The organism is Mesorhizobium sp. WSM2240 (assembly GCF_040438645.1).
GTDB lineage: Bacteria > Pseudomonadota > Alphaproteobacteria > Rhizobiales > Rhizobiaceae > Allomesorhizobium.
In genome coordinates, this window is the sequence record NZ_CP159253.1 from 3,780,934 (window position 1) to 3,838,604 (window position 57,671).

General features: G+C 60.7%; 53 protein-coding genes and 2 pseudogenes (2 of these 55 only partly in view). 23 read left to right on the forward strand and 32 right to left on the reverse strand.

Annotation, left to right across the window (positions count from 1 at the left end; all coding sequences use genetic code 11):
* From ABVK50_RS18685 to ABVK50_RS18700, 4 genes are all read right to left on the reverse strand, one after another.
* Positions 1-100, reverse strand: partial view of an alpha/beta fold hydrolase gene (locus ABVK50_RS18685; RefSeq protein WP_353645154.1) — the 5' portion only. It extends 1,628 nt beyond the left edge of the window; 100 of the gene's 1,728 nt are visible here — the first part of the coding sequence; it begins with the start codon at positions 98-100; its stop codon lies beyond the left edge, outside the window.
* The gene (locus tag ABVK50_RS18690) at positions 87-806 is read right to left on the reverse strand and encodes a hypothetical protein (protein ID WP_353645153.1); all 720 of its coding nucleotides are present in this window, start codon (positions 804-806) and stop codon (positions 87-89) included. Before ABVK50_RS18690 ends, ABVK50_RS18685 begins: the two co-directional genes overlap by 14 nt.
* A 206-nt stretch (positions 807-1,012) precedes the next feature.
* Positions 1,013-2,686 (reverse strand): LuxR C-terminal-related transcriptional regulator, encoded by a 1,674-nt coding sequence (locus ABVK50_RS18695; protein ID WP_353645152.1) that lies wholly within the window; start codon positions 2,684-2,686, stop codon positions 1,013-1,015.
* 182 nt (positions 2,687-2,868) lie between these two features.
* Positions 2,869-3,648, reverse strand: coding sequence for a helix-turn-helix domain-containing protein (locus ABVK50_RS18700; RefSeq protein ID WP_353645151.1), 780 nt, complete (start codon positions 3,646-3,648; stop codon positions 2,869-2,871).
* Between the two features lie 211 nt (positions 3,649-3,859).
* On the opposite strand from ABVK50_RS18700, the gene ABVK50_RS18705 reads away from it, so the two are divergent.
* Both ABVK50_RS18705 and ABVK50_RS18710 read left to right on the forward strand, forming a co-directional pair.
* Positions 3,860-4,693, forward strand: a complete 834-nt coding sequence (locus tag ABVK50_RS18705) for a class I SAM-dependent methyltransferase (RefSeq protein ID WP_353645150.1) — start codon at positions 3,860-3,862, stop codon at positions 4,691-4,693.
* Between the two features lie 856 nt (positions 4,694-5,549).
* Positions 5,550-6,107, forward strand: a pseudogene (locus ABVK50_RS18710) (serine hydrolase domain-containing protein).
* On the opposite strand, the gene ABVK50_RS18715 reads toward ABVK50_RS18710, so the two are convergent.
* The gene (locus tag ABVK50_RS18715; RefSeq protein WP_353645149.1) at positions 6,093-6,653 is read right to left on the reverse strand and encodes a tripartite tricarboxylate transporter substrate binding protein; all 561 of its coding nucleotides are present in this window, start codon (positions 6,651-6,653) and stop codon (positions 6,093-6,095) included. The pseudogene ABVK50_RS18710 and the gene ABVK50_RS18715 overlap by 15 nt on opposite strands.
* A complete protein-coding gene (locus tag ABVK50_RS18720) occupies positions 6,614-7,024 on the reverse strand; it encodes a hypothetical protein (RefSeq protein WP_353645148.1) in 411 nt (136 codons plus the stop codon). The genes ABVK50_RS18715 and ABVK50_RS18720 overlap by 40 nt, the downstream gene beginning before the upstream one ends.
* A 222-nt stretch (positions 7,025-7,246) precedes the next feature.
* On the opposite strand from ABVK50_RS18720, the gene ABVK50_RS18725 reads away from it, so the two are divergent.
* Positions 7,247-8,164 (forward strand): LysR family transcriptional regulator, encoded by a 918-nt coding sequence (locus ABVK50_RS18725; RefSeq protein WP_353645147.1) that lies wholly within the window; start codon positions 7,247-7,249, stop codon positions 8,162-8,164.
* A 494-nt stretch (positions 8,165-8,658) separates the two neighbouring features.
* On the opposite strand, the gene ABVK50_RS18730 is transcribed toward ABVK50_RS18725, so the two are convergent.
* From ABVK50_RS18730 to ABVK50_RS18765, 8 genes are all read right to left on the reverse strand, one after another.
* Positions 8,659-9,033 (reverse strand): MlrC C-terminal domain-containing protein, encoded by a 375-nt coding sequence (locus tag ABVK50_RS18730; RefSeq protein WP_353645146.1) that lies wholly within the window; start codon positions 9,031-9,033, stop codon positions 8,659-8,661.
* A gap of 11 nt (positions 9,034-9,044) precedes the next feature.
* The gene (locus ABVK50_RS18735; RefSeq protein WP_353645145.1) at positions 9,045-10,175 is read right to left on the reverse strand and encodes a M81 family metallopeptidase; all 1,131 of its coding nucleotides are present in this window, start codon (positions 10,173-10,175) and stop codon (positions 9,045-9,047) included.
* A 30-nt stretch (positions 10,176-10,205) separates the two neighbouring features.
* Complete coding sequence (locus tag ABVK50_RS18740) at positions 10,206-11,153, reverse strand: ATP-binding cassette domain-containing protein (RefSeq protein WP_353645144.1); 948 nt, start codon at positions 11,151-11,153, stop codon at positions 10,206-10,208.
* On the reverse strand, positions 11,150-12,067 hold the full coding sequence (locus tag ABVK50_RS18745) for an ABC transporter ATP-binding protein (protein WP_353645143.1): 918 nt from the start codon (positions 12,065-12,067) through the stop codon (positions 11,150-11,152). Before ABVK50_RS18745 ends, ABVK50_RS18740 begins: the two co-directional genes overlap by 4 nt.
* Positions 12,064-12,885, reverse strand: coding sequence for an ABC transporter permease (locus tag ABVK50_RS18750; RefSeq protein WP_353645142.1), 822 nt, complete (start codon positions 12,883-12,885; stop codon positions 12,064-12,066). The genes ABVK50_RS18745 and ABVK50_RS18750 overlap by 4 nt, the downstream gene beginning before the upstream one ends.
* 3 nt (positions 12,886-12,888) lie before the next feature.
* Positions 12,889-13,824: an ABC transporter permease gene (locus ABVK50_RS18755; RefSeq protein WP_353645141.1), complete on the reverse strand. Its 936-nt coding sequence runs from the start codon at positions 13,822-13,824 to the stop codon at positions 12,889-12,891.
* Between the two features lie 80 nt (positions 13,825-13,904).
* Positions 13,905-15,497, reverse strand: coding sequence for an ABC transporter substrate-binding protein (locus ABVK50_RS18760; RefSeq protein WP_353645140.1), 1,593 nt, complete (start codon positions 15,495-15,497; stop codon positions 13,905-13,907).
* A gap of 69 nt (positions 15,498-15,566) precedes the next feature.
* A complete protein-coding gene (locus tag ABVK50_RS18765; protein ID WP_353645139.1) occupies positions 15,567-17,192 on the reverse strand; it encodes an amidohydrolase in 1,626 nt (541 codons plus the stop codon).
* Positions 17,193-17,492: 300 nt separating this feature from the next.
* Here ABVK50_RS18765 and ABVK50_RS18770 point away from each other — a divergent pair, with 300 nt between their 5' ends.
* Positions 17,493-18,437: a LysR family transcriptional regulator gene (locus tag ABVK50_RS18770; RefSeq protein ID WP_353645138.1), complete on the forward strand. Its 945-nt coding sequence runs from the start codon at positions 17,493-17,495 to the stop codon at positions 18,435-18,437.
* Here the strand turns inward: ABVK50_RS18770 and ABVK50_RS18775 are convergent.
* The 3 genes from ABVK50_RS18775 to ABVK50_RS18785 form a co-directional block, all read right to left on the reverse strand.
* Positions 18,424-19,224, reverse strand: a complete 801-nt coding sequence (locus ABVK50_RS18775; protein ID WP_353645137.1) for a M55 family metallopeptidase — start codon at positions 19,222-19,224, stop codon at positions 18,424-18,426. The two genes, ABVK50_RS18770 and ABVK50_RS18775, sit on opposite strands and share 14 nt — an antisense overlap.
* The gene (locus ABVK50_RS18780; RefSeq protein ID WP_353645136.1) at positions 19,221-20,249 is read right to left on the reverse strand and encodes a P1 family peptidase; all 1,029 of its coding nucleotides are present in this window, start codon (positions 20,247-20,249) and stop codon (positions 19,221-19,223) included. The genes ABVK50_RS18775 and ABVK50_RS18780 overlap by 4 nt, the downstream gene beginning before the upstream one ends.
* 99 nt (positions 20,250-20,348) lie before the next feature.
* Complete coding sequence (locus ABVK50_RS18785) at positions 20,349-21,482, reverse strand: saccharopine dehydrogenase family protein (RefSeq protein WP_353645135.1); 1,134 nt, start codon at positions 21,480-21,482, stop codon at positions 20,349-20,351.
* 131 nt (positions 21,483-21,613) lie between these two features.
* Between ABVK50_RS18785 and ABVK50_RS18790 the strand changes: the two are divergent.
* A pseudogene (locus ABVK50_RS18790) lies at positions 21,614-22,042 on the forward strand (Lrp/AsnC family transcriptional regulator); the annotation flags it as partial.
* A 230-nt stretch (positions 22,043-22,272) separates the two neighbouring features.
* A complete protein-coding gene (locus tag ABVK50_RS18795; RefSeq protein WP_353645134.1) occupies positions 22,273-22,983 on the forward strand; it encodes a type 1 glutamine amidotransferase in 711 nt (236 codons plus the stop codon).
* Positions 22,984-23,371: 388 nt separating this feature from the next.
* On the opposite strand, the gene ABVK50_RS18800 is transcribed toward ABVK50_RS18795, so the two are convergent.
* From ABVK50_RS18800 to ABVK50_RS18810, 3 genes are all read right to left on the reverse strand, one after another.
* Positions 23,372-24,973 carry an FAD-dependent monooxygenase gene (locus ABVK50_RS18800; protein ID WP_353645133.1) on the reverse strand — a complete coding sequence of 534 codons (1,602 nt, stop codon included), beginning with the start codon at positions 24,971-24,973 and terminating at the stop codon, positions 23,372-23,374.
* Between the two features lie 694 nt (positions 24,974-25,667).
* Positions 25,668-26,666 (reverse strand): YihY/virulence factor BrkB family protein, encoded by a 999-nt coding sequence (locus ABVK50_RS18805; RefSeq protein WP_353645132.1) that lies wholly within the window; start codon positions 26,664-26,666, stop codon positions 25,668-25,670.
* 26 nt (positions 26,667-26,692) lie between these two features.
* A complete protein-coding gene (locus ABVK50_RS18810) occupies positions 26,693-27,169 on the reverse strand; it encodes a DUF992 domain-containing protein (RefSeq protein ID WP_353645131.1) in 477 nt (158 codons plus the stop codon).
* 699 nt (positions 27,170-27,868) lie between these two features.
* Between ABVK50_RS18810 and ABVK50_RS18815 the strand changes: the two genes are divergently transcribed.
* A complete protein-coding gene (locus ABVK50_RS18815; protein ID WP_353645130.1) occupies positions 27,869-29,140 on the forward strand; it encodes a cation:proton antiporter in 1,272 nt (423 codons plus the stop codon).
* 132 nt (positions 29,141-29,272) lie between these two features.
* On the opposite strand, the gene ABVK50_RS18820 is transcribed toward ABVK50_RS18815, so the two are convergent.
* The 7 genes from ABVK50_RS18820 to ABVK50_RS18850 form a co-directional block, all read right to left on the reverse strand.
* Entirely contained in the window at positions 29,273-30,667 is a 1,395-nt protein-coding gene (locus tag ABVK50_RS18820) for a M20 family metallopeptidase (protein ID WP_353645129.1), read from the reverse strand.
* Positions 30,664-32,244, reverse strand: coding sequence for a gamma-glutamyltransferase (locus tag ABVK50_RS18825; protein WP_353645128.1), 1,581 nt, complete (start codon positions 32,242-32,244; stop codon positions 30,664-30,666). Before ABVK50_RS18825 ends, ABVK50_RS18820 begins: the two co-directional genes overlap by 4 nt.
* 95 nt (positions 32,245-32,339) lie before the next feature.
* Entirely contained in the window at positions 32,340-33,341 is a 1,002-nt protein-coding gene (locus ABVK50_RS18830) for an oligopeptide/dipeptide ABC transporter ATP-binding protein (RefSeq protein ID WP_353645127.1), read from the reverse strand.
* The gene (locus ABVK50_RS18835) at positions 33,338-34,324 is read right to left on the reverse strand and encodes an ABC transporter ATP-binding protein (RefSeq protein WP_353645126.1); all 987 of its coding nucleotides are present in this window, start codon (positions 34,322-34,324) and stop codon (positions 33,338-33,340) included. The genes ABVK50_RS18830 and ABVK50_RS18835 overlap by 4 nt, the downstream gene beginning before the upstream one ends.
* A gap of 7 nt (positions 34,325-34,331) precedes the next feature.
* Positions 34,332-35,228 carry an ABC transporter permease gene (locus ABVK50_RS18840; protein WP_353645125.1) on the reverse strand — a complete coding sequence of 299 codons (897 nt, stop codon included), beginning with the start codon at positions 35,226-35,228 and terminating at the stop codon, positions 34,332-34,334.
* A 4-nt stretch (positions 35,229-35,232) separates the two neighbouring features.
* A complete protein-coding gene (locus ABVK50_RS18845; protein WP_353645124.1) occupies positions 35,233-36,150 on the reverse strand; it encodes an ABC transporter permease in 918 nt (305 codons plus the stop codon).
* Between the two features lie 72 nt (positions 36,151-36,222).
* On the reverse strand, positions 36,223-37,737 hold the full coding sequence (locus tag ABVK50_RS18850; RefSeq protein ID WP_353645887.1) for an ABC transporter substrate-binding protein: 1,515 nt from the start codon (positions 37,735-37,737) through the stop codon (positions 36,223-36,225).
* 174 nt (positions 37,738-37,911) lie between these two features.
* Here ABVK50_RS18850 and ABVK50_RS18855 point away from each other — a divergent pair, with 174 nt between their 5' ends.
* A complete protein-coding gene (locus tag ABVK50_RS18855) occupies positions 37,912-38,694 on the forward strand; it encodes an IclR family transcriptional regulator C-terminal domain-containing protein (RefSeq protein WP_353646958.1) in 783 nt (260 codons plus the stop codon).
* A gap of 248 nt (positions 38,695-38,942) precedes the next feature.
* On the opposite strand, the gene ABVK50_RS18860 is transcribed toward ABVK50_RS18855, so the two are convergent.
* Positions 38,943-39,464, reverse strand: coding sequence for an RNA polymerase sigma factor (locus ABVK50_RS18860; RefSeq protein ID WP_353645122.1), 522 nt, complete (start codon positions 39,462-39,464; stop codon positions 38,943-38,945).
* Positions 39,465-40,034: 570 nt separating this feature from the next.
* Between ABVK50_RS18860 and ABVK50_RS18865 the strand changes: the two genes are divergently transcribed.
* On the forward strand, positions 40,035-40,934 hold the full coding sequence (locus ABVK50_RS18865; RefSeq protein WP_353646959.1) for a DUF1194 domain-containing protein: 900 nt from the start codon (positions 40,035-40,037) through the stop codon (positions 40,932-40,934).
* A gap of 320 nt (positions 40,935-41,254) precedes the next feature.
* Here the strand turns inward: ABVK50_RS18865 and ABVK50_RS18870 are convergent, their stop codons facing one another.
* From ABVK50_RS18870 to ABVK50_RS18880, 3 genes are all read right to left on the reverse strand, one after another.
* Entirely contained in the window at positions 41,255-42,013 is a 759-nt protein-coding gene (locus tag ABVK50_RS18870; RefSeq protein ID WP_353645120.1) for a hypothetical protein, read from the reverse strand.
* On the reverse strand, positions 42,013-42,534 hold the full coding sequence (locus ABVK50_RS18875) for an RNA polymerase sigma factor (protein ID WP_353645119.1): 522 nt from the start codon (positions 42,532-42,534) through the stop codon (positions 42,013-42,015). The genes ABVK50_RS18870 and ABVK50_RS18875 overlap by 1 nt, the downstream gene beginning before the upstream one ends.
* Positions 42,535-42,671: 137 nt before the next feature.
* Positions 42,672-43,550, reverse strand: a complete 879-nt coding sequence (locus tag ABVK50_RS18880; RefSeq protein WP_353645118.1) for a hypothetical protein — start codon at positions 43,548-43,550, stop codon at positions 42,672-42,674.
* Between ABVK50_RS18880 and ABVK50_RS18885 the strand changes: the two genes are divergently transcribed.
* From ABVK50_RS18885 to ABVK50_RS18950, 14 genes are all read left to right on the forward strand, one after another.
* On the forward strand, positions 43,503-44,375 hold the full coding sequence (locus ABVK50_RS18885) for a S8 family serine peptidase (RefSeq protein WP_353645117.1): 873 nt from the start codon (positions 43,503-43,505) through the stop codon (positions 44,373-44,375). The two genes, ABVK50_RS18880 and ABVK50_RS18885, sit on opposite strands and share 48 nt — an antisense overlap.
* Positions 44,376-44,866: 491 nt before the next feature.
* On the forward strand, positions 44,867-46,465 hold the full coding sequence (locus ABVK50_RS18890; protein WP_353645116.1) for a PqqD family peptide modification chaperone: 1,599 nt from the start codon (positions 44,867-44,869) through the stop codon (positions 46,463-46,465).
* Positions 46,466-46,664: 199 nt separating this feature from the next.
* Positions 46,665-46,967 (forward strand): hypothetical protein, encoded by a 303-nt coding sequence (locus tag ABVK50_RS18895; protein WP_353645115.1) that lies wholly within the window; start codon positions 46,665-46,667, stop codon positions 46,965-46,967.
* A gap of 987 nt (positions 46,968-47,954) precedes the next feature.
* Positions 47,955-48,284: a low affinity iron permease family protein gene (locus tag ABVK50_RS18900; RefSeq protein ID WP_353645114.1), complete on the forward strand. Its 330-nt coding sequence runs from the start codon at positions 47,955-47,957 to the stop codon at positions 48,282-48,284.
* Positions 48,285-48,334: 50 nt separating this feature from the next.
* Positions 48,335-48,541 carry a hypothetical protein gene (locus ABVK50_RS18905; RefSeq protein ID WP_353645113.1) on the forward strand — a complete coding sequence of 69 codons (207 nt, stop codon included), beginning with the start codon at positions 48,335-48,337 and terminating at the stop codon, positions 48,539-48,541.
* 630 nt (positions 48,542-49,171) lie between these two features.
* Positions 49,172-49,423 (forward strand): DUF982 domain-containing protein, encoded by a 252-nt coding sequence (locus ABVK50_RS18910; RefSeq protein ID WP_353645112.1) that lies wholly within the window; start codon positions 49,172-49,174, stop codon positions 49,421-49,423.
* A 154-nt stretch (positions 49,424-49,577) separates the two neighbouring features.
* Positions 49,578-49,865, forward strand: coding sequence for a DUF982 domain-containing protein (locus ABVK50_RS18915; protein ID WP_353645111.1), 288 nt, complete (start codon positions 49,578-49,580; stop codon positions 49,863-49,865).
* A gap of 79 nt (positions 49,866-49,944) precedes the next feature.
* Positions 49,945-50,310 carry a DUF982 domain-containing protein gene (locus tag ABVK50_RS18920; RefSeq protein WP_353645110.1) on the forward strand — a complete coding sequence of 122 codons (366 nt, stop codon included), beginning with the start codon at positions 49,945-49,947 and terminating at the stop codon, positions 50,308-50,310.
* A gap of 181 nt (positions 50,311-50,491) precedes the next feature.
* Positions 50,492-50,719, forward strand: coding sequence for a DUF982 domain-containing protein (locus ABVK50_RS18925; protein WP_353645109.1), 228 nt, complete (start codon positions 50,492-50,494; stop codon positions 50,717-50,719).
* A gap of 1,046 nt (positions 50,720-51,765) precedes the next feature.
* Positions 51,766-51,933: a hypothetical protein gene (locus ABVK50_RS18930; RefSeq protein ID WP_353645108.1), complete on the forward strand. Its 168-nt coding sequence runs from the start codon at positions 51,766-51,768 to the stop codon at positions 51,931-51,933.
* A gap of 168 nt (positions 51,934-52,101) precedes the next feature.
* A complete protein-coding gene (locus ABVK50_RS18935; protein WP_353645107.1) occupies positions 52,102-52,518 on the forward strand; it encodes a hypothetical protein in 417 nt (138 codons plus the stop codon).
* 66 nt (positions 52,519-52,584) lie between these two features.
* Positions 52,585-53,088, forward strand: a complete 504-nt coding sequence (locus ABVK50_RS18940) for a hypothetical protein (protein WP_353645106.1) — start codon at positions 52,585-52,587, stop codon at positions 53,086-53,088.
* Between the two features lie 533 nt (positions 53,089-53,621).
* Positions 53,622-55,415: an adenylate/guanylate cyclase domain-containing protein gene (locus ABVK50_RS18945; protein ID WP_353647049.1), complete on the forward strand. Its 1,794-nt coding sequence runs from the start codon at positions 53,622-53,624 to the stop codon at positions 55,413-55,415.
* Between the two features lie 544 nt (positions 55,416-55,959).
* A complete protein-coding gene (locus ABVK50_RS18950; RefSeq protein ID WP_353645103.1) occupies positions 55,960-56,244 on the forward strand; it encodes a hypothetical protein in 285 nt (94 codons plus the stop codon).
* Positions 56,245-57,146: 902 nt separating this feature from the next.
* Here the strand turns inward: ABVK50_RS18950 and ABVK50_RS18955 are convergent.
* Positions 57,147-57,671 carry the 3' end of an alpha/beta fold hydrolase gene (locus ABVK50_RS18955; protein ID WP_353645102.1) on the reverse strand. Its footprint extends 864 nt past the window's final position, so only the last 525 of its 1,389 coding nucleotides appear in the window; the start codon falls outside the window, past its right edge; the stop codon is at positions 57,147-57,149.

The window sequence follows — 57,671 nt, forward strand, 5'->3', positions numbered from 1 at the left end:
GTTCCATGATCGGAAGCCCAGCAAGCAGTCGTTTGCGGGCGGCTTCGCCGGAGTTGCCCGGTTCAACCGTGGTTTGGTTGGGTGTTTCAACGTGAGCCATCGTAACCTCCCTGATGTTGATAGGAACGAGGTGTGTCGTGCGAAGCGCGTGCAGTGGACGCGCCAGCCTCAGCGCGTGCGAGCCCGATTCCGAACCAGAGTGTCCACAGGGCCATTACGAAGGACGACACAACCCAAACGAGGCTGCCCAGTCCGATGCCGAACCACATGCTCAGGGGCCAGCTAATAAAGGCGCCAAGGCCGGCGACGACTGCAATCCACGCAGACCAGGTCGGCGTTATGCCATGCTCGGTGCGCGCCTCATTTGCGGCGATCACAGCAACCGACAGAGCAAGAAACATGAAGCCGTTGGACTTCCCTTCGGAAAACGCCCACCATGCTTCAAACCTTGCCACGTCGCCGGCGACAGCAGCATTGGTGACCACGGTTGCCTCGGCAACGGCGGTCGTCATGGTCCACAGCGCGCCGACGGGCAATACAGCCCAAGCGGATAGCGTCCACCAGCTTTCGGTCAAACGCGAGCCCGTCGTCAAAACGATCAGGGCCGTCACCACGAACAGCGACAGCGACAGCGCAGCCGCCCAATGGATGTTTGCCCAACGGGCCGGTCCCTCGGCGATGACCGTCATTTGGTGACTCAGGTCCGGATGGATCGGCCCGTGGCCGACAAGGACGAAACCTAAGAGTACAGCTGCGATCGCAAGCCAGACGCCCGCGACCCGCATCCCGGTATCGGCATGTGACATCGCTTGCTCCTTTCGTTGCGGCCGGATGGTCGCAGCGCGATCGCGGTTCCATCCCGCGATCTACAGGCGAACTGCGCCATGGCATCCGTGGCCGGTCGGTTTCAGATACGGGCTAGGCTAGGATGAAAGTGAGGGCGGCGCTTCGGGCGGATCACCCAATCGGCGCCAATGACAGCATGGGTGATTTTACCCATGCCGGGTACCGCTCAGACCAGCCGGTGCTCGTAGGCCCAGGCGGTCGCGGCGGCGCGCGTGGGGACGTCAAGCTTGTTGAAAATATTGCTGACGTGCCGGTCCACGGTCTTCGCGCTCAGATGCAGTTCGTTGGCGATTTCCTTATTGGTTTTACCGGTTGCGATCAGGCGGAGAACCTGCTCTTCGCGAGCAGAGAGGCCATGGGCCTCGTCCGACCGTATGCCCCGCAGGGTATCGACACGAGCGACATCCGGCGCGGCACCAAGCTGCTGGAACACTGTCCGCGCTGCCTGCAACTCCAGTGTCGCGCCGTCATTGTCGCCGAGGGCGCGGCAAGCCAGGCCCATCATCACGCGGGCGCGGGCTGCTTCATACGGCGCGTCGATTTGCTGCCACCCTTCGATTGACTGGCGCAGCCAAACCGCCGCAGCCTGCGCGTTGCCTTCCGCCAACTCAACCGCCCCCCGCGCGTGGGCAGCAAGGACGCGCAGCAACTCGGTTCCGTAGTCATCCGCGGCGTCTTCCAGTTCGCGGCAAGCGCGCCGCGCTTCCTCGATCTCGTCAGCCGCCAGCATGATCTCGATGTAAGCCGGCAGCAACCGGATACGCCGCACTTGGTCAGTCGTGGTGTCGAGGACGCGGCGGATTGCGGCCACAGCCGCATCAACATGCCTTTTGGCCAACTGCAGCAGCGCAAGGCCCGGCTGCGGTTCGAAGCCATATTGGCTGGCAGTCCGATACGCCTGCTCTGCCGCCTCATAGTCTCCGCGGAGCCGGTGTACTTCCGCCAGTTGGTACCACGCCCCAGCCGTATCTTTCCGATTGTTCGACTGCGTCAAACGCTCCACGGCCTGCCGCGCTTCGTCCATTGCGTCCTGCCACGCGCCGCTGAGCCGCTTGATCTCAGCGCGGTGCATCAGGCAGGTGCCGCTGAAACTGACCAGTTGGGGCTGCTCCGAGCACCACCGTCCCAGAGCGGAAGTCCATTCGCGTGCGCGATCCAGGGCGTGAACTTGCTGGCATGCTTCGATGACGCTGCAGTAGATCAAGCCGGTAAGCAGTGGCGACAGTTCGCCAGCCGTCACCGAAACCATCGCCTCGTCGAGAAGCGCGAAACCTTCCGCGCTTCGCCGCTGGCGCAGCAGAACGCGGCCTTGCAGGTGCCTTGCACAGGCCACGAGGTCAGCATCCGCAAAGCGCTCACCAATCTCGACCGCGCCGCTGGCCGCGGCGTAGGCCGACTCGAGATTGCCGGCGGCAAGATGCTGTTCGACATGAGGCAGCATCAGGTAGCCCTGCTCAGCACAATCGCGTGGATCGCCTTCGAGCAGTCGATGCGCCCTTCCAAACCAGCCGGTCGCCGGAGCCATCTCCCCACAAAATGCAAGGCGCAGGCCTATCCAGAAGGCGCAGCGCGCGGCGCGATGACACTTGCCAGTGTCGAGATAGGCATGATGGGTTCGCTCCAGGGCCCTCAGATATTCCTCGTCGCGACCGGTTAGATAAGCCGACATCGCCAGCCGTTCGAGATCGTCAGCGTCAAGCGCCGCCTCTTCACCGGCGCGCGTGAGGAACCGGTAGGCGTCGTCCCACGCCTTCGCCTCATACGCCTCTCGACCGAGGGCCAGTTGGTCCGCCCCCGCCGGGGAGGCACTGTAGAGCCGCTGTCTATCTGACCTGCCCATCCGCGCTGGCTCCGAGAGAAGAACAGTACTGTTGCCGTCAATGGCTGCTTTGGAGTCGAGGCCAGTATAGCATAGAGGGTGGTGGATCGCCGGAAGGGCGCCTAAAACACTCTGAACGGGAACACCCGGAGCGATAAGCGTGGCCGAGACGGCACCGGCGCGAACGTCGCTGCAGAAGCGGGCTAGCGAGGTGGAGACGAGAGGCTGTCGCCATGACGGGGTGCGGACCTTCTTCCCTTCAGTGCGTTTGATTCGACCGCAAGGCCAACGCCTTTTGACCGGTACCCGGGTTCAGCCGCGCGCTTTTGCGCGAATGGGCTCAGAAGCAACCAAGAGTGAAAAGCCCGGCGCAAATCCTGGCCTCCCGAGCACTCCAAGTGGCCTGCATTCATTGCGGTGGAGAGTTGCAGCTTGCCGACCCAAATCTGTGCCATCGCCTCAAGATCGGTGACCACGTAGAGGTCCACCTCGAAGCCGGGATCCTTCGGGCACAGATCGACATTGGTGCCCTCATTGACCAGCCACCAGAAGCGCTTCGACCGCGGCTGGTCGGTGAATTCGAACTGAACGGTGACTCGCCCCTGCTCGAACACGGATGGGTCGACACGTCTCCGCATCGCCCACATCAGCGCGGTAACGTCAGGTTTTCGCGGATCGATGTGGCCCAGCACCCAGCGTTCGCCCCAGCGGCTCAAACCGTGCACGATGGGCGCAAGCTCCCGGCCGGCTTCGGTCAGGCGGTAGTGGTGGCCAGAAGCCAGAGCCTCCCGCCTGACCAGACCCTCCCGTTCCAGTCGCTGCAAGCGCTGGGACAGGAGAGACGGCGACATCAGCGGCACGCCGCGGCGGATCTCGTTGAACCGGGCCGCGCCGGAGAGCAGTTGCCGGATCACCAGAAATGTCCAGCGCTCGGCAAGAATCTCCGAGGCTTTCGCTAGTGGGCAAAGCTGGCCGTATTCCATGACAGCCTCCACATCGAAGTTGAGCATAACCGAAAACCCCCAGTCCGACAGGTTCAATTTCTGGACTGGAGATATTTCACTCCTCGCGCATGCTTCTCGATGCGAGCCTCGGAAGGAGGAATGCGGCGATGTGACTTCTCCGCCGCACCTTGGCGGGGCAGCAGCGTGACAGATGTGGGACATTCGTCCCGTGGCCCAAGAGGAGAGCAAGATGACAACGACGATCGAACAGGAGGTGGTTCAGCACTGGACCCACGGTTCACTCGAAGAGGCGATCCGCAGCGGGCTGATCGCTTCGGGGCACAGTCTCGACAGGCTGCAGCCGGATGATCTTGCTCCGGTTGATGAGTTCCACATGGGCGGGCGCGAAGCCACGGTGCATCTTGCCGAGAAGATTGACCTCAAGGCCGGCACGACCGTCCTTGACATCGGATCGGGTATCGGCGGGCCCGCCCGCTTCCTTGCCGACCGCTATGGCTGCCGCGTCGTCGGGATCGATGTGACACCCGAATATGTAAAGGTTGCCGAGAGCTTGACAGGTATGGTGGGGCTTGCAGGGCAGGTGGCGTTCAAGGTCGCCAGCGCCACGGCGCTCCCCTTCGATGCCGAAAGCTTCGATGCGGCTTTGTTGATCCATGTGGCTATGAATATCGCGGACAAGGAGAAGCTCTGCGCCGAGGTCGCGCGCGTGCTCAGGATCGGTGGGGTGTTCGGGGTTTACGAGGTGATGCGGACCAGCGACGGCGATCTGTCGTACCCGGTGCCCTGGGCCGAAACGGCAGCACTCTCCTTTCTCGCCACTCCCGCCACTTTCCGGCAAGCTCTCGAACGGGGCGGCTTTGTCGTGGTGGCGGAAGACGACCGGCGGGACTTCGCTCTCGATTTCTTCCGTCGGATACGGACGCGCATGATCGAAAGCGGACCGCCGCCACTTGGAATACACCTCCATATGGGACCAACCGCGTCGGAAAAGATCGCCAACATGATCGAGAACCTGGAACGCGGAGCAATTGCGCCGGTCGAGATGATCTGTAGACGCGTATAGACCGTACCGGGCTTTGTTTCACGCGCGAGCAGCTGCTCGACTTCCGGATCAATGGCTACATCGCGATCAAATTCCGCAGCGATGCAGATCCAGTCAGGCATCGCCGCTCCTCGCGTTGCCGCTTGCCGGATGAGAATGAACATCGGGCGAACGACCGCTTTCCATGGACAGTCAAAACGGCTGCTGTTGGCATAGCCATCAGTTTGACGGTGCGGCCTCCATGGCCAGCGATCAAGGGGTCTATGACCTTCGAGCGAAGGACCCTGATCGCATTGAGGGTTCGCGTCTCATCGGTTTCGATCAGACGTGAATATGCAACGATGTCGGCGGCCATAAGCACAACGAGCCGCCGCTCCACCCTATCAATTGGCATAAAGATAACGCCTTCCTGCACATGGCCGAGGGACTGCAATCTCGCAGTTTCATTTGCGGCCAGCAATCAAAATGACATCAGGGGTAGTGTGCCGCACCAGCCGGTGGCTCAAAATCTTGCGTGGTCAGGCCAGCTATACGCCAAGAGCGCCGTCGGCAGCTCCGCCGCTAGACGACTGCTATACGCCCACGATCGGCCGTAGCGATCAGCTTTGCCGGTTCCTGAAAGCAGACATCGCCAGCGACCATGCTGGAGGTTGCGGTTGCGCCATTTCGCCACACTCATAGCGGGACTCAAAAGCGGCCCTTCCCGCAATGGCTCGAGTCGACCCCTGAAGCAGAGCTTTGATTCCTGACGCGCAGGTCGTAATCCTCGCTACATGCCGAAAAGGATATTCCATTCAGCTTGGATCAGGGACGACGGCGTTAAAGGCTCTGCCGGGTCAGCTTCTGGCCTGTTTCCGTGGTGGAGCTCACCAAGACGGTGCTGGCGATTTGTGCCCTCCGTCTGGTCGAGGAGGGACGGCTCGATCTGGACGCATCTCGGCCAGGCAAGCCTTACACGCTCCGGCATCTCCTACAACATAGAGCGGGGTTACCCGATTATGGTTTGCTGAAGGCCTACCGCGATGCCGTTGCCCGAAACGACGTTCCCTAGTCCCGCCAACATCTCTTTGAAGCCGTGGGTGTGGATCGGCTCGACTTTCCGCCTGGGACAGGCTGGACCTACAGCAACATCGGTTACATGTTTATCCGGAACGCCATTGAAGAGGCCACGGGTCTGAGTTTGGCAGCAGCCCTTCGGGAGTTGGTGGTTGAGCCTTCGCAGGCATCTTCAGCTAGGTTTGCGACGAAGCCTTCGGACTTTGGAGACATGTTTTGGCCTGCTGTTCGGACCTACGATCCGCGATGGGTCTATCACGGTTGCCTGATCGGTACGCCGATGGATGCGGCCAAGGTGCTGCATGCCCTCTTCCGTGACCAAATCCTGTGGCCCGACGCGGCGCGTCGTGCCCCATGGCGGTCACTAGCCAGCAGGTAGTTGAGGATTTCCATGGCGGAGGCTTGCCTGATCAGCGGTTGGCATGTCCTCGTAAGCGATGTCGGTCAGGACAAATCCGGCGCCTTCCATCTGCTTGACGAATTCCGGGTCGGCATTGATCTGGCTGATGATCTCCGAGAGCTTGACCCGGATTTCCTCAGGCGTGGATTTGGGAACCGCAACGCCGCGATAGGCGCCGCCGACAAGATCGATGCCGATTTCCTTGAAAGTGGGAACGTCCGGAAACGCCTTAACGCGCTCTTCCGACGCGACGGCGAGCATGCGCATGCCTTCGCTGTTGTTGACCCCCGAGGTCACATAATTGAAACCCGCCATCGTCTGGCTGCCGAGGATGGCAGTCACGGCAGGCCCCGTTCCGCTGAACGGCACATAGGTCGTTGTCACGCCCGTCATCTCGTCGAAGCGCTGCTGGGCAAGATGGTTCGACGTGTTTGAGCCCGATCCGCTGAAAGTCACCAAACCCGGATTCGCCTTGGCGTGGTCGATCAAGTCCTGCAGCGTCTGGAACTCGCTTGCCGCCGGCACGAAGATCGCGTCAGGCGTATAATGGAGAAATGGACATGCGTCAGGTCGTCGGTCTCATAGCCGACGTCCTTCTCGATCGGCTGCAGGATCGTGTGGGGCAGATTGGTCCCCATGATCGTATAGCCGTCCCCTTGCATGGAATTGAGCTGCGACCAGGCCTGCGCGCCCCCCGCGCCTGCCATGTACTGGATGACGGCCTGCTGGCCGGCATATTTTTCGAAGAATGGCTGCTGGAAGCGCGCCGAGATGTCGGACTCGCCGCCAGCGTTGAAGGCAATTATATAGTTGATGGGCTTTTCGGGATATTCAGCTGCCGCCGGCGTCATCAGGGCAACAGTCGCCAAAGCGGCCGCGAAAGCGAGTTTGCGCATTTTTCCTCCACGTCTTTCTCTGCTTCGAACCGCAACTTCGCGCACGATCCGACTTCCACCTCCGGCCACCATCGGCCAGAAGCTGCTTCCTCCCTGCAACACGAGATCGGCGCCCGATCCTCTCAGACGGCCAGCCTGTGCTGCCAGAGCACCCACTTTAGTTTTTCCCCGCAGCGACTATAATTTCTGATTTCTCATTTCATTATGTCGTCGGGGTTCATAATGGCATATGAAAGCGACCTTGCATTCTTTGTTCTTCTGGCCCGGAAGGGAAACCTTTCGGCAGCCGCACTCGAGCTAGGTCTCTCGCCGCCGGCAGTGAGCAAGAGGCTCGCCAAGCTCGAGGACCGCTTAGGCGTGCGGCTCCTTCACCGCACCACGCGCCGCGTCAGCCTGACCGGCGAGGGCGAAGGCTATCTCACCAGCGCGATCCGCATCCTGCGCGATATCGAAGAACTGGAAGGCAGCATCGCGACAGCGCGGGAAAACCCGAAAGGATTGCTGCGCGTCAACGCCACTTTCGGCTTCGGCCGGGAGCATGTCGCCGCCGTCGTGTCGGCGTTCGCGCATCTCTACCCCGACCTAGAGGTGCAGTTGGTCCTGACCGATGCCCTGAACCTCGTCGAGGAAGGCTTCGATCTCGGCATACGCTTCGGCGATCTGCCGAATTCGCGTCTGAACGCCAAAAAGCTGCTGCGAGACCGCAGGTTTCTCTGCGCTGCTCCGAGCTATCTTGCCAAATACGGGTCGCCGAAGCAGCTCGAGGATCTTGCCAATCACAATTGCATCGTGCTGCGGCAAGACCGGGAGACCTACGATGTCTGGCGATTCCAGCGCAGGGGCGACACCGAATCCGTCAAGGTGAGCGGAACGCTCAGCAGCAATGACGGCGAGATCGCGCTGAAATGGGTGCTGGACGGCCACGGCATCATGCTTCGCTCGGAATGGGACATCGCACACCATGTGAGCGAGGACAGATTGCGTCTCGTTCTGCCGCGTTACGCCCATGCCGATGCCGATATCTATGCCGTCTATCCGGAACGGCACAATCTGTCGGCCAAGGTCCGCCTGTTTGTGGACTTCCTTGCCAAGCAATTGCGCGAACGATCCATCGGCGCGCGGCCGTTACGGCCTTCTTGAGGGCGATGCCGTGTAGGAAGGTGCGTCCCGTATCTCGGATGGTAATTAGGCGTTTGGCTAGCAGCGGACGTTCGGCTGGTCGCTATGAAGGAGGGCGCGCTGCGGCCGCTGTCCATCCTCACCGACGGGCGATTGCGAGATATGAGCAAGACCGAGCGCAGCGAAACCGACGTTGTTTATCAGGAGCAATGTGCCGGAACAACAGGAGAGTGTCCGGACCAGTGCCGGGCCGACAACACCGCGCCGAGGCGCTACGAAGCGGGCTGTTCGCATCCACCCTTGCGCCTCCCGGGGGCGGTCGCGCCATCGCCGACATCAGCCGCAGATCAAAATCCCCATAGACATCGCCTGTGGCCCGCGAGTTCCTGCATGAGAGGCTTTCGTACGCCTGCCGGCACCCGAAACCCTTCACCAAAGCCGACTGACCTAGCCCGCAACTCGATCGGCAGCTATGTGCCGCCAACTCGAAGCTAATCGGCTGCCGCGCGTGAAGGTCACGCCTCGGGCCGCCCCTGCCGCTCGAAATCCCTGTCGAGCGGCCAGAGCGGGCGCGGCACGCGGATATAGGGACGCCGCTCCGCCCGCGGTGTCGCCAGCGCGCCCGCATCGCAGACGATGACCTTGCCCACGATCGGCTCGAAGGCTGCGCGAAAATGCTGCATCGACTTCAAGGCGAGCACCCGGCGCTCCCTCGGTTCGATGCCAAAGGCGCGCAATTGCTGCAGGTCGACCATCTGTTGCGACTCCGAAACGACCAGGACCTCGATCCCGTCGACGTCGATTACGGCGGTCGGCCCGAAGCTGTGCGCGAGTCCCCCTTGGATCTGTCCGTCGCCGACATAGGCGCCGTCCGAAAGTCCGCGGATCACGCCCGTGACCGTCAGCGGGCCTCCGCCGAATCCGGCGCGCCCTTGCCGCCGATGGTGACCGTCACGGTGTCACCTTGCTTGCGACGATGCAGTTCCGCTGCCGCCTCGGCGTCGACCATCGGCGAAAACACAGCGCCCTTCACGCCCGCATCGAGCAGGCCTTTGAGCAGCGCGGTCGAGTCGCCGTAGGAGCCGGCGCCCGGATTGTCGGCGTAGTCGGCGATGACGAGCGGCCTGTCACCCTCCCAGGCAAGCGCCTCGGCGGCGGCATCGTCGACCTCGAAGAAAACGGTGCGCTTTTTCGTACGCCCCTGCCAGATCCGGTCCGCGAGTTCCTCCGTCACATGCCGGGCGGCTGCTTCGGCACCGGGAGCGTTTCTGTCATAGGTCGCTAGAACCGTGGGGCCTACACAGGAGACATCCGCCCCGGTGAAACCCGAATTGACGGAGACCGCGAGCAGCCCTTGAGCCTCGGCCTGGCGGGCGCGGTCGTAAAGCGCGAGAGTCTCGGGAATGTCGGTGCGGCCGGAATTCACCTCGTCCAGCATCGGCACATGCGCCCTGACGGTACGCGGCGCGATCTCGCCCTTCATCGCACGATCCAGGATGCGGGCGGCACGCGCGCCGATCTCGCGCATGTCGACGTGCGGATAGGTCTTGTAAGAGACGAAGATCTGCGCATGCCGGACCATGTCCTCGGACACCATCGCATGCAGGTCGAGCGTCACCGCGATGGGAATGTCCGCTCCGAGATCCGCCCGCAAAAGGCCGAGCAGATAGCCTTCCCCGTCATCGCAGAAGTCGGGCACCATCGAACCGTGAAGGCCGAGAAGCACACCGTCGAGCCGGCCCTTGTGCGATCTTGCCGCCTCCAGAATGACGCCGGCGATGTGGTCGTAGGCCGCCCTCGTCACCCGTCCGCCGGGTACGGCATGGCCCGAGATCGCATGGATGACGTTCCAGCCGGCGGACTCGGCCACGTCCATGAAGCCGGCCAACTCAGTGTTCGCGTTGCGCCGGGCGCGGATCGCGTCGTCGCCGTAGAACAACGCATCCACCTGAAACTGGGGCAGGTCGGTGCGAAAGCGCGAGAACGTATTGCTCTCGTGCATGAATTCGGCGGTGAGAACGGCAAATGGCATCGGCAGTCTCTTATTGCTATTGCAGGCTTATTAGGCGAGGCGGACACGGTGGCTCTCGCCGATCTGGACAAGCGCGCTCGGCTCTGATTGTTCGTCAGGGTCCGGACGGCGTGAAATATCGGGCGAGAAGCGCGACGCGTCGGGAATAGGTGCTGCATCCGGCAAGCCGCGCGCGCCGGTCAGGATCGCATCGGGATCGGGAACCGAGCCGATCAGGCGGCGCGTATAGGGGTGCGTCGGGCGGCTGAAGATCGAATGCCAGTCGCCCTCTTCCACCACGCGACCGAAATACATGACCGCGACACGATCGCTGACGTGCTCGACCACGCTCAGATCGTGAGAGATCATGATGTAGCTCAGACCGAGCGTTTCCTGCAGGTCCATCAAGAGGTTGATTATCTGCGCCTGGATGGAGACATCCAGGGCCGACACCGGTTCGTCCAGCACCAGGATCTTGGGATCCAGCATCAGGGCCCGCGCGATGCCGATCCGCTGCCGCTGCCCGCCGGAGAATTCATGCGGGTAACGTTCGGCGTGATCCGGCGTCAGGCCGACACGCCTCAGCATGTCAGCGACACGTTCGCCGGCCTCGCGTCCCTTGGCGATCCCGTGCAGCGCAAGCTGCGCAGACAGCATGCGGCCGATGGTCTGGCGCGGATTGAGCGATGCATAGGGATCCTGGAAGACCATCTGGGCGATGCGCGCGCGATCCTTGCGCCCGGGCGCTGCGGCCCCCGTCAACGGCTTGCCCCGAAACAGGATTTCTCCCGAGGTCGGCTCCTGCAGGCCCATCACGGTCAGCGCGGTGGTGGATTTGCCGCAGCCGGACTCACCGACGATGGACAGGCACTCCCCTTCGTTCAGGGTCAGGTTTACGCCCTGGACGGCGCGGAGCGTCCGTTTTCGCCCGAGCAGCGACTGGCGCGGCAAGGGAAAGTGGACGTTGAGGTCGCGGATTTCCAGCAAAGGCGGGTTCATGCGGTTGCCCCCATACGGAAACCGCGCGGCGTAGTCAGCGTCGGCGCGTCACGCCCCCGCTCCTCACTGGCCACGACCTGATCGAGTTCGGCCAGACGGCCGCGTCCGGCGAGCGTTCGCGAACCCAGGCGCGGGCGCGCCGCGAGCAGGCCGCGGGTATAGGGATGAAGCGGATTTTCGAACAGAGTCCGCGTATCCTGTTCCTCGACTAGTCGACCTTGATCCATGACACCGACGCGCCGGCACATATTGGCAATCACTCCGAGGTCATGGCTGACGAGCAGCACGGCTGTTCCCTCGGCCGTGCAAAGCTCGGCGATCAATTCCAGCACGCCCGCCTGTACCGTGACATCGAGCGCGGTGGTCGGCTCGTCCGCGATCAGCAGGTCGGGGCGACAGGCCAGTGCAATCGCGATCATGACGCGCTGGCGCATCCCCCCGGAGAGTTGGTGAGGGTAGGACCGCGCGCGCTCCTCGGGCGACGGCACCCGAACGCTTTCCAGCGCCTCGACGGCTTTCCGGCGCGCTTCCGGCCACCCCATGCCGCGGTGGACGACGAACATTTCGGCGATCTGCCGGCCGATCGTCGCCAGCGGATTGAGCGCCGTCATCGGCTCCTGAAACACCATCGCCATGCGGTCGCCGCGCAGGCGGCGCCTTGCACGGCTGCCGAGCTTCAGGACGTCCTGGCCCTGGAAAATGATTGAGCCGCCCGTAACTTCCAGCGGGCGCTTCAGCAGCCCCATCACCGACAGCCCGGTGATGCTTTTCCCGGAGCCGGATTCTCCCACAAGCCCGTAGGTTTCCCCTGGCAGGATGTCGAAAGACACGTCGTGAAGGAGTTCGTTGTGCCTGCCGATGCCGATATGCAGGTTACGGACGGAGAGGACGGGATCGGGAAGAGTACTGCTCATGCCTTCCGGGTCCTCATATGAGGGTCGAGCATGTCGCGCAGCCCGTCACCCAGCAGGTTGAAGCCAAGGACCGTGATGAAGATCGCCAGCCCGGGAAAGATGGAGGCCCAGGGCGCGGTACGGATCAACTCACGTGCGTCGGTAAGCATGTTGCCCCAACTCGGCTGCGGCGGTCGGATGCCGACGCCGAGAAAGGACAGCGCTGCCTCGGCCAGAACCGCGCCGCCGATCCCGAGCGTCGCGATGACCAGGACGGGGCCGAGGATATTCGGCAATATCTGCGTGCGCATGATGTTCGTGTCGTCAAAGCCGGCCGCCCGCGCCGCCTGCACAAAACCCTGGTTCTTGAGCGAGAGCGTAGAACTGCGGGCGATGCGGCAGGTCCAGGACCAGTTGGTCAGGCCGAGCGCAATCAGGAGGCTCGGCAGGCCCGGCCCCAGCACCGCCATGATGGCGAGCGCGAAAACCAGGGACGGGATCGCCAGCATGACGTTCGTCAGCCCGTTCACGAGATCGTCCCACCAGCCGCCGAAATAGCCGGCCGAAACGCCGAGCGCCGTGCCGATGATCGAGTTGATCAATTGCGAGACCAGACCGACGGTGAGCGACACCCGCGCGCCGTAGAGGACGCGGGAAAAGACGTCGCGGCCCTGCCCGTCGGTGCCCAGCCAATGGTCCCAGCTTGGCGGCATTTCGGAATTCATCAGGTCCGCGTCGAACACTGGATCGTAGGGTGCGATCCAGCCGGCGCTGAGCGCGGCGGCGACAACGAGCAGCGCCAGCGCCAGCCCGAAGATGAAGTTGAAGCGCAACCGCATGAATCAAGTCACCTTGATGCGCGGATCGATGGCGGCATAGGCGACGTCGACCAGCATGTTGATGACAAGGAACCACAACACGATGACGATGACCGTGCCCTGAACCACGGGAATGTCGCGCGTCGACACGCTGTCGACCAGGAGCGATCCGATCCCCGGCCAGGAAAACAGCTTCTCGATGACGATCGCCTGCCCCATGAGCGAGCCGATCTGCAGGCCGAGCGTGGTCAGGATCAGCACCAGCACGTTGCGGGTGACATGGGCGCGCACCAGGCGCGGCTCGGACACACCCTTGGCGCGCGCCGTGCGCACGAAATCGGCGTTCATCACGTCCAGGACGCCGGCCCGGGTGGTTCTGGCCAGGAGCGCCATCGGCGATACGCCGAGCGCGATGGCCGGCAATATGATGTATTCGATACTTCCGGCCTGATAACCGAAGCTGGGCAGCAGGCCGAGTTGCAGCGCGAAGACATACATCAGAAGCAGGCCGAACCAGAACTCGGGAAGGGACAGGCCGGAAACCGCCATCATCATCGTGCCGGTGTCGAAGATGCTGCCTGGCTTCAGCGCGGCGAGAAATCCCAGCGGGATGCCGATCGCCGCGGCGAGCGCCATCGCCGCCAGCGCGAGCTTTATGGACGGCCAGAGCCGCGGCTCGATCACATCCCACACCGGCGAGCGTGTCCGGTAGGAAATTCCAAGGTCGAAATGCGCCAGCCCCCACAGATAGTCCCACAAGCGGACCAGCAGAGGCTTGTCCAGCCCGAACTGTTCATTCAGATGCGCCAGGACATCCGCATTCATGACGTTGCGCCCCTCCGCCATCAGGCTCGTTATGAACGAACCGGGGACGACGCTGAATATGACGAAGATGACGATGATGACCGCCAGCAGGGTCGGAATCATCTGCAGCGTGCGACGGATGATAAAGCGCAACATAAGCGGGTTCTGCCTCCAATGGGCGGGCGCCGTGCGGCGGGCGGAACCGTGCAACCGGTCCCGCCCGCTATGTCATTTCGCTAATTGCGCGATGCGGGCGCGGTGTCGTCGATCCAGATGTCTTCGTAGTCTTGGATCGCCAGTTCCGCACCGTTCGGCTTCAGCCCGTGGACCCACGGCTGGTAGGCCATCACGGCCTTGTTGTAGTTGAAGAACCAGATCGGCGCTTCTTCCTGCAGCAGGTTGTTCGCCTGCCTCAGCCGATCGTTCTGTTTTGCCGGGTCGGTTTCGTTGCCCGCCTGATCGATCAGCTTGTCGAAATCGGCATTGGAGAACTTGACGTAGTTGCAGGCGTTCTGCGGGGTCTTCGAATAGAAGCAGGTCAGGTATTTCAGCGGATCCGGACCGGACGAGTTCGACCAGATATAGGCCTCGAAATTGTCGGACAGGATCTTGTCCGACAGAACCGAGCCGTCCACCGGATCCGTCGTCACCGTGACGCCCACCTTGGCCAGCATCGGTATGATCGCCTCGACGATCGGAACGCCCCAGCTTTCGTTCGGCGTGGCGGTCACCGAGAACTTCAGGCCGGTCTCGTATCCCGCTTCCTTCAGCAGTTCCTTGGCTTTTTCCGGATCATAAGGATAGGGCTTGGCATCCTTGTCGAAGGCCGGCGATGAAATCGGCAGCCAGGACACTGCGGGATAGGCCTTGTTCTTCGCCAGCTTCTTCACGATCAGGTCCTTGTCGATCGCGTAGTTGATCGCCTGACGGACGCGCTTGTCCTTGAACGCCTCGATCTTCGGATTGAAGCCGATATTACGGGTGTAGACCTCGGCCACCTCGAGAATGTGATCCTTCAGCGCCGGATCCTGGCCATAGGCTTCATATTGCACGGGCCCGAGAATGCTGGCGTCGATTTCGCCATTGCGAAAGGCCACGTCGCGAGCCGCTGCTTCGCCCATCAGCATGATGTCGAGCTTGTCGAGATGAGGCTTGCCCTCTTCATAATAGTCGTCGAACTTGACCATTTCGACCTTCGAGCCCGGAACGTAGTTGACGAGCTTGAACGGGCCGAGGCCGTTCGGCTTGGAGGCAAGCTGATCTTCGGGATAGTCCTTGGAATAGATCGGCGCGAAGTTCGACATCAGGTTCCAGCCGGGATTGGCCAGATTGATGAAGGTGATCTGGATGGTCCTGTCGTCGATCTTCTTCAGCCCGGAAATATGGTCGGCCTTGCCTCCCTGGAATTCGGCGACGCCTTCGATCTGCAGCATCTGCTCGGCGCCCGGCAGCGCCTTCTTGGGATCGGCCAGGCGGTTGTAGGACCAGATCACGTCATCGGCGTCGAGCTTGTCGCCATTGTGGAAGGTCGCTTCCTTGAGCTTGTAGGTATAGGTCTTGCCGTCGTCCGACGTGTCGACCGATTCCGCGAGGTCGAGCTCGGGCTTGCCGGTCTCCGGGTTCCATTTGTAGAGGGATCGGTTGATCGCCTTGGCGACGATCTCGTCCTGCGTATGCGGCGTCGCCGTGATGTCGAGCGAAGTGATGGAATTGCCGTAAGGCGCGGCGAACACGAATCTCCCGCCGTCCTTCGGCGTGGCGTCCTGCGCCAGCGCGGCGGTCGCTGTTCCAAGCGCAAGCGCCGCTATCAAGCCAAGTCTGGTCAACATCTTTGTGTTCCTCCCTGTGGGTTCGTCCTTCATTTTCGCTCCAGGACCGGGCGTGCCAGGCGCCCCGCCTCAGCCTCTGTCATGGACGATACGCCCATCCAGAATCGTCATCTCGCAGTGCGTGTCATGCAGGATCGTTTCGGGCTCGGCCGTCAGCAGATCGTTCGAGAACACGGCGATGTCCGCCAGCATTCCAGGCTCCAGCCGGCCCTTCACTCTTTCCGCGTCCTGGGAATAGGCGCCATTTTCCGTATAGGCGCGTAGGGCCTGTTCAGGCGTCAATATCTCGGAAGCGTCCATCACCGTGCCCTTGTGGGTCTTGCGCGTCAGCATGGCGTATAGGTCCGGGAAGGGATTGGGCGAACAGACCGGCGAATCGCTGCCGGTGGACGACTTCATTCCCAGGCGGTCCCAGGTGGCGATCGGATAGGAGGAGAGCCCGCGCTCGGGTCCGAGAACCGTAACGTAGGCGTCGCCGAAATCGTAGATGAAGGCCTGCTGCGACGCGGGCAGAATGCCCGCCTCAAGCATCCGCCGGTTGAGCGCATCGTCGACATAGCCGCAATGCTCGATCCGGTGACGGCGCTTGTGATTCGGATCAGCGACGCGCACGCGCTCGTAGGCGCGCACGAGTTGATCGATGGCAGCGTCGCCGATGCCGTGGCAGACCATGGTGTAGCCCATCGCGGTATAGCGGTCGACCAGTTCGAACAGCTGGTCATCCGACAGCATCCGAACTCCGAAATTGTTGGGCTGTCCCACGTAGGGTCGGCGCATCCATGCGGTACGTCCGCCGGCCGAGCCGTCGGTGAACACCTTCACTCCGCCGATGCGGAACATGTCGCTGCCGACCCCGGTGACGAAGCCAGCGGCATGGCAGGGCTCGACGATGGACGAACCGGGATCGCCCAGCAGCGTCGCCCAGACGCGGACCGGCAGGCGGCCGCTTCTCTCGGCTTGGTGATAGGCCTCGATTTCGGTCATGCCGTCGACCTGACCGACAGCCGCATCCATGCAGGAGGTGATGCCGAACTGCAAAAGGTGCCGGCCGCCCGCTTCGATGGCGTCGACGATCTCGGCGAGAGAAGGCGTCGGCTGAACCTTGCGAACGAGGTCTAGAGCATTCTCCGCCAGCATTCCGGTCAGTTTTCCGTTCTCCCGCCCGATCAGGCCGCCATCGGGATCGGGCGTGTCGATATCGATTCCGGCCAGCGCCAGCGCCGGCGAATTCACGACCGCGACATGCCCACAGGCCCGCGTGACCGAAACCGGATGATCGGGCAGAGCGGCGTCGAGTTCCTGTATGGTGGGCATCAGGCCGTCTGGATAGCGGGTCTGGTCAAATCCGCGTGCCATGACCCATCTGCCTTTTGGCGTTTTGGCCGCACGTACCTGCAATGCGGCCAACAGCGCGGCGCGAGTCGGCGCGGCGTCGGGTGTGGCGTCGACCTTGCCGCGCAGCAGCCCTGTCGAGATCAAATGCAGATGTGCATCGTTCAGGCCAGGCATGGCAAAGCGCCCGGCCAGATCGATGACCTTCGTCCCCGGGCCGATCAGCGCCTCGATGTCGGCGTTCGAGCCGCTGGCCAACACCTTGTTGCCAAGGACCGCAATCGCCTCAGCGACCGGATTGCCGTAGCCGATCCAGATTTTGCCGCCATGCAGAACGAGATCGGCCTGGTTCGTGGAGTTCATACTTTCTTTTCTTTTCTGCCCTGGTCACGAATGCCGCCCTGCCGTCACCGATAAGCCGCGCAATCGTCTTTGCGTCGGCAGCGTATTGAGGCTCCGGCCGGTCGACGTGGAAATTCGAAACTGTTGCCCTCCCGAATGCCCGCTTCCGTTGCGAGCTGTTCGTTTTGCCTACGTTGGGATGTCCGTAGCCGCATGGCCAATTCGCTTTTCGCACTCTCCCATGCAAAATTTGCATAACACAGCAATTGTATGGATATTGCCGCGTCTGGCCCGACCGATGGCAACCGCAAGGGAGGCGGCATGGAAATCAAATGGCTCGAGGATTTTGTGACGCTTGCGGAAACGTCGAGCTTTTCGCGGGCGGCTGAAGTCCGCAATGTCACCCAGCCCGCCTTCAGCCGACGCATCAAGCAGTTGGAGACATGGGTCGGGGCGCCACTCATTAGTCGAGCCACCATGCCCGCCGAACTGACGCCGGCCGGGCGCAACTTTCTGGTGATGGCGCAAGATGCAATCAGGATGTTTTATTCGGTGCGCGAATCGCTGCGCCCGCCCGCGGAGCAGGGGCTCATACGCTTTGCGGCCCTCCATACATTGACCATCACCTTCTTTCCGGTCTGGCTGCGGGAGTTGCAGCGGAACACTCACAAGTTTGGCACGTCCTTCATCGCCGACAGGGGCGGCATCGAAGCGAACCTTGCTGCGCTGACGGACGGCGAAGCCGACTTCTTCCTGACCTATGCACATCGCGAAGTGCCATTTCACCTCGATCGCGAGAAATTTGCCTATCTGACGATCGGATCGGACCGGCTCATCCCCGTTGCGGCGCCGGAATTTCGTCTCGACAAATCGGCCGCGCCTGCAGCAGGCATTCTGGACAATCCGGATACGGCGAAGCTCGCCCTGCCCTATCTGGGCTACGGTTACAGCTCTTTCTTTGGCGTCGCGCTCGGAAACCTTTTCGCGAAGCACTCGCCGTTCCGACGCCAGACGGTGCATGAAAGCACGATCAGTGCAGGTCTCAAGGAGTTGGCGCTGATGGGTGCGGGCATCTGCTGGCTTCCGGAAAGCCTAGTCGAGGAAGACATTTCCAATGGTCGTCTCGCCGCCTGCTCAAACGACTGCATCTGGACGCTCGATCTCGAGATCCGGCTGTACCGCAGCTCGGAAAAGACCAGCAGCGCCATGGTGGAAGCGCTCTGGCAGGCATCAAAGGGACTGGCGAAAGGCCTCAGCTCTTCATAAAGCGGTAGGCTCGCAAGATTTCAAAGTACTCGTCCGATACAAAGGCGACGGCACGCGCCCCGTCCCGGCGAACGCCTGGGTACCATGAGGCACGGTAGGCATCGACGGGATTGCTGAATTCGATGACGATCTCGATTCTTTCCGGAATCCGGGGCACAGCCTGCTGCGCCCCGTCACACAGCGCCCTTTCGACGGCTTCCCGTATGGCGGCTCGCGCCGCCGCCGGCGCAAGAGAGATGGTGGCTGCGCCGACTCCCTTGGAGGTCTCGACTGTGGCTATCCCCGGAACGAGGGCTCTGGCGTCTGCGCAAATGCCTTCATCGCCGGAAAGAAATGCCGACCGAACACCATACCGCGCGGCGCACAGTGCATTCAACGTGAATTCGGAGGCCGTCTCCCCGTTCAGGGTCAGGCGGGAAATACGCAATGTCGATGTATGGGCGAGCGGGTTGTCCTCCGCGCCGGCCTTGGAATGATAGCCCGTATAGAGCGCGGCATCGAAGCTTTTGTCGATGCCGAACATCATTGCGTCCGGATGCCCGGACCAGCCCCTCACGATGCGCACAAAGGGCGGCATATGCTCGAGAATGAGGTTGCGCCCGCTGTCATGCGCATCCTTGATCACGATTTCGGTCGCACCGGCTGCCTGCGCGCCGTCGCAGGCGGCCAGGACCTCCGCCGTCATCAGTTCGCGGAATTCCTTATGGTCGGCATGAGTTCTTTCCGCCTCATCCCAGGACAGGATACCTGCCGTGCCTTCGATATCGGCCGAAATGAAAACTCTCATCCTCGTTCCCTCAACCATTCGCTCAAGGCCGGAAATCTGCGGCCATTTCGCCCGACCACGCTTTCTGCCGCGCACATTGCGTTCAGCACGGCTTCGGCCGTGGCTTCCACGACGGCTTCGAAAACGGGGTCGATGTGTCTGTCATCGAGACGCGCCATCGAGCTGAACGGCGAAGAGGGGACATGCGGCAAGGGATCGGCGGTCGTGAAGGCGATGGCAATGTCGCCGCTGCCGTGCCCCCAGTACGAACCAAGGCGGGCGATGCCGGCGCCGGCCCGGCGCGCAACGCGGTTAAGCTGCCGGTCGCCGAGCGGGATGTCGGTGCCGAGAATGATGATGATCGACCCGCTTTCAGGCGGGCTGAGCCCTTTCGGATCGGCCATGCGCCCATCGGGGAGGATGAGATCCCCTGCTCTGCCGAAGTTCGACAGGACCAGGGCGCCGAGCGTGAAGCCGCGATCCTCGATCTTCACATGCCGGGATGAGCTTCCGATGCCGGCCTTGAAGCCGAAAGACGTCATCCCCGCCCCGGCGCCGATGCTGCCCTGCTCGACCGGTCCGACGCTCGCGGCATCCAACGCGGCCTCGGCGTCCTGCCGGGCAACCGCCATCGCCTGAATATCGTTGATGCTGCCATCGTTGCATTCGCACACGACAGGATTGACTGTGCTGGTTTCGCGGCCGATCTCCGGATTGGCGGCGATGGCCCTCTTGATCAGCGCTTCAACGCATGGCGCGACCGAGAATGTGTTGGTCAGAAGGATCGGCGTTTCGATCGCACCCAGTTCGGCCAGTTGCATGAGACCCGCAGACTTGCCGAAGCCATTGATGATCTCGACTGCCGCCCTGACCTTGGATTTGAAGAGGTCGTCGCCATGTGGCAGTACGGCCGTGACACCTGTCGCCAGCCCATCGGCGAGGATCGTCTTATGGCCGACCAGGACACCCGGCACGTCGGTAATTGCGTTATTGTGGCCCGGCGCCAGCCGCCCTACGCCAAGGCCGAAGTGCCGCGCTATCCCCATTCTCAAATCACGCTCATCACGCAGGCGCCGCTCGTCAGACCGCTTTCCGATTCAGCTCTTCAAGAGCTGCCCGGAGATAGATTTGCTGAAGACGGCGTGTCAATGGACCAGGCTTGCCGTTTCCAATGCTGTGGTCGCCTGTTGTGCGTGCATCGAATTGGGATCGTAAACACGGCCAAACCGGTTGCCGAGGAAATCCGAAAGCGCGATTTCCTCCTGGCGCACGAAACCCCTGGCCGCCAGCTTTCCTTGGGCAAGCAGGTCGACGACGGTGGCGATGCCGGCCGCCGTCGTTATCTGTATCGCGCTCATGCGCCTGCCCGCAACAAGGCCAGCGTAGATCTTGTTGGCATATGTCTCCTGAAGATAGCGGCCGTCGCGCCACCCGCAGACGGTGACGAACACCACCACAACATCCTGCATGGTCGATGGAAGGGCGTTCTCGAACAGATCCTTCAGCACATCGCGGCGGTTCCGGAGGTTCAGGTCGTTCAGCAATGCCTTGATGATAGCCTGATGGCCGGGATAGCGGATGGTGCGGTAGTTCATGGTGCGGACGCGGCCCTCAAGGGTCTTCGCTAAAGTGCCGAGCCCGCCCGACGTGTTGAAGGCTTCGTACGTCACGCCATCGAGCGAGAACTCTTCTCGCTCTTCCAGCGCCGGCACGGTCACCAATTTGCCTTCGACGATGGCCTCGCAGTGCTCGATGTACTCGTTGATGAGCCCGTCGGTGCTCCAGGTGAGATTGTAGTTCAGCGCGTTGGACGGATATTGCGGTAGCGCGCCCACACGCATGCGCACGCTGTCGAGCCTGTCGAATCGCGCCGCAAGGTCGTTGGCGACGATGGAAATGAAACCTGGAGCCAAGCCGCACTGGGGAATGAAGGCGATATCGGCGCCCTTTGCCAACTCTTCTACTTTCTTCGTGGTGGCGACGTCCTCGGTAAGGTCGAGATAGTGGATACCGGCCTTACGGGCAGCTTCAGCGATTCTGCCCGTCAGCGAGAACGGCGCCGCCGAGAGCACGGCGAACTTGCCTCCGAGGCAGGCCAGCAGGCCCTCACGATCGGTGATGTCGACGTCCGCAGTGCTTACCGCAGGGTGGCGTTCGATCTTCTCCAACTGCTCCGCGCTGCGGTCCGTCACGAGCACCGCGTAGTCTCCGGTTTGCGCCAGCATCGAGGCTATAGCCCCGCCTATCTTGCCTGCGCCGATTACCGCCACCTGCTTCATGCTGACCCCTTTGCAGCTGCAAGTTTCGGAGTGTATGGAGGCGGGTGACGATTTATAGCGGCGGAATATTCAGTTGTCAGCTTGAGATTGGTCAGTTTGACGATAGTTCTCGGCAGGTTGACGAGATGGCGATACGGCTCACCGGGAAGGATTGGGAACTGCTGGCGCTGCTCGGAGCGAACGCCCGCATGCCTGTCTCGACATTGGCGAAGAAGCTGTCGTTGTCTCGCACGACGGTGCAAGCGAGGCTAGAACGGCTGGAGCATGAGGGCGTGATTGCCGGCTACGGCGTCAGATTGTCCGAACTATACGCGTCAGGCCTGATCCAGGCACATGTCCTCATAACGATCGCACCGAAAACCTTGGCGCAAGTCGTTGCGGCCTTGGAGCGCGTCCAGGCAGTTACGACGCTCCACTCGGTTAGTGGCTCCTTCGACCTGATAGCTATCATAGCAGCCCCATCGATTGTCGAGCTGGATCGGGTTATCGATGAGATCGGAACGCTTCAAGGGGTAGAGCGGACCATTTCGCTCATTGTTCTTTCGACGCGCATAGCACGTCGAATGGAGATGAAATCGGACGTCCCCAGCACTGAGCGTCTGAAGCTCCTGGATGAAACGAAATGAAACTGCGAGCCCAAGGCGTCAGGGGTCGGAGTGCCGTGCAGCGGATGTAGGGTTCCTATGGATGACAAGGTTGTTGCCTGATCACGGTTGCAGTGCGACGGACTTCAATGCATGTCCTCGATGCCCACGATCGCCGCGTACTCCACGCTCATGGAAATCTTCTCATGACTCGCGTCCTCATCCTCGTTAACAGCACCGGCTCCAAGCCGGGTCTTCTTGTGCCGTGGCTCCTCGGGCGCGATGTCGAATTCAACGTGCGCATCGGTGCCGTGAGCGGCTCTCCGACGCCCGACGATCTCGATGATTACGACGGACTAGTGCTCCTCGGTGGGGGATACATGCCCGACGACGTCGCGCGCGGTCCCTGGCTCGCGGGTGAGGCGGATCTCACGCGAGCGGCACTCGCGCGGGGAACACCTTTGCTGGGGATCTGCCTCGGCGGACAAATGCTCGCGCATGTGGGCGGCGGCACGGTCGCTGCGAACACGGGAGTACCCGAGAAGGGGTCGACCCGCATAAGGCTCACAGCTGACGCCGAGAACGACCCGGTCTTCTCAGCTGTGCCGAAGGAGACCGCTTTCATCGAGAGCCACGTTGATCGCATCACCGTACTTCCCCGCGGGGCGGTGCTCCTAGCGTCAAGCGAGGCGTGCGAGTTCCAGGCGTTCCGCCTCGGACCGGTCGCGTGGGGTACGCAGTTCCATCCCGAGATGAGTGCCGAGAACGTGCGCGAATGGAACGCCGCGGAACTCGCGACGCTCGGATTCGACAAGGAGACGCTCGTCGCGGAGGCCGAGGCGGCGGATGTGGCAATGCGGAGGGACGCCGAAGCACTTGTTGGAGCGTGGGTACAGGTCGTCCGCTCCCGCGGGTGAGGTCTCTGGTCGCCCAAGCGTTCTTGCCAATCGAGTTGATCGATCAAGCGGCAGAAATTGCCGAAAGCCTGTCCGATGATGTCGTCACGATGCACCCAATTCCAGGCCCAGATTGCAACGAGCTTATGCGTGAAACTCCCCAAGGCCGCATTGATACCTAAACAAAACGTCCAAGTGCAACGTACTGGCCATGGAAGTCCGGCAGTCGGAACGTCCATAGGAAACGGAATTATCCTTTCCCGGCCCGCACCTTCATGTTCGAAATTCCTCGCCGAACTCCCTTGTCAGCCTCAGTGTGCAAAGGGCGTGCATCTGGCTGATCTTGCAAAGTAGACAGCACCCTCCCTCAACGGTGCCGATGACGCGACATCTCGCACGGTCGAACAAGTTAGATGGACAAGACGCGTTCCAGATAGCCGGTGAGGCCGGGCGCCCGCCAAGATGGTCCGCGCCATGCGATATAGCCGTCCGGCCGCACCAAGATGGCGCGCGCGTCGCTTCCATAGGCGTCAACGAAGCCGCCCTCAGCGTCCAAGAGCCCAGCCAGATAGGGCGTGCCCGGCAGCTGCGTTCTGGCGATCGCTGCCACGCGTACGAACGGTTCCCATTGTTCGCGGAAGGCCTTGGCGAAAGCGATGGCGTCATCCGCCTCGCCATCGGCTACCCGCAGCAGCAGCACGTGCCTAGTGCCTTTCAGCACGTCGAACAGCCGCAGCGGAAAACCGAGCCCCTCCCGCTGCAGTCCCTGCACGTCGGGCGCGCGATCCCCCGCCGCCGGCCCCGCCATTTCCACCGACGCCTCATCGCCGACCAGCGGCGAGCCGCGATACGAGACTAGGATCTGCGTGTCGGCCATTCGGTCCGGCGCCTTGCGCTTCTCGCGCCCGTAATTCTCACTCGCCGCCTGGGTGCGCATGAGCACTTCAGCGCCGACCGGCTGGCGCTCCGCATCGTAGCTGTCCAGCAATTCGGCTTTCCCTTCGCCGCGCACGACCAGCGCCAGCTTCCAGGCGAGGTTGTAGGCGTCCTGGATACCGGTGTTCATCCCCTGCCCGCCAGTCGGCGGATGGATGTGTGCGGCGTCGCCGGCGATGAAGACCCGGTCTTGCCTGTAGCGTGCTGCCAGCCGCATACTGATGCGGAAGATCGAGGACCAGCGCAGATCCGACAGTTTCGGCTTACCGGGCAGCAGGTCGTCGGCGATGGTTTGCAAGTCGGACAGCGAAGGTCCCTTCAACTCTGCCTGTATGCCGTGGTCGGTGCCGCCGGTCGGGACCAGGGAAGGCGGAGCGAGCATGGAGACGCGGTAGCGTCCCGGCTCGGGCAGCGGGATCGCGATGAACATGTCCAGCGGACCGCCCTCGATCGGGCGCACCACACGGAACGCCATGCCATAGGGCAGGTCCCAGCCGATATGCACGTCGCCCAGCATGAACGGCCAGGGATAGGCGTCACCCTCGAAATCGATCCCGAGCGCCTTGCGCACCGCGCTGTGCGCGCCGTCGCAGCCGATGACGTAGGTGAAGCGCGCCTCCTCTGTCGATCCATCCGACTTCCGGATGGTCACCGTCACGTCTTCACCATTCTGGCTGAGCGCGGTAAGTTCGCAGCCGCGCTCGATCGTGACGCTGAAGCCTGCAAGATGCTCCGTCAACACACGTTCAGTCTCGTATTGCGGCAGGCCGAGCTGCGAAAACGGCAGGCCGAGCGGCTGCCCCGCCACGTCCAGCGGCGGCTGGTCGGCGATCACCGATCGCAGGCCGGTCAGCCACAGCCCGCGATCGATCATCGGCCTGGCGATACCCATATCTTCCCACCCTTCGAGCGTGCGGGGCGTGACGCCGATGGCGCGACAGAAGGGTGATGGCGCAGTCGCGCGATCGATCAGCCGGCAGCGCACGCGGTGCCGCGCCAGTTCCCCAGCCATGGTCAGTCCAACGGGACCGGCGCCAACCACCAAAACCTGGTCTGCCGAGTTTCCTAAGGCCATGTTGTTCCCCTAACTGTAGTTTCGATCATTACGTCGGCGATCGTCGTGGAGCTTATACCGATTGGCAGAGCTACGGGCTTGTTGGAGCCTTGGCACTCGGATTCGTCGGCCTCTTAGCTGGCGGATTCCCTCAGTTCACCGTCGCTTCTGTTGCGATTGCTAACTTAATCCCGCCCGAGCTTGAACAGATGTAAGCACTCTGAGTTTCAACAATGAGGCCAATTTCACACCGCCAGCTGTTGGTACACCAGAAGGCGTAAGCTGCCTTCGGCTATCGACCTCCTCCCGATCGTACAACGAAGCCGACATGAAGGTCCGCTTCACAGATTTCGGGACTCCAGAAGTTGGATCAGACTGGCGCCCCCGATCATCCGATCGGGCTGATGGAAGGGGGCAAGCCCGGCCATGGTTGGCGTGTCGCCCTCTATTCCTGTTCTATTACATAGCAAATGACCGTCACATGAGGCGCATCGCATCGTGTCTTGAGGCCGCGCATCACTTTCTGGTCCCTGACGATGAGGCCATGACCTTGTCGAAGCGCAGCTGCCCTGCATCGGGGAAAACTGAGATGCGGTTTGCGCCGAGGCTGATCTCGGCGAAACCGATCGCAAAACATTTCTGGGGCCGCCAGTTCCTCAATCCGTTCGCCTTCACCAGCCTCGACGGCAAGGCTGCCGCGCATCGCTGACATGAGTCATGGCTTCTCGGTCGATGACCTGCCGATCGTGTCGGCCATCCTCGCACCACGCGATCCGAGCGGCTGCGGCTCTCCGGTCGTGGTGTCCTTTGCGGTCTGGTGTTCCAGCTCGGCGTTGAGTTCGGCTCCAAAGAGCAGGATCATGACGGAAATCCAGACCCAGACCATGAAGCCGATTAGAGCGCCAAGGGTACCGTAGGTCGCGTTGTAGTTGGCGAAGTTCTCCAGGTAGAACGAGAATGCCATCGACGAGGCTACCCAAACCACCGTTGCAATTCCGGAGCCCCAAGTGAGCCACCGCCATTGTGGGCGCTCACGGCTTGGACCAAAGCGGTAGATTAGCGAAATCGCTGTGGCGATAACGACTAGCAGGACCGGCCAGCGCAGCAGGTTGACGAGAGTCTCCGCCCACCGGCCGAGGTTCAGGAAACCGAGCACGGCCGGCACTACCCCCACTGAGACCAGGAACAGGATGCCGACGAGCATCGAGCCGATGGTGAATGAGAATGTGACAAGATGCAGCCGAACCAGGCTGCGCTTTTCCTCTTCTTCATGAGCAATATTCATCGCCTGAAAGGCGGCTTTGACCCCGTTATTGGCGCTCCACAGCGCGATGGCGAGTCCGGCGACTAACCCGACGCTTAGCGCATTGGTATCCTGATCGGCGAGCGATTGAAGCTGGCCGCGGATGATGTCCATGCCACCTGAGGGAAACAGTTGGCCCAGAAAAGAGATATGGTCGGCAATCGTCTGCGGGTTGGCCACAAAGCCGTAAAGCGAGACGAAAGCCGCGAGGGTCGGAAAAAGCGCAAGCAGCAAATAATAGGTGACACCCGCCGCGATCAGCATCAAGCGATCCTCACTGCTCTCGCGAGCCACCCGCCACAGCACATCCTTCCAACCGGCAAGTGGTATTCGCGATGGGCCGGCCGCCTGCCGGCCGCGGCCCTGTTCACGAGCGCGTCGGCTGGTCACCGCGTCCACCGAACGTGTCATCGTTCAGCTCATCCTCTAGGCCCTCATCACGCTGAGTTCGAGTTCGAGGATCGACAGGGCGGCATTGACGAATCGGGGGCAGCGGTGAGCGGTTTGAGGCGGATTGACGATTGCGCTCCACCGACCAGGCCATACTCTGACTCGGTGCCCATGGATCCTACATAGCGTCCTTGGAGATGGCTGGCGGGGGTGTCCACCGAGGGGCCGAACACGGTCCAAACCATTACGATCTGGCCCTGATCCGGTACGGATGCCCCAAGCCGCTTAACGATGCCCCGGAGGTTTGCGCGCGGAGCCCTGACCGGTTCGAAATCGCAGGACAACTCCCGCTCAATTCCGAACGGCTCCTCCGAGGCGGGAGAAAGCACGCAGGTCAGGGTTCCCATATAGGCGGTCGGGGTTTGTGCCCACGATGCCGGCGTTGTGACGAACACGCCGCTGATCGTCATCGCGGGCGCCAACGCCAATGCAACCGCGGTTGAGATCATCCTCGCGTGTGTCATCGCACTCTCCTTGTATTGCAGGGTGTAACAAATGCGGAACCTGCGGCGCTGGTAATTGTTCCGACTCGTTGATTTCGTCTAAAGGTCGCATGGTGCAGCAGAGGGTACCTAGCGGCTGCCGTGCCCTGCTCCACTATCCAGCGAAGTCGTGCGCATCCCAGCTTGTCATGCGCAGTCGTTCTTGTCGTCAAGGGCCCGGTATGTCGGTTCACATGTCTGTCTTAAGCTGGCAATGTTATCGCCAACCGTATTCTGCGCTGTCACAGCGGCTGCGCGGTTCGAGCCGCAGCTCGCTTCGTGTTGCCGTCAGTCTCGCTAATCGCAATGTGACGGTGCAGCGGGCGTCATCCACTGATTGTCGACAAGGCGCGCTTCTGTCCGGATGGAGCCGCGCAAGTTGAAGTGATCCGCCGTGAAGCGCAAGACACCATCGTGATGCCGGCTAATTACAATTACCCGGCTTGACAACTGCAGGTCACGCCAACACTGACCATCCCAGGATCGATCCGGTAAGGGTGATTGTAACCTGCGAGCCAGTTCTGGGCCTCTATGCGACCGACCCAACGACGAAGTTCAAGCGGGGAATCATCTCGGAGGCACAAGCCAGTCGTATGTTCCGGAACAATTTGCCGGTTCGCTTGGCCATAGGATAGAGGTTACCACAGACGCATCGGCTGGGCGGAGGAGACCTACGCGATAGTGGATTCCTATTTTCTGCTTCTAGCGGTCTCTGGGGTCGTAGTTCTTCTGACTGCATGGCTGCCTCTTATCCTCAAGGAACTTCCGCTTTCACTGCCGATGGTGTGCATTGGGATTGGGGCCCTTCTGATCCTGTCGCCATTCTCACCAATCGTTGGCTTCAATCCCCTGGAGAACCGCCATCTCACGGAACGGCTCACGGAGTTTGTGGTCATTGTCTCCCTAATGGGTGCGGGGCTGAAGCTGGACCGGCCGATCAGTTGGGGGGCCTGGGGATCCACATGGCGCCTGCTTGGCATCGCCATGCCGTTGACAATCACGGGAATTGCTCTGCTCGGCTGGGCAGTCCTGGGGCTGGGAGTTGCTGCTGCGCTTCTTTTGGGCGCGGCTCTCGCCCCAACAGATCCGGTCCTGGCGAGCGATGTGCAGGTCGGGCCGCCGCAATCAGGGAAGGAAGATGAGGTGCGCTTCGCCCTTACCTCCGAGGCAGGCCTGAATGATGGCGCAGCCTTTCCGTTTGTCTATCTCGCTATTGCGATTGCCCTGTCGCAAGCCTCTGGCGGGCGGCCATTTCTGGCGGACTGGTTTCTCATCGACGTCGTTTGGAAGGTCGTAGCCGGTGTGGCAATTGGATGGGTTGGTGGAAAAGCCATGGGCTTTCTCGTGTTCCGAATGCCCAATCGTACCGGACTCTCCGAAACCCGAGACGGCTTCGTAGCGTTGGGGATAACCTGCCTTGCCTACGGCACCACTGAGTTGGCGAACGGCTACGGCTTCTTGGCTGTGTTCGTTTCAGCACTTGCTCTTAGGTCAGTAGAGCGTCGGCACAATTACCATGAGAACCTTCATACCTTTGCCGAACAGGTTGAGCGGTTGGCCATGATGATCTTGTTGGTGTGCTTCGGGGCTGCCATTGCGGAAGGGTCAATCTTTGGGGCGCTCAGCTGGCCAGTCATCGCCGTCACCGCGCTGGTCCTCTTCGTTGTCCGGCCGCTATCGGGCTGGATCAGTCTGGCAGGGTATCCAGCATCCTCACCCGAAAAGGCGGCGATCGCATTCTTCGGCATCCGTGGGCTCGGCTCATTCTACTATGTTGCCTATGCCCTTGGTCAGGCAGAATTTGAGGGGACGCCAATCGTTTGGGTGACCGTTTGCAGTGTGGTTCTCGTCTCAATCGTCATCCACGGCGTTCTCGTTACACCGGTGATGCGGCACCTTGATTACGACAGACCCGCGCGGCCGGTGGCAAAGAAAAACCCGCCCCCTTCATAACCAGTCCAGCTCCCGAAGAAGCGCTGTACCGCCATCGCGTCATCTGAGTAGGCGATATGCTGGAACCGCACTCCAATGGCGGGTCAATCCTGACGTTATCGAGCCGCCGGCCCAGGATGCGTAGTGACAATGTCATGAAAATGTCGATGACCGCCCTTCTCCGATGTCCCAGAAAAGCCCTGTCATCATCGCCAGCGCTTCTCTCGTCATCGAGACGAGCGCATGCTCGTTGGGGGCGTGCTGGGAGCAGCCGGGATAGGAGTGAGGCAGCCAGACCGTGGCGAGGCCGAGGATTTCGGCAAAGGTCTCGTTTGGCAGCGATCCGGCGAGGTTGGGTAGAACGGCCGGTTTCTTGCCTGTGGTCCTGGCGATCGACTTTCTCACCCGCGTCACCCACGGATGATCCGGGTCGAGCCGCGTGGCGCGAAAGAAACCTCGATCGGCCGGAATGATCTGGACGTCGGTAAAACCGTGCCGGTCGAGATGGCGGCGCAACGCAGGCAGGATGTCGTCCGGCTTCGTACCCACCACATAACGCAACTGGCAATGAGCCTTGGCGCGGGCGGAAATTGCGTTGACGGGGGCTTCGGGCACGCCGCTCGACTGAGCCAGTACCGCAAAGCTGTTCCAGCCGAAAACGCGCTCCGAAGGGGTCAGGCTCTCCTCACCCCAGTCGGGATCGATCTTGGGGCCGTCGTAGCCGCCGACCGGGCAATCCTTCAGGGCCTCGCGCACGGCGGGCGTCAGGCTCGTCGGGCGCCATTCGGGAATCTGGATCTGGCCGCGTCGATCGACGATGCTGGCAAGTGCATGGGCAAGCACGATCGCCGGGTCGCGGAGCAGACCGCCCCAGTTGCCCGAATGATGCGCGCCTTCGCGTAGATCGACGACAAGATCGAAATTGACGGCGCCGCGCGAACCCATAAAAAGGGTCGGACGCTCGGGATGCAGCCTAGGGCCGTCGGAGGCGATCAGCACGTCGGCGGAAAAGAGGTCGCGGTCCTGCCGGAACAGCTCCGCCAATCCCGGCGAACCACATTCCTCGCCCATTTCGATGATGACCTTGCAGTTGAAGCCGAGGTGTCCCTTTTCGGCGATGACCGCTCTGAGCGCGGCAATGTTGATGCAGTGCTGGCCCTTGTTGTCGGCAGTGCCGCGCCCGTAGAGGCGGTCCCCTTCCCCCACGAGCCTGAATGGATGCAGTCCTTCCCGCCACTGCTCGGTCTGCGCGCGGATGACATCGCCATGACCATAGATGAGGATCGTTTCGAAGGTGGGATTCTCAATCCGCGCTGCGAGGAGGAACGGCACGTCAGGATCGACCGGGTTTTGCAGGATTTGAGACGTGAAACCGAGCGCATCCAGCTTAGGTGCCATTTCCTCTGTTAGATAGCGCCTCAGTTCCGGTCTCTTTGCAGGTTCCTGGCTCTCCGTCTCGAAGGCCACCATACGGCCAAGTTCTTCCTCGAAGGCGCCCGAGGCAAGATAATCGTTGATGCGCGCAACGGCGCCTTCGCGGGTAGTCACGTTATGCTCCCTTCTTTCTCGTGCACGGCATCGCCCCATGGCGACATGATTTCAGTGCAACCCGTATTCATGCCGTTCTCCCGCAAGACGCCCGCCGGGCAGGCAAAGGCATAGGGAAAGACCGTCCGCTTCGCCGTCGCCACCGGCTGGAGATCCCCCAGCGCTTTGATGACGTCCGGCGGCAGGGTCTCGTCGGCGACAATCGTGTCGCCGCCGCTGTTGTCGATGCGTGGATGGTGGAACGCGTCCTCCATCGACATGTCGAAATCCATAAGGAATGATGCGAGGTTGAGCACTGCCGGCAAGATTTTCCGCCCGCCCGACGCGCCGATGGCGAAGCGCCTTCCGTCCTTCTCGCCGATGGTGGGGCAGATGTTCATCAGGCACGCCTTGTCGGGTGCGAGCGAATTGGGTTTGCCGGGCTCCGGGTCGAACCACATGATGCCGTTGTTCATGAGCAGGCCGGTCGACGGCGAGACGACGCGCGAGCCAAATATGCTCAAAAGCGTCTGCGTGACGGCGCACATATTGCCCTTTTTGTCGACGACGCTGAAATGTGTGGTGCAGGACGGGGCGTGAGGCGGCTCGACATCGCCCATTTCGGCAAGGCGCCGCTTATAGGTCTTGGAAAGCGCGCGGGCGGTTTCGACGAAACTCGCCGCGTCCGGATGCGGGCCGGGCACAAAAGCCGTGCCCATCATTGCCAGGCATTCGACGAGATTGGGGCCGGCGGTCATGTCTTCGGCGGCGTGGACGACTCCGCCGCGATAAGACACGTCGATCGTTGGTGTCAGCGTGGCGCGATAAGCGGCGAGGTCGCTGCGGGAAACACAGCCGCCCTTTGCCTCTATGTCGGCTGCGAGGGCGGCCGCGATGTCGCCTTGGTAGAAGTCGCGAGGTCCTGCCTCGGCCAGCCGCAGCAGCGTTTCGGCCATGCGGCTCTGATCGAGCCGCGTGGTCGAAAGCGCTGTCCAACCGGCGATTTTCGGCCATTGCCCCTCATCGAGAAAGAGAGCGGCCGCATCCGCGTCCTTCGCCAGTTCGCGCGCCGTGGAGGCGATCAGAAGCGAAGCATACCAATCGACCAACAGGCCTCGCTTCGCCAGACCGACCGCGGGCATCAAAAGCTCCTTCCAGTCGAGTGCACCGTAATGTTGGTGGGCGAGTTCCATCCCGGCCACAACGCCGGGCACGGCGATCGCAGTGGCGCCCTGGACATTCCGGTCGTCCACCACTGCCGCCCAGGGGAAAAGATCCGCTGCTCTTCCTTCTCCCGAAAGCGGATAATCGGCCGGATCAAGGGCCGAAGGCGAGCGCATGCCGAACTGGACTGTCCGCGCCTGCTGCTCATCCTCACGCCAGATTGTCATCGCCCCGCCGCCGGCAGCGCCGCTCATCCACGGCTCAACGACGCCAATGGCAAACGAAGTGGCTACGGCAGCGTCCACCGCATCGCCGCCGGCTTCCAGCACCACCGCGCCGATCTCGGCGGCGACCTTGTGCTGCGCGGCGACAACGCCATTCCTGGTCGTCGCGACGTGTTTGCGCACGATCTGCGAGCGCGAGAAGTTGCTCATTTTCTAATCCAGACTTAGAGAACGATCCCGAAAAGTTGCAAACGTTTCGAACAAGGTGATGCAGCAAAAACAATACCTTAGCGCGGGATGATGACTCAACAACAAGTCGTTCCGCTCTGGTGCGTGGTTGTGCCGCTGTAGAGATGACAGTCCACGTGCTCGCCTTCGCTACCGATACGCGGCGGCGGGGTAAGCTTGCAGATGTCGCGGACGTCAGCGCAACGCGGATGGAAACGGCAGCCGGAGGGTGGCGAAATCGGGTTCGGGAAGGAGGCGCCCAGATGCGTGTCGGGCACGGACAAGGAAGGGTCAAGGGTGAGAACCGATTCCAGCAGCGCTTTCGTGTAGGGGTGGCGCGGATTGGCAAAAAGCGCCGCCGCCTCCGCCTCTTCCACGATCTGGCCGAGATACATCACCGCCACTCGTGTCGCCAGGTGCTCCACAACCGCCAGATTGTGGCTGATGAAGAGATAAGTAAGCCCCAACTCCTCGCGCAGGTCGCCGAGCAGGTTGAGAATCTGCGATTGAACGGATACGTCGAGCGCGGAGGTCGGTTCGTCGCAGACGACGATTTCCGGTTTCATGATCAGCGCGCGCGCTATGGCCACGCGCTGGCGTTGGCCGCCGGAAAGCTGATTGGGGTAGCCCCGGCGCACGCGCGCTGGAAGCCCTACCAGATCGAGCATCCGCGTCACCGCCTGCTCCCGCCCAGCGCTGTCGCCGATGCCGTGGACCACGAGCGGCAGGGCGATGATGTCCTCGATGCTTTTGCGCGGATTGAGCGAGGAATAAGGATCCTGGAAGATGGGTTGGATACGCCGCGCCAAGAGCCGGCGCTCGCGGGCGTCGATTTCCCTGCCGTCCACCAGCAACTTGCCGGCGGTCGGCGCCTCGAGGCCGAGCAGGATTTTGGCGAGCGTGGACTTGCCACAGCCTGACTCGCCGACAAGACCGAGCACATCCTTCTTGCGTAGGCGCAGGCTGACCCTACTCAGCGCATTGAGCGGCTTCGCCTTCGTGAACAGGCCCTGCCTGACCTGATACGTCTTGGTGACGGCGGCCAGTTCCAGGACGGGCGGCGTGGTTGTCTGGGTCATGCCGACACCGTTTCCCCGGTCTGATGAATGCAGCGCCAGGCATGACCGCTTTCCATGCGCCGTTCGGGAATGGCCGCGGCGCAGGTTTTTTCGGCGACATCGCAGCGGGCGCGAAAGGCGCAGCCTTCCACTCTGCCCACAAGCGACGGCACGATGCCGGGAATGGAGCCCAGATGCTCGCCAGGCTTCGTCCTGCCCGGCACCGGAATGCAGCGCAGGAGACCTCGCGTATAGGGATGGCGGGGATGGCCGAAGATCTCCTTGGCGGTGCCCTGCTCCACCACCTCGCCCGCATACATGACTGCAACCCTGTCAGCGACGCGCGCTACGACGCCCAGATCATGGGTGACGAGGATCATCGCCATGTTCATCTCGCGCTGCAGATCGGCTAGCAGCCTGAGGATCTGCGCCTGGATGGTGACGTCGAGTGCGGTGGTGGGTTCGTCCGCGATGATGAGCTCGGGTTCGCACATCAGCGCCATGGCGATCATGACACGCTGGCGCAGGCCACCGGAAAGCTGGTGCGGATACTGCGACAGGCGGCTCTCGGCAGCGGTAATGCCGACTTTGCCGAGGAGTTCGATGGCGCGGCTGCGGGCCTGCGCCGGGCTCGCCTTGCGATGCAGCAGATACGCCTCCGCCAGTTGATCGCCAATCGTGTAGGCGGGGTTGAGCGAGGTCATCGGCTCCTGGAATATCATCGCCATGCGGTTTCCGCGCAAATCACGCATCTGCCGCAGCTTTTGGCCCATCAGGTCGATGCCCGCAAAGTCCAGGCGCGTGGCGGCGCGTCGAAGGTTCTTCGACAGAAGACCCATGATGGCGAGCGAGGTCAGCGATTTGCCGCTGCCGGACTCGCCGACGATGCACAGGGTTTCACCCCGCTTCAGATCAAAGCTGATGCCGCGTACTGCATGCATGGTGCCTTGGGACATCGGAATGTCGATGGTGAGGTCCCGGACGCTCAGGATGGGGTCGCTCATGATCGTCTCACCCCCGGTTTTCCGGCGCGGTGACGTCGCGCAGGCCATCGCCCAAAAGGTTGATAGCCAGGACGAGGATGAAAAGCGCGACGCCGGGAATGGCGATCAGCCACGGCTCGAACAGCATCATCTGCTTGCCCTCCGAGATCATTAGACCCCATGAGGGCGTCGGCGGCTGCACGCCGAGGCCAAGGAAGGAGAGCGCGGCTTCAAGAAGGATAGCATGCGCCATCTCCAGGGTGGCCACGACGATGAGGTTGTTGACGACGTTGGGCATGATCTCGGACAAGATGATGCGTCGGGTAGAACAGCCAATGGCCTTGGCCGCATTGACGTATTCGAGGTCGCGCACCTGCAGCACCGAGGAGCGCATGACGACGGCGAAGCGATCCCACAGGAGCAGGCCGAGCACCGTCACCACCACATGCAGCGATCCACCAAGGATCGCGACGACGGCGAGCGCCACCAGCACGACGGGCATCGCCAGCCGCACATTGATGAGAAAGGTGACGACCAAGTCCACCCGGCCGCCGAAATAGCCGGCAGCAACGCCCATGGCGGTACCAATCAGGCCCGAGATAAGCGCCGCGATAAAGCCGATCGCGAGTGATATGCGGGCGCCATAGAGAAGCCTCGCCAGATAGTCGCGGCCGAGATGGTCGGTGCCGAGAACATGGTCCGGATCGCTGCCTGCCATCCAGAAGGGCGGCTTCATGCGCGCCAGCAGATCCTGTGAATAGGGATCGTGTTCGGCAAGCAGCGGCGCGAAAAGCGCGATCACTAAGATGAGGCCGAGGACTGTGATGCCGAATACCAGCCCGTAATGACCGAATATGCGCCGGCGCAGCCGGGCGGCGGGGCTGGCTGCGCCGATTTCCTCGGCCGCTGTGGACACTGTGCTCATCCTGTCAGCCCACCCTGATCCTCGGATCAAGCCAGGCGTTGGCCAAGTCCGACAGGAAGGTGAAGACGATGTAGAAGCAAGAGAAGATCAGGATCAGCGCCTGTACGGTCGGCAGGTCGTTGCGGGCGATGGACTCCCAGGCGAGATAGCCTGCGCCGTGGAGCGCGAAAATCGATTCGACCACTATGGAGCCGCCCAGCATGAAGCCCATCTGCACGGCAGCAAGGCTGACGACCGGCACGATTGCGTTACGCAGCGCATGCTTGAACATGACGCGCATTTCGCTTGCGCCCTTGGCGCGGGCAGTACGGATGTAATCAGCGCTGAGCACTTCCAGCATTCCCGCCCGGGTGAGCCGCATGATCGCTGGCATGGCGTAGTAACCAAGCACGACGGTCGGCATGATGAAGTTCTGCCAGCTGGCGGAACCGGAAGGCGGAAGCCAATTGAGCTGGATGGAGAAGATGACGATCAGCACCAGCCCGAACCAGAAGCTCGGCATGGCCTGCCCCATCACCGACAAAAACAGCGCTGTGCGATCGATGAAGGAATTGGGCCGCATCGCTGCCACCGCGCCGAGCGGCACGGCGGTGAGCAGTGCAAAGGAAATGCCGCACACCCCAAGCAGCATAGTGATCGACAGACGGTCCGCTATAAGCGTCGAGACCGGCAGCTTGAAATAATAGCTCTGCCCGAAATCCCCGCTGAGCGCGTTGGACAACCAATCGCCGTATTGTACGAGAAAAGGCCGGTCGAAGCCGTAAAGCGTTCGAATGGCCTCAATGTCTGAAGCGCTGGCATTTTCTCCTGCAATGGCCGAGGCCGGATCGCCGGACATGAAAAGCAAGCTGAAGCTTAGGAGTGACACGGTCAGCGTCACGAGCATCGCTAGCCCAAGCCGTTTCAGTGCAAAAACAAGCATCTAGAACCCCGAAAAGCAAAAGCTGGCCGGCACACGGGCGAGGTCATCCCTTACCGGTGCGCCGTTGCGAGGTTAGTTCCAGCGTGCATGGAAAAAACGCACGACCTCATCCGATGTCGGCGTGTATTCCAGGTCCTTGGAGAAGACATAGTTGGAATTATAGGAGAACAGCGGAACCCAATAGGCCTGGTCAGCGATCTTCTTTAACGCCTTAGAATAGTTCTCCTTGCGCACGGCCGGATCAATTGAGGCATCCGCGGTGTCAAGCCATGCCTTGACCTCATCGTCGCGGGCGAAATCCTCCGTACCGTGCTTGAAGAACTCGCTGGTGATGGCCGAAACATCATTCACCGAATACGAGCCCCAGCTTTGAAAGCTCATGCTGGTCTCGCCATTGCGACGCAGATCGCGCAAGGCGGAATATTGCAGATATTTGAGGTTTGCGGTGATGCCCACCTCGGCAAGGTAGGCGAGCATGGCTTCGGCATACTGGCGGTCGCGATAGGCATAAAGGTCCACGGCGAATCCGTCCGGATAGCCGGCTTCGGCCAGCAGGGCCTTGGCCTTCTCCGGATCGTATTCATAAGTGGCCACATTCTGTTCGCAACCGAACTGCGACGGAAAACAGGCGGCGTTGACAACCTTGGACTTGCCCTTGAGCAGGTTCTCGACGATGGCCTGTCGGTCTATGGCATGATTGATCGCCTGACGGACTGCCAGCTTGGTTATAGGATTGTCGGCTCCGCTGCGGCCCGCCGCATCCAGCTCCAGATAACCAACGCGCATCGTGCTTTCGTTAACAACGTTGAAGCGCTCCGTGGCAGCAAGTTTCTCGGCCTGGTCGGAAGGTACGCCCCAGATGAAATCAAGACCGCCGCTGAACAGCTCGGCAAGTTGGGTGTTAACGTCGGGAATGGTGCGGATATCGACCGTGCCGATCATCGCCTTGCCTTTAGGCCCGTCATGGTAGCCATCAAACTTTTTCAAAACGAAGTGCTTGCCGGGCTCAACGCTTTCGACCTGATAGGGGCCTGTGCCGACTGGCTTCAGCGCCATGCCCTCAGGGCCGACCTTGGCATAATATTCGTTTGGGTAGATCGAGACGGGGCCGGCCAGATATTCGAGTGCGGCCGGAAAGGGGCCTTTAGTGATGATGCGGACGGTATATTTGTCGACCTTGACGGCCTCCTTCATCCAATTGACATTGCGCTGCGTGACGACGCCATTTGCCGGATCCGCAACAAAGTTGACCGTATAGACGACGTCGTCGGCGTCGAATTCCTCGCCATTGTGGAAGGTCACACCCTCGCGCAGCTCAAATTCCAGCGTGGTGTCGTCGACCCACTTCCAGGATGTTGCAAGATTGCCCTCGTATTCGCCAGTCGCTTGGTTGAGATAGATCAGCCCATCCCAGATGGTGCGCTGGAGGATCACGCCCTCGCGGGCTGAATTGAAATAGCTATCGACCGACTCCAGCTCCTTCGTAAAGGCTGCCTTGAGCGTGTCGCTCGCTTTGTCCGCCATGGCCTCGCCGCAAGTCATTGTGACGGCCAATGCGACTGAACTCATCAAAAGACGTGGATTCATCTGCTTTTTCAACCGGCGCGAACCGGCCCCTCTGGCTCGTGACTTGTTATTATAATATGATACAGACAACTGTAATACGGTTTAGCGTATTAATCGAACTTGGGCTTGTCAAGAAACCAGAGCGCTCGACACCCGAGACCTCGCAGGAACTCTGGGCAGCGATGAAAAAGAGACATGGGATTGGGCAAGGAAAAACAGGATACTTTGTTTGTTGGATCGCTCGAAAAGGGCATGCGCATCCTAAACGCTTTTGACGAGCGCCACAGCGCATTGGGGCTGACGGAAATTGCTTCATTGACGGGGCTCGACAAGAGCGCCGTGCAGCGGCTGACCAATACGCTGCACAAGATCGGTTATCTCTACAAGGATCTCGAATCTCGTCGTTACCGCCCGTCGTTGAGGTTTCTGGAACTCGGCAATGCCTATCTGTGGTCGGATCCCCTCGTGCAGCTAGCGATGCCCAAACTGATCGAGCTTGGCCGAAAGCTGGGTGAGCGCGTTAACGTGGCGCGGCTCGACGGACGCGAGATCGTCTACATCGTCCGTATTCCGACACAGCTGACGAGCTTTGGCGCTATGATCGCCGGCCGACGCCTTCCCGCACTCACCACCTCCAGCGGCCGCGCCATGATCGCCTGTTTCGACGAAGGCGAGCGCAAGGAGGCGGTGGAGACATGGCCGATTGTTGCCTTGACGCCGAAGACGACGCTCGACCGGAAGAAAATCGCCGTCGCAATCGAGGATGCAGCAACCTGCGGCTATGGGCTGACGCAGAACGAAAACATCCTGAACGAGATCGGCATCGCCGCGCCGATCTTCGCCGGCGACGGTCGCCCGATAGCGACCGTACAGTGTTCCGTGTCCAGCCTGAAATGGAGCGTCGACAGGGTGCGAAGTGAAATCGCGCCGCACATTATTGAGGTGGCGAATTCCATTCACCTGTCGAAACGGGGGTAGCTCTCAACCTTCGCCACCGTTCCTCACCCGTTACGGAATGTGTAGCTGTAACCGTTGATCGCCGGCATGCCGTCGAGAGCACGGAGAACCTTCGATCCTTCGGGAAAAAAGTCTTTGGCTGTGAAATTTCCTACCCGTAGGCAGCAACGACGGGACCATCAGGCTCGCAAGTAGTTGGTACTGAGCGCCGTACCGGGATTCCTTTTGATGGGAGCACTTCGATTATTATAGATCGTTTGCGATCGCGGCTACGTATTCCAGTTGCCCAGTTTCTTCCTGGCGCGCGCGAGCCTGCTCATTACCGTCCCGATCGGAATCGCGAGAATTTCGGCCGCCTCCCTGTAGGAAAGATCCTCGGTGCAAATCAGGAGCATGACTTCGCGCTGATCGTCCGGCAAGTCGGCGATCGCCTGGGCGACCCTGGTCAAAGTGAGGCGGGCCTCTGTATCACAGTCACCCGAGGCGCCAACAATATCGTGACGTTGATCGATAGCCTCGTGTCTCCCCGCTGTGCTCTGCTTTCTTATGCGGTCAATCCATAGATTGCGCAGTATGCGAAACATCCACGCATCAAAACGCGTTCCGGACTCGAAGCGCCCAAAATTGGCAAGTGCCCGCTCGCAAGCCATCTGGACCAGATCGTCGGCAACATCGCGGGAGCGGCAGAGCGAAATTGCAAAACGCCTCAAGTTCGGAAGGAGTGAGACGAGTTGCTCTCCGAGCCGATCCGATCCGCCAGTCACGTCGAAACATCCGATCTCTGGGTGCAATCAAGTCAATCGAAGCTGCATTTGTAGAAGCATCTGCCTGCCCGTAGTGTCCAAGCCGCCGTGTTCTCGGGTCGACTGGCCCTAATGGCGGTCTTGGTTTCGAAGCTACAGCAACCGACACCAATATGACCAAAGCCGGCGAAAGCCTCGTGAGAGCTTGGTTAGATTTTGGCGAACCCTGGATTAAATTTTGGCAAGCACCCGGTCAGAGCCGGGTAAGAACCGGATATCCAGCCCCTCGATTTTGTCCTGCAGGCGGTCCCTCGCCGTGAGCATCAGGACGAGATTCTTGCGCCGCGTGCTGCAGAACGCGGCACATTTCGAGGCCGTCAATCCCTGGAAGCACTCGGTCGCGAATGACCAACGAATACGGAGTCTCGCGCACCATCGGCAAGGCACCTTCGCCATATCCAGGAATGGTGCGAACTTTAGCCGATCTCCAATCCGCACATGATGGCTCCCATTCCCCTGAGATGCACCAGGTTGGCTGGAATGCGCTGAGGAGGAGAGAGGAAAGGGAATAAGACCGCTTCGGGACCGTTATCCCCGCCAACGCTTCGGGAGGTTCCAATGTCGCTTCGCTTTCAACAGCCCGCTCCTGCCGCCGGCCTTCTTGTCAAAGATTGCGCGTCCGGCTCGCGCCTGCTGCTGTCGCCGCGGCCCGGGAGCTGGCTCGCCCGACCATCAAGCATCCTCGGCCTTGCATTCTTGGTCGCGGCATCTCTCTTAGACACTTCAACTTCAGCAAATGCATTCTGGCGGCAACAGCGCACGGATGCCAATGTCGTCACCGCGATCGATGTCTCCGATTCGATTGGGCGATACGAGGAGTGGCTCCAGCAAACTGGGCTTGTGCGTGCGCTCCTACACCCGGATTTTCTGCGTGCCGCCACCGCAGGCCCTAACCGCCAGATCGGGTTTGCGGTATTCACATGGTCCAGCGATGGCAAATTCGATCAGTTGATACCCTGGACCCTCATTCGTTCGGCCGAAGACGCCGCGCGTGTCTCTGCAGCGATCAAGTCTGTCACGCTTATCGACCGGACCCACTATGGTGGCGGCGATGTCGAGCAGGACCGCGGCGATGATGAAGCGGTCGCGCCCGACCGCCGAACTGACCTCTCTGCGGCAATCGACTATGCTTCGCTTCTACTCACGACCGCTCCCCATGAGACGCAGCGCTCAGTCATGAACATCTGCGCAAACGGGGTGGACAACGTAGATGACGGAACGGCGTTTTCGCGCGCGCGCGCGCGCGCGCAAGGCCTGACAATCAATGGACTGGTCATTGGCCAGAACCCAAAAGTCACGCGCTACTTCCGCTCGAAGGTAATCGGCGGTCCCGGCGCCTTTGTCATGGAGTCGTCCGATCCAAAGCATGTCGGCGAAGCCATGGTGACGAAATTTGTTCGCGACCTGAGGGTTTCATTGAGTGCAATCGAACCGCAGACCCATGTGGCAGAGCGTTGAGCCGTCCCAACAGTTCACTGTGCGCCACAAGCAATCGCGCCTGACGTCCCGGAATCAATCCGCATCGGCAAACATAGCGCCGCAAAGCATTGAGATGAGCGAGGCGTGACAATTTGGGTGAAAATCGGCGGCGAGAACCCTGCAATTGCCGCTGTCATCCTGGGGCGTCCGACCTTCCCCGGGGCTCCGGCTTGCCCCAAGAACAACCGAGAGGCGCTGTGAGGTACGATCTCCGGAGCTAGGGGACCGGTGCTTGCGTTAGCGACAGTCGGCAGCCATGTTGCGGAGATTGCAGGGGGCTTTGGGAAATTGAGAACTGCCTACTTGCCCGGTTCGTCCCGGTTGAGTAGCGCCCGCTCCTCGTCGTCCGACAAGGCAGAGCCAGCGCCGATTTGGGTGAGATAGCTGTCGAGCACCGCCGTCGAAGAGGCTGGCTCATAGCCGCCGCTACTTGCCGTCTGCATAGCGAACTCAACAGCCCATCCGCCATCTGCCCGGCAAGCCACGGCAAGCGATCCATTCCTCTCACCCGAAATCTCGAATTCGCGGCAGAACCTGTCACCGCGGTCGCGGAACGAGCCGATGATACCGAACGTTTCTCCGCCCTCAAGCGTCGCCTGCTCCCCAGAACGAACGGTCCCGAGCAACCCGGAAATCTCGTCAGACGCGGCAGCGAGTTCGATTCGGGCGGCTCTGCCGTCCGTATTCCTCAACCCGGCGCCCGCAACATAGCCGGCAACGCCAGCAACAATAACCGCAACGCAGGCGGCGGCTGCCATGCTGATGGCAATGACCGATGGCCGACGCGGCCGGAGACGGATAATATTGCGTATTGGCGCCGAGGGCCGCTCTTTCGTCGACCGGCCGAGCGCTGTGTCCAGCAACTTCGGCGGCACGGTCTCGCGCAGCACAGACGAGAAGGCATCGCGTGCCATCATCCGGGTTCGAGCGAACATATCGATGGTGCCGGCGATATCAGGATCGGCCGCTGCCGCGACTTCGATCGCATGCGCTTTCTCGTCGTCGACTTCGCCGTCGACATAGGCCATCAGTTCCTCGTCGGTGAATTTCGTCGTCATCATTCTGCCCCGCGCTCGCTTGCGGTCTCGTTGTCTGGTTCAACCAACGTCATCAGCCGCTTTCGCGCTCGCGCCAGGCGGCTCATGACGGTTCCGATCGGGATTTCGAGGATATCGGCTGTTTCCATGTAGCTCTTCTCTTCCAGGCACACGAGAACAAGTACTTCGCGTTGGTCACCAGGTAGTGCTGCGATCGAGCTGCGCACGCGATCGAGCGTCAATCTGGCTTCCATGGCCGGTTCGCCATGGTCGCCGACAAGGTGGCGCTGATCGTTCACGTCGAGCTGCGTTCCTTCCAAGCGCGACCGCCTGAGCCGATCGATCCAGAGGTTGCGCAGGATGCGAAACAGCCATGCATCGAGTCGCGTGCCCGGCTGCCAGCTGTTGGCCGCCGCTAGCGCCCGGGCGCAAGTCGCCTGCACGAGATCATCAGCGATATCGGCCGAACCGCAGATCGCGCGAGCGAAACGTCTGAGCCGCGGTAGCATTCCAACCAAATCGTATCCGATGTCGACCGTCATGAAGTACCAAGATCCTCCTTCCACGTCCGTTGCTAGAACGGCGATGACCACATCCTATTCCGTAGCTGGAAAAATAAATCGCCCGGCTTCGATTGCTGACTGTCAGGTCTATTTCAGCAAGCCGTTGACAATTAAGGTCAAGGCGCAGCGATGACCTTTTTCTCCTCCAAGCGGAATATCGGGCGCCGTGATCCGTTATCAGGCCGAAAACGCCCGCGCGCAGCGATGGCGCTTGGAGTGGTGTTTTTGGAGATGTAGGTCGCTGACATCGCGGTGAGCTTTGCTGTTTTTGAAATTTGCGACCGTCTCAGTCTATTGGCAGATCCAGGAGAGATAGCGCCGTGACCCAGTTCCTCCTCCGTGTCTTCTTGGCCGTGCTTCTTCTGCTCGGCCAGTCGATCCCCATCCCCGGTTTCACGCCTGTTATCAACGATCTGCCGCTGACATCGGTGGCGCATGCCGATGATGATGATGATGATGATGATGATGGTGGTGGTGGTGGAAGCGGCTCGGGTGGATATGGAGGCAGTCGTAGCGATGGTGGCGACGGCTTGCGTCGTCTGCGCGGCGGGAATGTCCCCGCTTTCCGCGATTTCTTCAATCGGATTCTTCCTCGCGCGCCGCGACGGCAAGCCCGGCGCGCCGCCCCGCCGCCGCCATTGCCGATGAATGCGCCCGACGAACTCGTCGCGATGGCGACAGCTGATGATCTGGCAGCCGCGGAAAACCTCGGCTTCGAGATCATCGCCGACGAGGAAATCGATCTCGTCGGTAACCGCCTGGCGCGCCTCCGCGTCCCTTCCGGGCTTACGCTTTCCGACGCTCGTCGGCGCCTGATCGATGCAAGGCCGGCGGTCGAAGCGGATTTCAATCATTACTATCGCCCACAAGAGGAATCCGGGTGCTCCAGCTGGCCCTGCCTTGCCCGGTCGCTTATCGGGTGGCCGACGAACGTGAACCTTGCCGCTGTGAGGCCACGCATCGGCCTTATCGACACCGGCATCAATCTCGAACACGAGGCGCTGAAGGGTCAAAATGTAGACCTGACGGTATTCTCGGACGAGGCGCGCGATCCATCCTCTAAGATCCACGGCACCGCGGTTGCAGCACTTCTGGTCGGGGCAAGACAGAGCCGGACGCCGGGCCTCCTACCGGATGCAGAGCTGATCGCCGTCGACGCCTTCCACCGCCGAGGCCAGGATGATCGCGCCGATGTCTACAACCTCGTTCGCGCCATGAACATTGTGGCGGGCAAGGACATCGATGTCATTAACCTGAGCCTGACTGGGCCTGACAATGTTGTTCTGAAGCGTGCGGTCGAAGCAATCGCCAAGCGTGACGTCATGATGGTGGCGGCCGCTGGCAACAAGGGACCGAAAGCCGATCCGCTCTATCCGGCCGCATATCCCAATGTAACCGTTGCGACCGCGGTCGATCGCCGCCTTCGCCCCTACCGACGCGCCGGCCGCGGCGAGCACATCGACTTCGCCGCTCCTGGCGTAGAGGTCTGGACGGCAGCTTCCGTCCGCGGCGCTCGTACGAAGACCGGGACGTCTTTTGCCGCTCCTTTCATAACGGCGGCCATTGCCTACATCCGGGCACACTCTCCCGAGTTAACGAGGATGCAAGTCAAGCAGGTGCTCGCCGCGGCGGTGGAGGACCTGGGCGATCCCGGCCGCGATCCGGTCTTCGGGTGGGGGCTCCTACGCATGAACCGGCTCGATCTGGCGGCGGGTTCGGGCCTGCAATCGGGGAAGGCCGTTACCTCCGAGGCGAATATGCAGCGCGACCCCGCCGATGGTGCAATTTCCCTTCCGTCGGCCGGTACGGTTGTCGACTAACCCACGCGGACAATGCCTTCCCGACGGGCAAAGCTCTGCTCCTCCGCAGGCAAACGCCGTAAATGCGCTAGTGAAGTCCAAGGCATCGCTACGGCGTCTCGCATCAGGCCGCGTCGATTCGCGCTTTGCGAGAATGGCTGTTCCTGATTTGCCGGCCCATCGAACTTGACGTTTGAAGGCAGCCCGATCCCTCCTGGCTAGGCGGGCCGGTTTGGTCTCATCTCATGGTCTGCCTCCTACTGAGCCAAAAAAGCGCTCCACGGACCACAGGCAGGTGGAATGAAACCCGGAACGCTCCGTTTGACCCCTCGAAGTTGGGAGCGATCGGCGAATGGATTGGTGAATTCGCCAACCTTGCGTCCGATCCGGCCAGCCTCGCTCAAGGGACGCCTTTCGCGACATAGGGAGAAGAACGATGACCAAGATCGTGACAACTGAAAACGCAGACCAGAATCCCGTCAACATCAACCGGCGCAAAGCGCTCATGCGGCTTGGCCTCGCGGCAGGGGCTCTATACGCAGCACCAGTGGTACTGCAGCTCAACGAGGCCCGCGCCTCGGGTGGTTCTGGTGGTTCTGGTGGTTCTGGTGGTTCAGGCGGCGGGCGCGGCTCGCGCGGCAGCCGCGGATCACGTGGCAGCCGAGGCGGCGGTCGTGGTTTTGGCGGCCGTGGCAGCGGCGGTTCCGGTCGCAGCGGACGCCGGGCTCATGCCGGCCGAGCCCGTGTCCGCCAAGCCCGTGCGCCACGCTGGATGCGTCGGGTCTTCGTCGGGAGCTGACATTCGACGACGATTTGGCGCCTCCCGCGATCCTTGGGTCGCGGGAGGCCCTCGTTTAGCGAAGGAAATGGCTATGGACCTGACATTCAAGGGCATACCGCAGCCGATCCGCCTTATCGATAGCGGGCATCTCGTCCCATTGATGCGCAAGATCGTCATGAGTTGGCCCTTCGTGGTCGGGGAATCCGATCCGGCGACCCAGCCCATCATCGTCGTCCGCGGCAAGGTAAGCGGTAGCTACTGGATAGAGGCGCCGTGGCTCGACGAGCCTATTGTCGAGGAAACCGATGTCTGCACGGTGTGCAGCCTCATTATCGATCTCGTTCGTGCTTGGTTCGACGCCCACCCGGCAGTGCTCTGCATGCATTGTGGGGCCGTGGAATTTGCCGGGCGGCTTGTCGTTTTTCCCAGTACGAATCGCTCTGGAAAGAGCACGCTGATTGCAAGGCTGGCCGCCGAAGGCGTCGCCGTCCACGCCGATGACCTGCTTCCTCTGACGCAGGATGACGAAGGCATGTCACTCGGTATTTCGCCGCGCCTGAGACTCCCCTTGCCTGAAAATGCAGGCGTGACACTGACCCGCTTCGTGATGGAGAACCAAGGGGCAGCCGATCAACGCTACAAGTATCTTGAGCTTGCAGCACCACTCCTTGCGCCATTCGGCAAGCGGAACCCGATTGGCGCCTTTGTCCTGCTGGAGCGCCAGATGCGTACGGCCGCCGAACTCCTGCCCGCCCCGCGCGGGTTTGGCCTTCAGCATATCGTTCGGCAAAATTTCGTTCGGCAGGGAAGCGCGGTTGCGATGTTCGCCCGACTCAGAGCGTTGATTGAGGTAAGGCCCTGCTACCGCCTCATCTATTCGGATCTCGACGAGGCCGTCGATATTCTCAAGACATCGTTCGCCGCGCCAGCTTCGGTCGCATTCGCGCCCTCTGTCGCAGCGGCAAGCGTCGTATCCAAGCCGACAGACGTCGGCGGGGCAACCGGCACGGCGCTTCGTCCGGCTATGGATCGCACATCCTATTGCCGCAACCCCGACGCCCTCGTCGAAATTCTCGACGGCGAATCCTTTCTCGTCCTCGGTGATCAGGACGCAATCTTCTATCTGAACCCGATTGCAGGCGCCATTTGGAGAATGCTTGCCGAGCCGCTGAGCGAGGCGCAGGCGGCGATGCTTGTTAGCGCCGCCTTTCCCGATTTGGATCGCCAGGGCGTGCGACGCGACATTCGCATTCTGTTTAAGGAGATGAGCGCGCGAAAACTGATCCTTTCAGCGCCCCACGAACCACCAGCCAAAACGACTCAGCTTTAAATTCACGCCGAAGGGCAGCGGTATCGGATGACAGGGCTTAATATAAGATCGCCTGCGCAGAAGGATCGAGAGTGGACGGTGGCAATCTCAACTGGCAGACGCTCGAAGCTCCTCCAACCGGCGGAAAGTATGACATGAGCACCGCTCTGGTGATGGTCCGCACCGATCACTATATAGCCCAACCAATCGGGAGAACCTCATGTCCGAATTTATAAGCTATCTGTTCGCCATCCTTGTTGTGGGCCCGCTTCAAGCCGAAGTATCCGAGCGCCTTCAGGGCATTCCATCGGCGGACATTGTTCAGGCCGGGCGCGCTTGCATTTCGGAGGAAGCTCCTCAGCTTCTCCAGCGTGCGCAGGATGACTGGGGATGGGCGACTGCGAATGCCATCGGGGTCGGAGTCGGAGCGGTTGACCCCCTCAGCCTGTTGGCTGGCCAGAGCCAGGAGTGCAATCGGCTCTTCCAGGTCTTGTCGACTGGGGACAAGGGCGAGGATGCCTAATAGCAATCTATGCTAGTGCCCACCGAGCCTCATTGAAAGCGCGGAAGGATTTGCGGCGTCCGATCACCTGCTGAACGGTCCGGCCTTGTCAGTGACGTCCATTCCCGCCACTCTCGACCAGACGTCTCGCAAAGATCGCCCAGTTGTATCGGCCAGGGCCGCTCAGGCTAAGGAGCTCCGCTCGCAGTTTGTTTAAATGTTCAGCATCAAGAGGTTCGACATCAGAGTCAATAAACTGGCAATTTGGCAGCTCCATCTCCTCGAATTCCCTCGTGGTCTCGGCGACAACTGCTGACAGATCGACATCGCCCCATATGGAAACTATCACTTTTTATGACCGCGCTTCTGTTTGACGTCCACGATGAATGGTCGCGTCTGCTGCCTCATAATGCCTTCCTTGATAAGGAATGAAATTGCCCAGGGAAGTCACTCTTGAGGAAGATTGAGCGTCGTGGCGCAATCTTTCGCGAGGGGCTTTATCGGATGATACTGCCGACGATCAAGTTACGTAGATATTTTCTATATCAGGGTGTTCTCTAAGTTCTTAAGCGGGTTGAGGCGGCCGAAGTTCGGCCGGTAAGCGAGAATCTGCCGTTGAGGAGCGGCGAGGGTCCGCTCCTGTCGCGCGTTCGGATCCTTTAGCGCATGAGCGGCGAGATGATCGTGCGCGTAGGGCGACGAACCGACCCAGAGGCATGCCGACGAGTGCGCATTCTCTGCAGGGGCGCTTGTGGAGTGCCGCGGCACGCCGAGGCCAGTAAAGACCATTGGTCGAAGACGAAGGACGCGGTCAGGACCGAGCTGTATGCGATATGCCTTAAATGCGGGTATCAGGCGCGGGATAATTACAACTGGGAGCGGCTGAACTCGTAATTTCCCTGTCATGAATGCTTTATTCGCCCGCATTCCACGCCAGCCCTTGGATCGTCCCGAGCGGGTGGCCCGTCAGCCCGTGGAACCTGTCTCTGCTTTCCGCCGTTTCAGGGCATGGCTATTCGGACGATACAACAAACCCTCACCACCCTTGGAACAGTAGGGTCTCGACCTTGGGCCTTCGTCACGGTCTTGCTCTATGCCGCTGCATGGCTGTTGTTCCAGCCCGACAGCCTGGATATGCACGGGATTGCCACGCTGATGGTCTGGATGATGACCCTGTTCATACAGCGCGCGGAGTATCGGGACGGCCTAGCGACCCAAGCCAAGCTGGACGAACTGCTCGCGGCGCTCAGCACAGCTCGAAATGATCTCGCCCAGATTGACGAAGAAGAGCCTGAAGACATCGAACGTCACCGAGCTGCGGCGCGCGAGGGTGATTGATCTGCTGCCTCAAAAGGCGATACCTTCGGCGAGGCGGAAAGGGCACCATCATGGCTGACACACCTATGCCGGTTACCGGCTTCGCGCTCGATGCGGCGATGTCGGAAGATGGCCGGACCATGGTTGCTTTGCTCACTCTTCAGACCGGCGAATTGACCTTCGAGTTTGCTATCAATGACGACGGTGCGAAAGCAATGGTTGAGAACCTGCAGCAGTTTCTCGATATGGTGGAATCCAAAGGCGGCAGGGCGAACTGATCGGCAGGATATCCGCGAGTGGCGGTGGCGCTTGTGCGTCTAGTCAGCACGTCTTGGATTGCCGCTTCCCTTTTGGCGGCGTTGGGCACGCGGCAAGTCCGGAACCTCCGGTTCTCTAGCCAAGCGCTTGCCAAGATTTAATCCAGGGTTCGCCAAAATCTAGCCAAGCTCCCACGAGGCTTTAGCCGGCTTTGGTCAATGGTGGTTGTCCGCCCGCGGCGATCCGGGCAGTAGTGCTTCTACAGGACAACAAATGAACCATATCGGAGTTATTTTTAGATTGGTTAAATGGCTCGCGTTCGGCGTCATTGGTCTGATTTTGCTCGCCGGGGCCATTGCTCTTTCTGAGGTCGGCTTTCTTCTTTTCAAGTTCCCGCCATAGTCGACGAGGAAGCCGCGCATCATGCCCTCCGGTGCGACGGTGAAGGTATGCAGAGACGGACTGCGGATGCCATCAGGCCGCCTCCGAAAAGTCGCAGTCCGAACCGGCCGTCCTCTTGAACGGCAAAATCCTGAGAACATATCTTTGCTCGGGCGTTGATTCAGACGCCGGCACTCAGACCATTTGTGATGATGGAGAAATGGTTAGAACCTTCACGCCTCCGGTTTTTGTGGCGGACGGGCCCTCGCATGATCCAGCGGATAGACGATCTCGAAGATGCGGTCGATTTTCTCGAAGGCTTGCGCAGACCGGTCAACGGCACGGTGCACGAAACCGCCCTCAAGGGGTGCTACCGGGCCGCATCGGGGCTGATGACGGTTGAGAACGCCGGCCACGCGTTCGTGAGTTTCGCCAAAATGTCCCGCCTTCTTGAAGATATCCAACCTGACCCGTGGCTGATGCGCGCGGAGGGCGCCGCTGGCGGCGACGCCTTGGTCTAGGGAACTGGTAGAAGCCGAGATTGCTAGACTTGGTGCGAACCGCCCCGATCTTCCGATGGCTCATGAGGACCCGCTCACGTTATGTAAGCGCGGGTGCGGAATCGTTACGCAACCGCTCTCGATCGCGGCTCTTCAACTCCCAAAGGAGGCTGCGATGCGCGACGACGTCGATCTTGGGCCCTTTGAAGAACCGGTTCCGGTGGCGACCGATGCCGGAGAACGCTGCGTTTCCAGCGCCAGAGAGGCAGCGGAAATGCTGCTCTACGACTGGCCGATCGGCGAGACGGCTACACGCATTCAGGCGCGAATGACGTGCATGAAGGTGCTCGCGGGAAGTGAACCACCCGCATTCGCGCGCGAAGCATTCATGCAAGCGGCGGAAGAGGCGAAAATCCTTGTCGAGGTGCAACCAGGTGAGGTTGCTGCGCTCGGGCGTCGATGATGAGACATTTCGCGGGAGACCGGCTTCCCGATGGAAGAGGACTGATGCAGACAGGATCGGGACGTATTCGGAACCTCGGATGGCGATCGCCGTTCGAGAGGCAATGAAACAGATTCGCTTTGATCGGCCGGTTCGCATCAGCTTCGGCAAACCCGGCAAAACTCGCCTGGTCCACACCGTTTGGGAGGCATCGGAATGCCTTGCGAACGATAAATGGCCGGACCACAACGGCCCGATGTTCGAGATGGCAGACGTAGCATTGCGGGGCGCCACGCAAGGACAAGTGACAGCTCAAGAGGCCCGTCAGGCGTTTGCCGACGCAGCGCTTGAGGCGCGAATTCTTGTCGTGACTGCCCGTTCCAAAAGAACTCATGGGGGTCAGGCCACCCCGTCCAGCGCTTCGTCCTCTTCGACCTCGCCAAAGTCCCGATCGTCATCGTCGTGAATTCCTGCTTTGCAGCGACCGCCGGAGAAGGTTCGGCTGAAAAAGCCCGCAAGGCGTTTATTGCCTTTTGGCGAAAGATCGGCCTTCTCGCTAAGGATTCGGCAGGCCCCGGCATCGCTGGGCGAATGGGGCGTTTTCAAACCACTGGCGAAATGAGGAGAGGTCTTGTCGGGCGATTTGGATGCGAAGCTTTGGAAAGCTATGTCCGAGCGACGTTGGGATCAATATTCCCTCTACCCGAGCTGCGGCCGAGTGCCTTCTCCGCAGTTGGCCAACAGAATGGGGGCCGCGCCGTAAGCGTGCCCGTGAGGCGGTTCTGAAGGGAGAAGAGCCGCCTGAATTCGCGCGGCAGGCTTTCGTGGAGGCCGCCCGGGAGGCCGGAATACTGGTCGTGGCTTTTCCCAGCTGATGCATCCGACGGCGATCAAAGCAAACATAAGAAGTGCTGGCTCAGAGGCTCCGACGGGGTGGCGGCACTGACCTGTCGTAATCTCGGTGGCGTACGCTGGCCAGAAACCTAAGGGCGGGATGAATGTTCCGGAAATGTCTGGCTGATATTGTTCCCGGCTTGCGCTCCTGGGGCCTGAGGTGGAGGAACCAATTCGCAAGACCGCCTTAGTGGACGTATGGGTTTGCGCGTTTCGCCGGCGGGGGTTGGCCCATGCCACGACGGAAGCAAGCGAGACGAACGAGCGGGCGCCATATATAGCTGAGTTGAAGGTTTGAAGTGCGCCTCCTGAAACTTTGTTGGAGGCTCTTGTCAGCTGCAGCCGGTGAAGGTTCAGCTGCTAGCCGGTCAAGGTAATGGTCAGGCTGGTCAAACCATCCTAATTGCACGCCGTTGCCGCAGATCGCCGCACTCACCGCTCGGACGCCTTTCGGACCAAGAACATCTGGATTACGTGTTGTGGTTGTTAGGAAGCAGGAGGATCGAGATCCTAGATAGGTATAGCTTGCCCGTACGATAACAAAGACTCGGCGAACCGATCAGGGCCACGAAGTCACTGACAAAGCTGCTCCCGATTGGCCCACTTTGCGGCGATTCTGGTGCTAACCCACCGAAATGTAAGAATTTTCTTTCTCGCCAAACTCACCTGGACTCAGGAACATTGAACATGTTCGTCTTTTTCCGGCCATCGCCAATCCGGATTCTGATCGTCGCCATCACAGACTCGGTGGTAGGCGCGTATCGCCAGACAAGTTTGGACCCGTATGATTCGGTGAGAATTTCACAACCTGCAGTAGACGATGCGGGCTATACAGGAGTCTCGGTGTCTGCGATTGGACGCCCGCAGTCACTGAGCACGGCTTGGACTAGCAGCCTGGTACATTCACATCCCGGGATGAGGCCTGGACGATTTGCGACGAGCGAACCTCTCCACCTCCTAGATGGAGATCGTGTCCGGGTCATTCGGGGGCTATTTCACCACAATGCAGACATGAGCCTGAAAGCGGATGACGAATGTCCTACCCTACGAATTCGCCTTCGGTCTTGGCAAGTGGGCGTTCCTGCTCAATCAGACCAAGCAATTCGTCGAACCGTTCGGCCGAGATCTTCATCGTGGCCAGACCTTTATCGAGCGTGATCTGCCTCACATATCGCTGCCTCAGCTTATCGCTTAGGTATGGTTCGCTTTTACGACGACGCCTGTAAGACCAAGAAAGCTTAGGGCCTTCGCTCAACGGCATATTTAACAACCGCCGTGCTAGGAAATAATGATGACTGTGTTATCCTGCACTTGATGTTGGCATCTATCGATGCACAAGAAAAAGTCGAGGGGGTAATTAAGCGTGTCTGTATCAGTTGATATGCCCAATGGGGCAACGGAAAAACTCGAGCCTGCGTCAATTTTCGTTATAAGGGATCCGACCAATTTCGAGCGAGAAGAATCGCCGGAAGTGCAAAGTTGCTTGTGGGGTGGGGGCTATCGGATCTATTCGATCGAACCCGTGGTTGCACTGGCAGAAAAATTCTCGGAGCTGAAATTCGCGCGCCTGGTGGCACCCGAGGGCATGACACTGCTCGTGAGCGCGGAGCGTGTGACGGACAGGGACGAGCGTTCAGCTGTTCGCGACCACAAATTGACCAGATCAGTGCTCTGCTTCGGGCCGGGGCCGACGGCCCCACGGGTGCGCGTTCGCGAGACGAAGGAAGACCTAATCTTAACGTGGGAGAAGCTCGGTTTAGAAATCGACTGCTTTGAATAGATCCGACATTCCGGTCATCAACCAGCACATTGTGCGGGGAAATTGCTGCCTGTTGGGGGAAATCACTTGCCCAACGATGTAGTTGAAAAGCCTATCACGCAGTCCGACGTTGGCACACGGCTGGGTGCCCAAGATGCTCAAAGCACGTCAGGCGACCTGGGTACCATGGGAATATCAGTTGCGCCGCGTGCCTCACAGACCTCAGTCGATCAAGCAGTCGTGGCGAAAGTCGAAGGTGTCAGATGGGTTTGGTTGAAGCTGCAAGGCTTCGCTACGACCTTCGGGCCGGCCGTCGTTTCCAAATCGGCTTTGATCGTTGGATTGATGATCTTCGGACTTGTCGTTTTCTTCCTCGTGAAGCCCTTCGATAGCCCTCGAGAGCTGCCGGATGACAATGCGGCCGTAGCTTGGAACGCAGCCATAGAGCGTTTGGGGATCCAGCCGCTCTATCCGCCGCAGGAGGATTTTTTTGTCGGCGACATCTACGTCACTCTGGACGATCCTGAGAGCGAAATCGCTGGGGAGATAATTCGATACCCTAGCAATGTTACAAGTACGTCTTCCCAATAAGCGTCAGCATCGTCGGGCAGGTTTTTCTTGCTCGTGAGTTGCGAATCCATCGGTATCGTGGTGACCCCCTGTCGGCTCGTATGAACGAGGACGCAGCCCTCAAGGACCGAGGGACCGCCGCTGTCCCTGACACGTCACCAGCGACAGGAGAGCGGCCATTCGTCGATTCCGTGACGTACGAGAACATGCAATCTACTCGCATGCGGCTCAACCAGGTCTTTGCCCGGCCAGTGGCCTTCGGCTTTCGGCGAGTCTCGTTTGCACTGCCAAGATCTGATCCGGCTAAATCTTTAGGAGAGACGAAATGAGAAGATTGATTTCGGTCGGTGTGATCTTGCTGTCAGGATCGCCAGCCTTTGCACAGCAATCCCAGAATGACGGACCAAAAGACCCTCCTCCTGACTGTAAGGTAACGCCAGCAGAGTGCATTGCCACCTTTCCATGGAATTCTTCCTCAGGGACAGGAGGTGTAAGCGATGCCACCAAAGCTTTCGAAAAAGAATCTTTCAGATGTAGTCGGATACTCCACACTGATGGAGCGAGATGAAGCGGGCACTTTCGAGCGCCTAAAGACGGGGCGCAAGGAACTTTTCGAACCCGAAATCGCCCTCCATCACGGCCGCATCTTCAAGTTGATGGGCGACGGCCTCCTGGCCGAGTTCAGCAGCGTCGTGGATGCTGTCGAATGCGCGGTCAGCCTACAACGAGGATTGTGGGAGCGCAATGCCAATGTCCCCGAGGATCAGCGCGTGCAGGTGCGAATTGGCATCAATCTCGGCGAGGTGATCGTTGACGGCGACGACCGCTACGGCGACGGTGTCAACATCGCGGCGCGGCTCGAGCAACTGGCGGACCCCGGCGGCATCTGGGTGTCGGCCAAGGTGGCGCGTGAGGTGGAGAAAAAACTCGCCTTCGGGTTCGAGGCAATGGGCGAGCAGAAGGTCAAGAACATCGCCGAGGCGGTGCAGGCCTTCCGGATCAAGTTTGATGGCATTTTGTCACGGGTGGAACACCCGAAAAAAAACGCAAGCTATCGGTCCGTTGCCGCCATCATCGGCGTCCTCGCGCTGCTGATCGCCGGGGCTGGTGCCTGGTACGGCCTGCAGAGGCCAGCGGCCTTGGCGCGCGAACCCTCGATCGCGGTCTTGCCTTTCGCCAACATGAGCGGCGATCCGGCGCAGGACTATCTTGGGGCCGGCATCGCCGAGGACATCATCACGATGCTATCGTCCTTTCCTACCTTGCGCGTCGTCTCGCGCACTTCAAGCTTCGTCTACGACAAGCCGGTGAAGGTGCAGCAGGTCGGAGAGGACCTGAAAGTCAACTACGTGCTCGAAGGCAGCGTCCGCAAGACAGGTGACCACGTGCGCGTCACCGCGCAGCTCATTGACGCCCTGACTGGCGATCATTTGTGGGCCAATCGTTATGACGAAGAGGGCACCAACGTGGCGGCCTTGCAGGACGACGTGGCCAACACGCTCTATGGGACGCTCGCCGGACTGAGGGGCGAAGTCATGAAGAGGGAAGAGGCGGAAGCCTGGAGCAAGTCGGCACCTGGCCTGCAGGAATACGACTATTATCTCCGCGGGCACCAGTTGTTCTTCCGCTTTACCAAGGAGGATAACGCCGCGGCTCGGCAAGTCTGGCAGGAAGGATTGGCGAAATTCCCCGACTCGGCACTGTTGCGGACGAAGATTGCATTCACGTACATCCTTGGCGCGGTCTATGGGTGGACGGACGATCCCTGGCGCGACACCGAACTGGCGTGGAAGGTCGGCACGGAGGCAGCGGCCATCCCCAACAAGTCGCGACTAGAGACGTTTCTGGGCCATTGGTCGATGGCGATCCTGTACCAATTTCATGAGGGGGATTTCGAGCGTTCGGTTGTCGAAGCCGAGGCCGCGATCAAGCTGGTCCCCTACGACGCGCTGTCGCGGGCCGACCTTGCAATGTATTTGGCAAACGCGGGAGAAACGGACCGCGCGATTGAATGGCTCGAGGAAGCCATCCGTCGCGACGCCAGCCCGATGGATTGGTATTTCACAAATCTGGGCATTGCCTACTATAACGCGGGCCGTCCCGCGGATGCCGTGGCGCAGTTCCAAAAAAACAAAGTGCCTTCCGATGTCAATCTGGCGGCAGCCTATGCGCGCCTCGGCAAGCTCGACGAGGCGCGCGCCACCATTGCCAGGCTTCTCAGCTATAAGCCCGGTTGGACGCTTCAAAAAGAAGCGGTTTGGCCGGCTGGGAAACACCCGCAATTCGTCGAGCCGTTGCAGAGCGCCTATCTCGCCGATCTCGCCAAGGCGGGGTTGCCGGAAAAGTAGCGTCCTACTTGCAGCGATGCCGTGGGGTTTTACAGCAGGTATGAAGGATGACGGGGCCGGTGCAGCACAGAAGCAGTGCAAATCGTAACCTTAGGCTATGATAAATGACGACAATTGGGCCGAGCCGACCATGAACTGATGCCTACGAAAAGTCCGGAACGGGCCGCGTGTGCTGGCCCGCGCGTTGCACCGCCCCTTGGAGGACATAACGAACGCCCATTTCGCGTCCCGGCTGCTCGGCTGGCAGATCCGCGTCGCGATATCTCTTGACCGTGCCCGCGCCAATCAGGAACAGTCCCGAAGCATGGACGAGGTTGAGCAAAGTCGCGCTCGCGACCCGTCCCGGAAGTTCGGGTTCGAGTGCAGTATCGCGCAAGTGGGTCCCATTGCCGACGCTCCCCGACCGATTTTCCTTCCCGAGATCAGACTATAAGGGGCCAGGAATTTCACCCGATCCTTGCGAGGCACACGCACTGAGTTCCGCCGTGTGTTTAATTCGCGGACCGCAGTCAGTCGTTGTTCCATTCCATGGGCCAGCATTTTTTTGGAACGGCGTGGCCAACCTTGTGTTTTCGTCTTCAATGTGGAGGACGTCTATGCCGCGGTACTCTTTTTTTGCGAGCACGACGCAGGTGTCATTCCCGACCTGGAGGGAATGGACCTTGAGGACGAGGCTGCCGCACTTGCCCAAGCGATGGTGGCCGCAGGGGAAATCATGCGGTCGAATTCCCGGGCAGGCCGCGAAGCGCTCGTCGGAGCCGTTTTGCTGGTGAAGGACAACGCGGGAGCAACGCTGTTCAGAATGCCCTTCATTGCTCCCCGCAAATAGTTCTCCCTGAGACGATCTGCTCGTGGCCTTCGTGGGGCGAATTAACGCCTTGACCATACGCGCTGGGGGTGGCTGTGTAGGAGCGGTGTAGCAACGGGTGCAGCAGGAGGACGGGCACTCCCCTAATGTCGCCCATCTCGACGTATGCGAGCCGGATACCGTTCGTCAGCACGGCGGTCCGCTTCAGTGCCGAAAATCCTCTTGGGAAAGCGGTTCAGCCACACGCCCTTGATCCTCCTCAAACAGACTACATGAAGCCGGAACCGTTGGCATGCATTTCGCGCGGTCACCGACCATGTGACGAGCGGGGCGATTACCTCAGCGATTCCGCTTTGGGACGCGCTCACGGCAGTCACAGACATCCCTGGTGGGAAATCCAAAGTTCCGAACTGGTCACCGTTGATTGTCTCAAGTTTCCAGCATGGGAATCTTGGGGGGCGCGGGGTTCTGTCTCTGTCGGACTCAAAGTTTCGAACCTGACGGATCGCAGGCTAATGCCAGGCGCACAGTTGGCCAAAGGACCTGTACGGTCCGAGGAAGTGATTTACTTCCGCTGAGCCCTCATCGTCGAAGGAACCTTTTGCCCGGCGGATGAAGGTTTCCCACATGCGAAATGCGCCACCGGTCTCGGCGGCAGTGGCCTTGAATCACAACCTTGGGCGCTTTGGCAGGCGCTCCCTACTTCCTCTAGTGGCGGTTTCGTCACTGCGGCAGTCCAGCGGAACACCCTCGACGGTCCTGCCCTACGTTCTGATGTTTGGCGCGGATTGGCACTGGCGCGCCTGGGGCGAGTTTGATGCAGGTGATCCGGACCGGAGAGCCGGCGTTCAGTTCTTCGACGCCTATTTTGGGTTCTGCGGCTCAGGTTTTCGAACCAACAGGACGCGGCATGAGCGGCCATTTCACTGATTGTACGCTGTTAGGAACCTGGAGCACTCGTCAAAGAACTGTTCGAAGGCAGCCGTGTCTTTAATGAGCACGTGATTGTTACCAGGCAGCTCAACGAAGGTCGCGTTAGGAATTAGCGTGGCCATGAGGCGACCTTCCTCTATCGGCGCGACACGATCGCCGATGCAATGCAGGACCAGCGTCGGAACATTGACCTGCTTCGCCAACTCCGTCACATCGACCGCACTGTTCATTCTCCAAATCCGCATCGCCGCTTCTGGACTGGTAGCAATGCGCTGAAGTTCGTCGAAACTCGCAGCCATCTCAGGCTGAGCGTCGGGCATGAAGGTTGTTGTAAAGAAGTGCCTGAAGACTGGATTGGTCGCCCACCCGTCGCGTATCATCATCGTCCCGACTTCATAGAGGTGCTTTTGGTCCGGGTGCGTCCGCTTGAGCCGGCCCCGAAGAAATCCGCCAAGAGCACGAGGCAGCTCACCCCCAGGATTCTCGACGGCGTAGCGGACAGAGAATGAGCATCC

Coding starts and splice junctions, on each gene's coding strand:
- ABVK50_RS18720 (WP_353645148.1), bottom strand. CDS start 7,024: ATGCGCAAACTCGCTTTCGCGGCCGCTTTGGCGACTGTTGCCCTGATG.
- ABVK50_RS18760 (WP_353645140.1), bottom strand. CDS start 15,497: ATGTTGACCAGACTTGGCTTGATAGCGGCGCTTGCGCTTGGAACAGCG.
- ABVK50_RS18805 (WP_353645132.1), bottom strand. CDS start 26,666: ATGACACGTTCGGTGGACGCGGTGACCAGCCGACGCGCTCGTGAACAG.
- ABVK50_RS18825 (WP_353645128.1), bottom strand. CDS start 32,244: ATGAGCAACTTCTCGCGCTCGCAGATCGTGCGCAAACACGTCGCGACG.
- ABVK50_RS18740 (WP_353645144.1), bottom strand. CDS start 11,153: ATGAACCCGCCTTTGCTGGAAATCCGCGACCTCAACGTCCACTTTCCC.
- ABVK50_RS18745 (WP_353645143.1), bottom strand. CDS start 12,067: ATGAGCAGTACTCTTCCCGATCCCGTCCTCTCCGTCCGTAACCTGCAT.
- ABVK50_RS18705 (WP_353645150.1), top strand. CDS start 3,860: ATGACAACGACGATCGAACAGGAGGTGGTTCAGCACTGGACCCACGGT.
- ABVK50_RS18845 (WP_353645124.1), bottom strand. CDS start 36,150: ATGCTTGTTTTTGCACTGAAACGGCTTGGGCTAGCGATGCTCGTGACG.
- ABVK50_RS18750 (WP_353645142.1), bottom strand. CDS start 12,885: ATGCGGTTGCGCTTCAACTTCATCTTCGGGCTGGCGCTGGCGCTGCTC.
- ABVK50_RS18835 (WP_353645126.1), bottom strand. CDS start 34,324: ATGAGCGACCCCATCCTGAGCGTCCGGGACCTCACCATCGACATTCCG.
- ABVK50_RS18765 (WP_353645139.1), bottom strand. CDS start 17,192: ATGAACTCCACGAACCAGGCCGATCTCGTTCTGCATGGCGGCAAAATC.
- ABVK50_RS18920 (WP_353645110.1), top strand. CDS start 49,945: ATGGCGATCGCCGTTCGAGAGGCAATGAAACAGATTCGCTTTGATCGG.
- ABVK50_RS18905 (WP_353645113.1), top strand. CDS start 48,335: ATGGCTGACACACCTATGCCGGTTACCGGCTTCGCGCTCGATGCGGCG.
- ABVK50_RS18770 (WP_353645138.1), top strand. CDS start 17,493: ATGGAAATCAAATGGCTCGAGGATTTTGTGACGCTTGCGGAAACGTCG.
- ABVK50_RS18755 (WP_353645141.1), bottom strand. CDS start 13,824: ATGTTGCGCTTTATCATCCGTCGCACGCTGCAGATGATTCCGACCCTG.
- ABVK50_RS18800 (WP_353645133.1), bottom strand. CDS start 24,973: ATGGCCTTAGGAAACTCGGCAGACCAGGTTTTGGTGGTTGGCGCCGGT.
- ABVK50_RS18780 (WP_353645136.1), bottom strand. CDS start 20,249: ATGGGGATAGCGCGGCACTTCGGCCTTGGCGTAGGGCGGCTGGCGCCG.
- ABVK50_RS18840 (WP_353645125.1), bottom strand. CDS start 35,228: ATGAGCACAGTGTCCACAGCGGCCGAGGAAATCGGCGCAGCCAGCCCC.
- ABVK50_RS18810 (WP_353645131.1), bottom strand. CDS start 27,169: ATGACACACGCGAGGATGATCTCAACCGCGGTTGCATTGGCGTTGGCG.
- ABVK50_RS18925 (WP_353645109.1), top strand. CDS start 50,492: ATGCGAAGCTTTGGAAAGCTATGTCCGAGCGACGTTGGGATCAATATT.
- ABVK50_RS18830 (WP_353645127.1), bottom strand. CDS start 33,341: ATGACCCAGACAACCACGCCGCCCGTCCTGGAACTGGCCGCCGTCACC.
- ABVK50_RS18695 (WP_353645152.1), bottom strand. CDS start 2,686: ATGGGCAGGTCAGATAGACAGCGGCTCTACAGTGCCTCCCCGGCGGGG.
- ABVK50_RS18930 (WP_353645108.1), top strand. CDS start 51,766: ATGACGAATGTCCTACCCTACGAATTCGCCTTCGGTCTTGGCAAGTGG.
- ABVK50_RS18900 (WP_353645114.1), top strand. CDS start 47,955: ATGGCTATTCGGACGATACAACAAACCCTCACCACCCTTGGAACAGTA.
- ABVK50_RS18945 (WP_353647049.1), top strand. CDS start 53,622: ATGGAGCGAGATGAAGCGGGCACTTTCGAGCGCCTAAAGACGGGGCGC.
- ABVK50_RS18725 (WP_353645147.1), top strand. CDS start 7,247: ATGGCATATGAAAGCGACCTTGCATTCTTTGTTCTTCTGGCCCGGAAG.
- ABVK50_RS18795 (WP_353645134.1), top strand. CDS start 22,273: ATGACTCGCGTCCTCATCCTCGTTAACAGCACCGGCTCCAAGCCGGGT.
- ABVK50_RS18700 (WP_353645151.1), bottom strand. CDS start 3,648: ATGGAATACGGCCAGCTTTGCCCACTAGCGAAAGCCTCGGAGATTCTT.
- ABVK50_RS18735 (WP_353645145.1), bottom strand. CDS start 10,175: ATGCCATTTGCCGTTCTCACCGCCGAATTCATGCACGAGAGCAATACG.
- ABVK50_RS18775 (WP_353645137.1), bottom strand. CDS start 19,224: ATGAGAGTTTTCATTTCGGCCGATATCGAAGGCACGGCAGGTATCCTG.
- ABVK50_RS18690 (WP_353645153.1), bottom strand. CDS start 806: ATGTCACATGCCGATACCGGGATGCGGGTCGCGGGCGTCTGGCTTGCG.
- ABVK50_RS18785 (WP_353645135.1), bottom strand. CDS start 21,482: ATGAAGCAGGTGGCGGTAATCGGCGCAGGCAAGATAGGCGGGGCTATA.
- ABVK50_RS18870 (WP_353645120.1), bottom strand. CDS start 42,013: ATGACGACGAAATTCACCGACGAGGAACTGATGGCCTATGTCGACGGC.
- ABVK50_RS18850 (WP_353645887.1), bottom strand. CDS start 37,737: ATGAATCCACGTCTTTTGATGAGTTCAGTCGCATTGGCCGTCACAATG.
- ABVK50_RS18915 (WP_353645111.1), top strand. CDS start 49,578: ATGCGCGACGACGTCGATCTTGGGCCCTTTGAAGAACCGGTTCCGGTG.
- ABVK50_RS18875 (WP_353645119.1), bottom strand. CDS start 42,534: ATGACGGTCGACATCGGATACGATTTGGTTGGAATGCTACCGCGGCTC.
- ABVK50_RS18895 (WP_353645115.1), top strand. CDS start 46,665: ATGTCCGAATTTATAAGCTATCTGTTCGCCATCCTTGTTGTGGGCCCG.
- ABVK50_RS18855 (WP_353646958.1), top strand. CDS start 37,912: ATGGGATTGGGCAAGGAAAAACAGGATACTTTGTTTGTTGGATCGCTC.
- ABVK50_RS18865 (WP_353646959.1), top strand. CDS start 40,035: ATGTCGCTTCGCTTTCAACAGCCCGCTCCTGCCGCCGGCCTTCTTGTC.
- ABVK50_RS18910 (WP_353645112.1), top strand. CDS start 49,172: ATGATCCAGCGGATAGACGATCTCGAAGATGCGGTCGATTTTCTCGAA.